This is a genomic window from Paenibacillus solani (genome assembly GCF_001277345.1).
In the GTDB taxonomy this organism is placed as follows: domain Bacteria; phylum Bacillota; class Bacilli; order Paenibacillales; family Paenibacillaceae; genus Paenibacillus_AQ; species Paenibacillus_AQ solani.
Map to the genome: position 1 here is coordinate 199,888 of NZ_LIUT01000003.1, position 57,671 is coordinate 257,558.

Genomic DNA, 57,671 nt, shown 5'->3' on the forward strand with positions numbered 1-57,671 from the left:
CCTTCTGCTCCAGGGCATCGAGCGTTTGAAGCTGACTCCGTATGTATATCTTGCCGTCGAGAAGAGCCGGGCGAAGAAAGGAGCCGTCAATCAGCGATGGGGTGAGCTCACCGCGTTATGCGGTAAGCTTGGACTGGGTCTCATCACGGTAACTTTTTACAAAACCAAGGCACCCTTCGTCGAAGTGCTATGTGAGCCGGAGATTGCCGTGCAGCAAGGGCGAACCGCCATTCGGCGGAAGGAACGCCTGCTGTATGAATTTCGGGAGCGCAGCGGCGATTACAACACAGGCGGGATCACGAGAGCTAAGCTAGTGACGGCCTATCGGGAAAAGACGCTGCGCGTCGCAGCAGCCATGAATTCAGCAGAAATGGAAGAAGGCCGTTTACGTGAATTGCAGAATGGACACGAGTCCCCGGAAGGACCTTCGCCTATTGTACTGTCCGGCATTTCCCCGGCTGCTGTGCGTGAGCGAAGCGGCGTAGGGTCCGCCTCCGACATTCTGCAGCGGAATTACTATGGCTGGTTCCGCAGGGTCAGTCGTGGACGCTACGTCCTCACGCCAGCCGGTATCCAAGCTCTGACAGACTATGCCACTGTACTGAAATCATAAATTTACACCGCGTCACTCGTTATCCTGTTCTCTCGTTATCCCAACCAAAAGCCGTCATGAAAAAAAGCTGCTGAACGGATCAAGTTCCATTCAGCAGCTTTCCCTATGTTACAAACGATTCGCATATCGCTAAGACTCATGGCTAGTTCCGGGCTGTAAATTCCAATACGGCTTCGCTGATGAGATTCATTCCGAGCAGCAGCTCATCCCGGCCGGGATGCGTAAAATTCAGTCGGATACATTCGCGGATACGATCTTGTGCCGATGTTGCAGAGCACATGGAACCTGGAAGAAAAGCAACCCCCTTTAATAAAGCCGCTCTCAGAAGCGCCTCCCCATCCAATCCTGGAGGCAGTTGTACCCAGAGGAACATCCCGCCGGAAGGTATGGTATATGTGGAATCCTTCCAAGCACTACGTTTGAGCAGTTCCACCATCAGCTTGAGCCTGATGGCATATTCCCGATTCAGCATGCCGATATGATCCTCCAGCTGAAAATGCTTGGATTCGAGCAGATGGTGCAGCATCCGCTGATTTAGCATACTGGATTGCCAATCGGCCATCTGCTTCACGGCCGTCATCATCTCAATCACACGCCGGTTGCCGGCAGCCCATCCCGTTCGAAGCGCCGGTGCTACCGTCTTGCTGAAAGATCCCACATACAGGACATGCTCGCCTTGCTTCTCTTCAAGTGAGAAAATCGAGGGCAACTCTGTCGTCTGATTCTTGCCGTCTGCAAATGAGAGATCACCGTATGAATCATCCTCGACAATAAGAAGTCCATGCGAAATGCACAGGTCCAGCGCCTTCTTGCGCCGCTCCAAGCTCCAGGCGACACCCGTTGGATTGGTGAAATTGGGTGCCGTCATTAGCAGCTTCGGTTTATGCTTTCGAATCATGGCTTCCAGATGCTCAGGCACCATCCCCTCCTGATCTCCCTCAACAGGTATGATCGCAGCTCCTTGAAGCCGAAGCACCTGGAGCAGTCCCGGCGAGGTAGGATTGTCGACCAGCACAGGATCCCCAGGGTCCACATACACCCTGACCAGCAAATCAATAGCCTGCTGGGTGCCCGTTGTCAGCAGTATATGCTGGGGCTGGACATGTAGACCTTTTCGGCGGGAAAAATCTTGGCTCAGCCACTCACGGAGCGGTCTGTAACCTTCGGCCTCACCGTACTGCAAGGCGAGCGGGTCTTCGGAGAGCACGGATGTTGCCGCCTCTGCCAGGGAATGCACAGGGAATAGCTCTTCTGCCGGCAGTTCTTCGGCTAAAGAAATAAAAGAATCCCGCTTCGCAAGTTCCCTGATATCGCGCAGCGGGGATGACAAAAGGGTCTGTGCACGGGAAGCAAAGGAATACTGCATGGAAGTCCCTCCTCTAACCGTTATCAAAGCCTCGGTTTTGTGTTCAGGAGCCTCTAAGATAACCTCTAAAAGGTATTCCTGTTCGTTGTATATTAGACCTAATTATAACTTTATGTATGACTTTATGCGTAAATTTGTCTGCCTTGGCGGGTATATAAGGCGTACTTCTCGATCGCCTGCGCACGGGTGGATACTCCTAGTTTCACATAGATTTTACGGAGGTAATTATCAATCGAGCGCCGGCTGACCTGTATTTCCAAAGCGATTTTGTCGTAGGTAATGCCTTGGACGATCCGTTCCATAATAAAAGCTTCCGTATCCGAGAGCTGAAGGCCGCCTTCGTTCATCGCAGAAGCGGTTAACGGCCATATGCCCTGCCTTACCCAATCGAGCGGCAGCGAGGCAACGCCTTCCCGCAATCCGGTAATCATATGAATAAGCTGGAAAGTGGATGCCTGCTTGGATAACAGGCCGCTTGCTCCGCGACTGATCAAGGATTGCAGCAAGGACAACCCGTCATTATCCGTCATAATGACAACATGAGTCTTTGGAGACAGCTGTTTCATCTGCTCAAGCACATCCTCGGATGTGTGTTCCGGCAGATGGTAATCCAATAGTACCAAATCGGGCTGGAGACTCCCGACCATTCGAAGCCCTTCAGAATCCGAGGACGTCATGCCCTCAACGAGCAGGTCCTGCTGCTCTTCCAAGATCAATTTTGTTCCCAGCATGCTTGTAGGTTGACTGCCGACTATAACTACTCGCCAAACCTGATTCATCTTCAAATAGACCTCCTGTTTCAACGAACTTGAATCACTAGTATCTCTATCTAAGTAAGCAGCGTCATTTCCTTGCTTGCCGCCACATTCGATCCTTCGTTGTTTGCAGATACAGACTGACACATTTTCACCCTTTTTCGGTATATAAAAAAGGTTTATCTGCCGCAGCTGCGTATGAAAGGGACGGTATACAAGGCTAATGTCTCATATGTATCTTTTTCGATTAACAAATCTATACAAATTGTATCCCACTCTAACTTTCTAGGCAATCTATTTTTCATAAAAACAAGCATGATTTATTCGTCTTTGCGAAAGTAATTCTGACATGATAGAATGATAGCTGGAAAAAATGATAGTTTTTGAGGGGTGATGAAATGCCAGCGTTGGGGCCAGAATACAATTCCCCCTATAAAACCCGTGAGGAAGTGCACCAAAAGGGACCTTCTACCAAATGGTTCTGGGTTTTTTGGATTGTTCTCATCGGGCTGGGTACTACCGCAGCCTACTTATATAGCAATCAACTAAAAGAGCAAGTCGTAATACAGCTGCAAGAGGATACGCGCAAGGAAATGGCATCGTTCAAAGCGGAGTATGATCAGAAGTTTAATGAGCTGGTTCAAGAGATGGACGAAATGCAGAGCAAGGTTCAATCGTTTAATGAGCTGTTGACTTTTACCAAAGATCAGGCTAGCGGCAAAACAGACAACAGCAACAAGCTGTACAGTCAATTAAACGAAGTGGAGAAACAGCTGAAAGTGCTGGAACGCAAGATGGAGCTGCTGAAGTGAGTAAACTGAGGAAACTGAAGTATATTCGTCCAAAGCAGCTAAACCGTACATTTATGCTAGCCATCGCTCCTTTTATCGGGTTGCTGTTATGTATGTGGTTATTAACGGAGCCGCCGCGTTTGTCACACGACACCGCAGCATATATACCTACCGGCAGCGTAACGGAACAGTCAGCCATCATCAAACAGAATCTGGATCAGGCTGCACTCTCGGCGGAACAGACGATATCCTCCATTGAAAAAACGGCCAAGCTTTACAGGCAGACGACGGCCACGGTAGGTACCATCCTGAAAACCACGGAATCCCAAGCAGCCCGTCCCGAGCAGATTTATAATCGCAGAATCACTGGGAAGCTGGGCGTTCCTATTGAGACCGTAAACAGTGACCGGATACGTATCGAATTATACAAGGTCAATCCTGGCACCTATAATGGATATGCGATGAAAATCAAGCTCAAGGATTCGACTGCGATGAAGATGTCCCTTGGCAGCGAAAGCGGCAGGCCTGGGTCTGTGGAAACTACCATGCGTGCTGTTAGTCGGCACGGGGCAGTTGCAGGTATTAATGGTGGTGGATATGCTGACGGGAACGGGGGCAGACATCCGCTCAGCACGACTTTCTATAATGGCAAGTACGTATCAGGATTTCAACCCAGCTTTAAAGACCTTGCATTTGTCGGCCTGAGCGAGTCCGGCAAGCTGATCGGCGGCAAGTTCCACACCCAGAGCCAGCTGGATCGGCTAAATCCGAGGTTCGGCGCTACCTTTGTACCCGTTCTGATGAAAAATGGCAATTTGACCACAATACCGGAAAAATGGAGAACGACCCCTCGCCGGGCGCCCCGCACGGTGATTGGCAATTATAAAGACGACCAGCTGCTCATCCTGGTTACCGAAGGGTATGATGAGAAGGGCAAATCAGGAGCCACGCTGCAAGAACTGCAAGTCAAACTTAAAAAATTAGGCGTCATCGATGCATACAATCTGGATGGGGGAGGTTCCGCATCTCTTGTGCTTAACGGCCGTGTCGTGAATAAACCCTCGGATGGAAGTCTGCGGCCCGTTCCTACGCATTTCCTATTTTTCAAATGATAGCTTCTGCGCATATATTCTCGTTGGTTTTTTCGCCCAAGATGGGTATAATAAAGATTAGCTTAGCAGGAGGTGGCAAGAATGTCTTTCTCATTAACATTTTGGATTGTCATGCTTGTATTCGCCCTTTATATGGTTGGCATTTGGACCGCGGCATACAATGATGATAAGACCAAAGGCCTGTAAGGCGTCTCCCTCGTATATCGAGGGAGTTTTTATTTTTTCAGGAGTATTATCGAAACAAAAAAGCACCGCTTAGTAGCGATGCTCAAAAGGTAATTCATATGGAGCACTATGCATGTTTAGGAAGTTGTTGCATTTCGGACATGCATGGCAAACAGATATAGCGCTCTTTAAACTCGCTTACTCCATCCATAGAACCACAGAAGACGCATTTCGGACGATAGCGTTCCAATATAATATGGTCCCCCTGTACAAGAATCTCTACGGGATCCCCCTCGTTCATTTGATATCTTTTACGGAGAGACTTAGGCAGAACGATTCTTCCCAGCTGATCCACTTTACGAACCACACCAGCAGGTTTCATAACGATTTGTACACCTCTTTCATTGTTAACAAGTGATTTCTGACACATCAGTACAGAACTGATAATAAGGGCCTAGTATAATAGTTCGATAAAAAACTGTCGAATCCTGCTGGTCATAAAAAATTTCTTATTTTTTTATATTATTTTCTAGGTACACCGGGTAATACTCCTCAACTCAAGATGCTGGAAGTCTTATTCCATACCTGGAAAATCGAGTTGTCTTAAGGCCTCATATACCATGATGGCTGCAGAATTGGACAGATTCAGGGAGCGAACCTTATCCGTCATCGGCATCCGGATGCAATCTTCGGGATGAGCAGCAAGGAGTTCTGGAGGCAACCCTTTGGTCTCTTTGCCAAATACGAGGAAGTCTCCATCCTTATACTCGATATCCATATAACGCTTCGTCGCTTTCGTTGTAGCATAGAAATAACGTCCATCCGGATACAGCGCTTGTAATTCCTCAAAAGAATCATGATATTCGATATGTACAGCATACCAATAATCCAGCCCTGCCCGCTTCAGTGTTTTGTCATCTGTATTAAAGCCGAGTGGACGAACCAGATGCAGATGTGTTCCCGTTGCTGCGCATGTTCTGGCGATATTGCCCGTATTGGCTGGTATTTCCGGTTCGACGAGTACGATGTGTAATGCCATGTTGATAAAGTCCACCTTTTCTGTTGTTTTATTTCTATTATAACCGATTCCAGAGCGATCTCTCCCGATATCCAAAAATAACCTTCAGCCCTGTCAGGCTGAAGGTTATGGGTGTTTATCTCATAAATGATTAGCTGTGATTGCTCTTGAACTGCTGCATGAATTCTACAAGTGCCTGGGCGCTCTCGTAAGGTACTGCATTGTATACGGAAGCACGCAAACCTCCGACACTGCGATGGCCTTTCAGACCAACAAACCCTGCTTGTTCCGATTCCTTAACAAATTGCTTCTCCAGCTCTTCGTTAGCAAGACGGAAGGTGATGTTCATGTCAGAACGAGCCTCTGCATTTACGCAGCCACGGTAGAAACCGTCACTATGATCAATAGCATCGTAGATAAGACCGGCTTTCTTCCGATTCATCGCTTGAACGCCTTGCAGCCCGCCCTTCTCCTCAATCCATTTCAGAACTTCATTAATCATATAAATACCGAAAGACGGTGGTGTGTTGTACAGGGAATTATTCGCTAAATAAGTCTGATAACGGAGCATTGTCGGCAGATGTTTGGAATCCGTAATCATATCCTCTCTGACGATGACTACCGCCACGCCGGATGGTCCCAAGTTCTTCTGCGCACCCGCGTATACCATCGCGAATTGGTTCAGATCGAAAGGACGGCTGAGGATATCACTCGACATATCACAAATCAGCGGCACCGAGCCGGTATCTGGAAATTCCTTAAACTGCGTACCTTCAATGGTCTCATTGGACGTGAGATGGAGATAAGCAGCATGATCGGACAGCTTCATATCTTTGAGGTCAGGCAAGCTCATGTATTTGCTCTCTTTAGAGGAGGCCGCTTCATGGGTTTCACCGATCAGCTTCGCTTCTTTAATGGCTTTGTCAGCCCAGCTTCCCGACATGACATAATTCGCAGTCTGGCCTTGTCCCAAAAAATTCATCGGGATCATGGCGAATTGAGTGCTCGCCCCGCCCTGAATGAACAACACCTTATAACCGGATGGGCTCCCAAGCAGGGACAGCAAGCGTTCCTGTGCTTCATTATGTACAGCTTCATAAACAGGACCTCGATGAGACATTTCCATAATCGACATGCCGGTATTTCCGTAATTGACGAATTCAGCCTGCGCACGCTCCAACACTTCAAGCGGCAATGCAGCAGGGCCTGCGTTAAAATTATATGCTCTCTTGCTCATAAGACTCTCCACCCTTTCTTTTCTATGATTTCTAATTAACGCTAATCATAGCAACAATCCTAAAGACCTTCAAGTGTAATTATTCACATTTAAAATATCCTGAGTATGCGTACAAAAACATCCCGGGCTCAGATGCCCAGGGATGTTGAATCACATTTATTATAGATCATAGTACAGAGAATACTCGTGAGGGTGAACGCGAATGTTAACCGCTTTGGCTTCAGCACGCTTAAGCGCAATAAAATTATCAAGAAACTCTTTTGTAAATACGCCGCCTTCGATCAAGAATTCATAATCAGCTTGCAGGGCATCCAGAGCTTCATCAAGGGAACCTGGCACGCTGCGAATCTCCTTCTTCTCAGCGTCAGACAAATCGTAGATGTTCTTATCATATGGGCCGTAGCCAAGTGCGGTTGGATCGATTTTACGCTTGATTCCATCCAAACCTGCCATCAGCATCGCTGAGAATGCTAGGTACGGGTTCGCTGTAGAATCCGGGGTGCGGAATTCGATACGGCAGCCTTTAGGTGTTACAGCTGCGACTGGAATCCGTACTGCAGCAGAACGGTTGCCTTTGGAGAATACAAGATTGACAGGGGCCTCGTAGCCTGGTACGAGACGTTTAAATGAGTTGGTGCTCGGATTCGTCAAGGCGATCAATGCAGGAGCGTGGTACAGAATACCGCCAATGTAGTGAATCGCTGTTTCGCTCAGGTTAGCATAAGCGCCTTTTTCGTAAAATAGGGGAGTGTCGCCATCGAATATCGATTGGTGAACATGCATGCCGCTTCCGTTATCGCCGAACAATGGCTTTGGCATAAAGGTAGCTGTTTTGCCGTATTGGCGGGCAGTGTTATGAACAATATATTTGTAGATCAACAAATTGTCGGCAGTCTTCTTTAATGTATCGAAACGGAAATTGATTTCAGCTTGGCCGGCAGTTGCCACTTCGTGATGGTGACGCTCGACGCGGAGTCCTGCTTCTTCAAGCAAACGGCACATCTCGCTGCGGATGTCTTGTTGAGTATCAACAGGGGCTACAGGAACGTATCCTCCCTTAACGCCAACTTTGAAACCGAGGTTACCGCCTTCTTCCTTGCGGTTAGTGTTCCATCCGGCTTCCTCCGAATCAACGAAATAGCTGGAGCTGTTCATGGAGCTTTCATAACGGACCTCATCAAACAAGAAGAACTCGGATTCCGGAGCGAAGAATGCTGTGGTACCGATCCCCGCTTCTTGAAGATACTGCTCAGCTCGGGCTGCAATTCCTCGTGGGTCACGCTCATAAGCTTCGCCATCCGGCGTGTAGATGTTGCTCATAATGTTAAGTGTCGGATGTGCCGTAAATGGATCAATGTAGCAAGAATCCGGATCAGGCATCATGACCATATCGGATTCTTCAATGCCTCGAAATCCTGGAATCGACGATCCGTCAAATGCTACCCCGTTCACGAATGTTTCCTCATCGACTTCGGAAGCTGGCAGACTGATGTGATGTACTCTTCCTGCTAAATCCACAAAACGGAAATCGACCCATTCGATGCTATTCTCTTTAATGGTTTGCAATAATTTCTCTACCGACATGACTATTCCTCCCAATATCCGAACATTAAGACTCAAACCACTCAAGAATGTTCCTAATCTTTCGTTTTCTTTTCGTCATTATATGCGGGGAGATAACCTGACGTCAATACCTATGTAAGGTATTTTTGAAACTCATGTTATGTAATGTAACATGTAAATAAAAAAGACACCTGCAGTGGGTCTGCAAGTGTCTTGTTCGGTATTACAGATGGGATTCCTGTCTCCATCGTATGGATACTGTATTTTTAAATATTGCTTTGCTTATAACAATGATTATACACGTACAAATTCGGAAGCAGGGGCCTTCGTCGTTGCAAAGCTTTTGCCTACCAGCGGAGCCAGCTGCTCCAAGTCTTTAAGCAGTGCAGCAAATTGATCTGGGAAGAGAGATTGGACACCGTCACCTGTCATGGAATTGTCCGGATCAGTATGCATTTCAATAATTAATCCATCTGCCCCAGCTGCTACGGAAGCCTTGGACATCGGTTCAACAAGCTCACGTCTTCCTGTTCCATGACTCGGATCCGAGATCACCGGCAGGTGACTCAGCCCCTGCAAAACAGGAATTGCTGTTAAATCCAGTGTATTGCGGGTATAAGTTTCGAATGTTCGTATGCCTCGTTCACAGAGCATAACATTCGGATTGCCGCCGGCAAGAATGTACTCTGCAGCATTCAGGAACTCATCGTATGTTGCACTAAAGCCTCTTTTTAGCAAAACAGGCTTCCCGCACGTACCCAGTTTCCGCAGCAAATCAAAATTCTGCATATTACGGGTACCCACCTGGAGAATATCGGCGTATTCCGCACAGATATCCACGTATTCAGGTGTCATCACCTCTGTAATGGTTAACAGCCCGTGCTTTTGCCCTGCTTCCGCCATCATAATCAAACCTTCCACGCCTACGCCCTGGAAGCTGTATGGACCCGTCCGCGGCTTAAATGCGCCGCCTCTGAGCACTTGCCCGCCTGCTGCCTTAACGAGCTGAGCAATCTCATCAATCTGCTGGGCCGATTCCACTGCGCATGGGCCTCCCATGACAACTAGATTGCCGCCGCCAATCTTGGTTCCCTTAATATCGATGACGGTATCCGCGGGATGAAAATCGCGGCTGGCGAGTTTATAAGATTTTGAAATCTTGATTACGTTCTCTACACCCTTCATCTGACGAAGATGCTCAGCCAGCTTCGGATTCACACTGCCGATCAATCCGATCACATTGCGGTCTTCACCACGGGAAACATGTGCCTGGAGCCCTTCCTTCTCAATTTCATCTACGATGTTCTGAACTTGTTCTTCTGATATTTGATTGGATGTAATAACGATCATTTATTAAACCCTCTTTCTGAATATGGTTTCAATTGCAGAATATCGGCATTCACTTTCACGCTTGTTCGCTTTTAAGCTTTTATGCTTCTACGCTTTTATTCAATAAAGTAAATATACAAAAAAAATCTCTCCGCGTCAAGCCCATTGTTAGAGCCTTCACGACCGAGAGATTTAGATAACTATAACCGTCTACAACGGTTTGTTGCGTCCCTCTGCGACTGTACGCTTTTCGAGCGGTATCACTATTCTCACTGTAGTCCCTATGCCAGCCCGGCTGAATAACGTGACCCCATATTCATTGCCATAATAGAGTTTAATTCGTTGGTCCACATTCTTGATCCCATAGCCGGCATTGGTAAGCTCCTGTCCACCAATATTGTTCAGCACTCTTCCCGGCGGAAAACCCACTCCGTTATCGATAACTTTAAATTCAAGGACATCATCCAGTACGCTCGCCGTAATCCGGATATGTATCGACTCGCCGGTCCACGCATGCTCGAGCACATTCTCAATAAACGGCTGCAATATCAATTTCACCGTCTCATAGCGGACTACTTCCGGTGCAAAATCATAGGTAACCTGCATGCGTTCATCATATTTGATCTTTTGAATGTCCACATATGCCTGGGCCTGCTCCAATTCATCCTTTACCGGAATGATATTCCTGCCATCGTTAAGCGACAAACGATAGAATTTGGCCAAGTCCATGACCATACGCTGGAGTTTGTCCAGCATGCCAAACCGAGCCAATCGGCTAATGGAAGATAAGGTATTATATAAGAAATGCGGATTAATTTGCGCATGTAATGATTCCAGTTCCGCTTGTTTTTTCTGAAGATCAGCTAGATATACCTCATTAATCAGCTTGCCGATATTGCTGCCCATTTCATTCAAGGCTGAAGATATATGTGTAAACTCATCGTTTCCTTTGAAATGAGCTCTCTTGTGAAATTCACCCTCCTGGAAGGAGTCGAGCACCGATACGATTTTGGACACCCGGCGACTGAAGTATCGTGACACTAACAAGCTGACCACAAAAAAGATTCCGATACAAACAATACAAATGAGCAGCGTGAGATTTCGAATTTTCACCGTATCTTTCTCTACGATATCTGCAGGAACAACGGCTACAAGATTCCAGTCGAGCTCAGGGATCGGCTTACTGATAAGTAAATCTCCATTGTTGCGCAGCTCGTTTTCCCTAAAGGCAACCGATGTCTGCATCTCACCTGATGAGAGAATAACACTCCCTTGTGAATCCGCTAAATACAGCGCTGTCCCATCACCAATTTTGTTATAATCTACACTATCAAACATATCCTTAAGACTGACATTGATTCGCACGAATCCGATTTCCTGGAGCTTTATAGAATTGATATCTATTAATCTCCGCAGCAGCGAAATACGCCCGTTGTCTGCATCATTCTCGATTTGTTTCCATTCCATCGTCGTTCCATAGCTTTCTTCCTGAGGATACTGCTTGTACCAGGTCTTATCGATAAGACGATTATATTGATATATGTCAAAGAGACGCGTATTTGAATCAAGCGGGTCTGAATAACTGTAGTTATTATATACTTCTCCTAAATTTTCGTTACTCAAATAGATCGATAACCATACTTTGGAGTTCGCTGTACTGATCGCTGTTTCCAGCTTGGGCATCAGAACATTGACCATCGTATCATAGCTGACATACGCGCTTTCAGAGTAACGCAGCCGGTTATTAAAGGAAGAGTCAAAATAAAGCATATCCGAAACTCGGACAATGTCTCCCATTCTATAGGAAATATTATCACTCATTTGAAGCAGGGTACCTTGAATATTATTCGTTGTCTGTTCTCTAATTGATTGGATGAATACCTGATTCGCAATATACCCAACCAGCATTACCGGTATAATGATGAATACGCAGTAAGATATCATTAATTTGAAGCCAAAGGGCATCTTGACACGTATACGTTCAAATTTCCCCGCCAAAACCAATCACAACCCCATTGCGAGCGCTATAGTAGTATGTTAAGAGTGTTTACGCCTGTACTCCAGGGGTGTCATTCCATATATCTCTTTGAATTGACGGCTGAAGTAAGGCAAATATTGATAGCCTGTTTGATAGGCCACTTCATATATTTTGAGTTTGGTGCTAATTAACAGGTCTCTGGCCCGCTCCATGCGCAGCTTGATGACATAGTCACTAAAATTATAACCTGTTTCTTCCTTAAACAGAACTCCAAGATAGTTTGGTGAAAAGGAGAAGCGGTTGGCCATATCACGCAGTGTAATATTCTCGTGCAGTCGCTCACGTAAATTCTCAATGATTTCCTCAACAAGCCGCCCATTCTTGGACGGTTTGCGAAAGTTCAATCGCTCGGATATTTCGAATACCTTCATTCTCAGCCACGAAAAGATATCATCCATCGTCTCAAACTGAAGCAGCACATCCAGATTTTTCAGTTCAATTCCCAGCATACGAAACAGGTCTTCATGCATGGTGTGCAAATGGGCATCCAGTTTTAACATAATATACATCCCAAGATTCCGGACCGTGAATTTAGAGCCCATATGGGATGCAAGAACCTGTATAGCTTCAATCTCATCATGAATCTTGACTATTTCATAATTTTCCATGGCAGCAAATAAAGAATCCAGTCTGACATCGAGGCTCCTCGCGTCCTCCCGATCCTCCGTTGGCACTTCGTTATAGAGTATCCATTTCCCTTTTCCACGGAACATTTTATAATCCAATGCTCCCTCTGCCATCATATAGGAAGGATGCAGCTCCTCAACCCGATGGGCAGTCCCACCCTCGCCCACAGTTACGGTAAGGGGATATTCTTGGCCAAGCTGCTTCAACACGGACTGAATCTCTGTCTTGCCCCTCTCTGTATCCATGAGTACGGCGAGCCGCTGGTCGGTTACCTTGCATATATTCTTGAAGCCGCAGCTCTCCAGCTCTTTATGCAAACTCGTGAAGAACTGCTCGTTTAACCCCTGTGGTTTCTCAAACTCGTCATGGTTGCTCCGCCACGAGCTTATATCATCCACTTCAAGTAATATGACGTTAACGGGCCAGTTTAACTCCTCAAGCTGATACTCGCGCTTCATGATATTGAGCATCGTCCCGTCATAGGGCTTCTGCAGGATTTGCAGCAAAAATTGATTTTTGAGAATCGGTATCATCTGCTGATAAGCCCGTTCTGTTTCCTTGCGCTCTTGAAGCCTGTCCAGTTCAAGCCGTACTTTTGTTAACTCCTCAATTAACTCTTCGTCCTGCATAGGCTTCAATACGTAATTACATGCATTTAGCGCAATGGCCTGCTTAACATAACTGAAGTCCTGGTAACCGCTTACGAATATAACCTGTAAATCTTCTTGAATTTTCAATGCTCTTTGCGCTAATTCAATACCTGTCATATTCGGCATGCGTACATCGGTCACGAGAATATCGATATTCTCTTTTTGTAGAACCTCCCAAGCCGCAAATCCGCTATTAACGGAATCTACCACGGTCATTCCAAGACTCTCCCACGGAATAAAGCTCTTCATGCCCTCTAGGTCCAGTACTTCATCGTCAGCCAGCAGCACTTTATACATGGGTCTCATCTCTCCTAAATTTCGATAAGGGTATGCTGCATGTGCAGCATACCCCTTTCGGTTTATGTTATTCTATTATTGGCCATTCATTTGAGCCAAGTTAGCTTGCCATTTCGTTGTTTTGTATGCCAGAAGCTTCTCATATCCAGCTGCTTGAGCATCTGCTTCTGCTTTGTCCAAGACAGCCAATACTTCAGCATCGTCTTTTGCAAACAGCGCTTTCGCTCTAGCTTCTGTGTAGATGTCTTCTACGCGCTGGCGAATAATGCCCTCTTCGCTTTCTGGGGCCGGATCAAGAGTGATGAATTCCGTAGCATTCGCTTGAGTTTTCCAAGTTACTTCATACTGCCAACGAGTCGACCAGTTACGCTCTTCTTCTGGCAATGTGCTTTCATATTTCGCTTTTGCGGTATCTATAAATACCGTGTTACCGTTCCATTGGAGGTTTGTTGTGTCAGCCTGCAGCTTACCCAAACCTGCAGCATCAGTAACATATTTTTCAGTAAACTTAGGAGTTATGCCATCCTCTTCATATCCATCCCAATATCCGCCTTCAGGTCCCCACATCAACAGTGTTTGACCTTCCGGACCTGTATACCAATCCAGGAAAGCGAAGATCGCTTCAGGGTCTTTAGCAGCTTTCGTAATAACGCTTACGTTCCAACCAAGTTGAGTGTAGGTTCCTGGGAAGATTTTATTCTTGTCCAGACCTTCCTTATGAATCGGCCAGATCATGAAATAACCGGCATCCGGATCTTTTTTAACAAGTTCAGCGTGTGCGTTCATAGCATTTTCAGTCGGACTGGAAGCTGCATATACAGCCACGCGTCCTGTCATTACTTTTTCCTTGATTTGGTCAGCCGTTTGAGTCAGCGCATCTTGAGAGATCAGTTTATCACGGAACAGCTTCGCTGCATACTGCATCGATTCACGATAAGTCGGATCTGTAAAGATGGAAGTTAATTTATCACCGTTAGGCACACCTCGAATTGAAACCCAACGGGTCAGTGCATCCTCTTTGAAAGCAGAATACAGTATATCAATTCCTTGTCCTTCAATCCCTGGCTCAAATGGAACTACCGTGTTTCCGTATTTAGCTTTAACAGCTTCCAGGTATTTAGTCAAATCATCGGTTGTTTCAAGCTTAGGCTCGCCAAGCTCTTTATAAATTTTGCTGTTCACTACATATCCTGCATTACCGTTCGGCTGACTGGTGTACCAGTTAGGGAATTGATACAGCTTGCCATCCGGGGAACGAAGCATGTTAATTCCAGCCTCGCCCAGCCATTCCTTCAAGTTTGGATATTTATCCAGATAGTCATCATAAGGCACAAGCATGTCGTTCTCTCTCAATTTCTCAACATCCGAGTTTCTATCCATCCAGATTACGTCAGGAAGCTCACCGGAAGCAATCATCGTATTGAACTTTTGCTGTGCATTACCTTGGGAGTTGATCGCTTTTACATCGACCTTTTTATTCTCTTTGATCCATTTTGTTGCTGCATCTTCTCCCCATGTTGGCATGGTGTACCAGTCATAGTGTCCGTAGAAACTGAAGTCAAGCGGCTGCTCACCCAGTACATACTTATCGGATACTGCTTCTGTTGGCGTGCTGCTTCCTTTGTCGCCAGTGTCAGGAGACGGGTTAGCTGTCTTCGTGCCACCAGCGCATGCTGACAGCATTAATGCCGCTGCGAGTAATGCCGATACTGATGTGGCCAAAGATTTTTTTCTGAGCCTCATTCTCTAATTTCCCCTTTCGTACTTCCACTTGATATTTATGTCTAAAGCTAAAGCTTCAAACAACAAGATTACTAGCCAAAAGGCTACTCTTTCAGGGAACCTACCAGTACACCCTTAACAAAATGCTTCTGGACAAAAGGATATACCATGATGATCGGAACCGTAGCAACAATCATAGTGGCCATGGACAACGATTTCGTTGTCACACTCTGCATTCGGGATAATGCTGCCTGAGAGGCTGAGTCCAAATTACTCATCTGTTCAGACATAATGTTGGAATTCAATATTTGACGCAGAATCGTCTGTATCGGAAGCAGATCTTCTTTATTGATATAAATACTTGGCAAGAACCACTCATTCCAGTGAGATATCGCCGTGAATAATGACAAAGTAGCAATTACCGGTCCTGATAGCGGCAGGATAATCTTAAAGAAGATTCCCCAGTTACCCGCTCCATCAATTTTCGCCGATTCTTCCAAGCCATTAGGCAGGCCAGCAAAGAAGGTCCGGAAGATGATCATATTCCAAACACTTACCAAGCCTGGAATGATGAATACCCAGAAGGAGTCCATCAAGCCCAAACCGCGAATCAGCATGAAGCTCGGGATTAATCCACCACCGAAATACATGGTGACGATACACATAATCATGTAATATTTACGGCCCATCAGTTCGCGCTTGGTCATGCCGTATGCGAAGACAGAAGTCACAAGAATCGAAGTAATCGTTCCCACGATCGTACGTGCTACGGATATGCCGAAGCCGTTCAACAAGCGTTTATCCTGAAACACGATCTCGTAGTTCTCCAATGTAAAGTCTCTCGGCCAGAAGGTGACTCCTCCAAGCGACGTATCTGCTCCTGAGTTAAAAGAAACCACAAGCGCATTCCAAAATGGATAAAAGGTGACAAAGGCCAAAAATGCTAGAAAGATATAGATCATGATCATCATGAAACGATCACCGAATCCTAAACGTACCAATCTAATCGCTCCCCTCGTTACAATGTTCGTTTACCATAGACTGTTACCTGATCTGCGTGCGATCACATTGGCGATGGTCAGAAGCATCACACTGATTACCGCTTTGAACAAGCCTACAGCCGTTGCATAAGAGAACCGGGAGTTTTCAATACCAATTCGGTAAACATAAGTATCAATTACATCGGAAACCCCTCTTAATACAGGGTTCTTAGCCAAGAGCAAAATATCCTCGAAACCTGCAGTAAGCAGGTTACCTATTGCCAGAATCATAAAGATGATTACGACAGGCATGATGGATGGTAATGTAATCGTGAAGATCTGTCTGAATTTGCTCGCACCGTCCATATCTGCAGCTTCGTACATATGGGGATCGACTCCCGCAACCGCCGCCAAGTAAACGATGGAGGAGAAACCAATCTCTTTCCAAACCCCTGTAGTCACCAGAATGCCCCAGAAGTATTCAGGAAGAGACAGGAAGTTTATAGGTTCCTTGATCAAGTTCATTTTTTCCATAAGGATGTTTACGCTTCCGTTATCGGTAGATAGCAAGGAAACCACAAACCCCGATACGATAACCCACGATAAGAAATGGGGCAAATAACTGACGGTCTGTACCAATCGTTTGAAGAACATATGCCGAACTTCATTCAGCATAAGTGCCAGCAGGATCGGTGCCGGAAAACCAATCGCAAACTTAAGCAAGCTGATCACGATGGTATTCCGCATGACATTCATGAACTCTGGCGATTCAAAGAACATCTGGAAATGCTTCATCCCGACAAACGGGCTGCCTCCCATGCCTTTGAATATATTAAAATCCTGAAAAGCCATTAGAATACCGTACATCGGTATATAACTGAAAACAAAAATCAATGCGAGCGCGGGAAGTACCATTAACTGAATATCCCACTGTTTAAAAAAGCGTAAGAATCCATTGTCTCTCTTCCGTTTTGGAACAGCCTTCTGTTCTACGGATATCTGTGCCATCTCCAACCCCCCGTTGTGCTATTGCCTTGAAGTACCTGATGTCTAATATTGTAGAATAAACGCGAATATATAAATATTTGCCTGATCAACGAAAAATGATAGAAATCAATCGTATAGTAAAACGCTTTCACACATAGCCGTAGGGGTGGAATCTCCTTTTCAGGGCATACCTGAAAGGGATGTAATTTTATGGCTTAAATAACTGTTCCATCTTCGATTCAGTGCATAAAAAAAATCCCCACAGGTCTATAGGGCCATGTCCTTCTTTCTCAGGATTCATGTTCCGCTATTTACCGTAAGGGGAGAATATCCACCATATTTCGTGCCTTTCAATCGAGAGAATATGATTCTTCTCGGACTGGGCATGTGTCAAAATAACTATAAATATAACATCATCTACTCTCAGCTCAACACGGTTTAATCCGACGCTTGATGAACCATTCTCTATGATGTCAGTGTTATCGGTAAACTTTAGCGATGAATGAGACCTAAGAATATAACGCTCAATTAAACCTACAACTATCTTGGCTTGGGCAATTATCTGCTTTAATCGGGGTTTCTGCTATAGCATAGGTGAACAAAAACAAAAAAACAACCGTCCCGATCCAATCGGGACGGTTGACTTAATTCCTATTGCTTCGGTATTATCCTTCGATAATTATGAATTGCTCTTTACCCGAACAGGCGGCAGCAGTTTGCTCATATTAACCGTACGCTTGATCTCCCAAGTTTCCGGCTTATCATGTTCATACTGTTCCAAGTAAGCTATGACTTCCTTGGTGATAGGAGTTGGTGTTGAAGCCCCTGAGGTAACGGCTACTTTGCCCACACCTTCAAGCCATTCGCGCTTGAGCTCCGTCACATCGCCAATACGATGAGCCGGAACACCTGCGATTTCTTCGGATACCTGTGCAAGGCGGTTAGAGTTATTGCTGCGCGGATCTCCGACAACAATAACCAAATCCGCTTGACCTGCTTGCTCGGCTACTGCTTCCTGCCGCACCTGCGTTGCAAGGCAAATTTCATTGTGAATCTCTGCTCCCGGGAACTTATCGAGGAGATTCTTCATGATATGTTTAATATCCCATTGACTCATCGTCGTCTGGTTCGTAATGATGATTCGGGAAGATTTCACGTGCAGCTGTTCAATCTCCTCTTCCTTCTCAATGAGATGCACATGATCCGGAGCAATTCCGATAGCCCCTTCCGGCTCAGGATGTCCCTTCTTGCCGATATATATGATCTCATACCCGTCCGCTACCTTCTCTCGGATCAAATCATGGGTTCTCGTAACATCCGGACATGTCGCGTCCAGCGTAGTTAGCCCTTTGTCCCGTGCAAGCTTGCGAACTTCCGGAGAAACTCCGTGTGCCGTAAAAATAACCGTTCCGCTCTCCACCTGATTCAGAATATCCATCCGATTCGGGCCATCCAGCGTAATGATGCCCTCATCTTCAAAGGATTGCGTGACGTGACTGTTATGAACGATCATGCCCAATATATAAATAGGCCGAGGAAGATCCAAGTTCTGAGCCGCCTGACGCGCCAATACCATAGCATCAACGACGCCGTAACAGTATCCTCTCGGTGATATTTTCAAGACCTCGATGATCTTCACCTGCTTTCGTTGTATTACGTAGACCGATCTAGTCTATTATAACCTATTCCAGCGGGGGAGCAAAGATGGTGGGCAGCCAAATGATAAAGGTACTTCCTTCCCCTCTGCGGGTTACCACCTCAACAGAGCCTTTGTGCTCATCAATAATCCATTTGGCGATGGATAGTCCCAGTCCGGTCCCGCTCGTGACGCCTCTGGACTGATCCGCACGATAAAAGCGCTCGAATATAAATGGAACCTCATCCTTATCCATACCGATTCCCGTATCTGCAATCCGAATGCCAACTTGGCCCCTGTACAGAACTACATCCAGACTAACCTCACCCTCTGGCGTATATTTAAAGGCATTCTCAATAAAAATGAACAGCATCTGCTGTAAATAGTCTTTATTGCCTTCAACATAAACGCCGTTCAGAACGGATAGCTCCCCTACATGCCACTCGGCGGTTTTCTCTAGGAATTGCGCGCGCCGGGCAACCTCCTCGACCAAAAGCTGCAGCGGAACCGGGTCCCGTTCAAAGGTCTGACCGGTATCCGCCCGAGCCAGCGACAGCATATCACTCACCAGTCGGCTCATCCGCTTCGCTTCATCGGATATATCTCCTACCGCTTCGGCCGAAATTTGTTTCATCGTTTCTTCGTCCATATTCGCTCTCTCACCGGGAGCTTCCGTCCACATCTTCTGCAGGAGATCCACATTGCCCCGGATCGTAGTCAGGGGCGTCCGAAGCTCATGGGATGCGTCGGATACAAAGCGGCGCTGTGCCGCATAAGCATCCTCAAGCTCTTTATAAAAGCCCTCGGTCCTCTCCAACATGCCGTTAAATGTGCCAATCAACTGCCCGATCTCATCCTCCGGTCCATCGTACTCGATCCGTACACTAAGGTCCGTCCCCTTCTGAATCAAGTCAGCAGCCTCCGTTACTTTGCCAATAGGCTTCATGGACTTCCGGGCCAGGAACAAGCCGAGAGTGGAAGCAATGACCAAGGTCGCTGCCGACCCCATAATTAGAATGGATTGGAGCCGGTCGAGTGTCTGCTCGATGGTTCGGGTATTGGCGCCGACTTGAAGCCATAGTACTAGCTTATTTGAGTCTGTGAATGCAGTTTGATACACAAGAAATGTACTCCCATTGAGATGTACACGTGTAAAAGCATTATTCGCTTTTGCAATATTGTTAGTAGAAGGAACCTCAAACTGAAGTCCACTGTAGATCATATTATCAGAACGCCAAATCTGTCCATTATGAAAGGAATAATTTTGCATATACAGATCAGCAGCTTCAAGTCGATCAGCGGAATCTTTACTAGGCACGATTTCAAAGCCATTAGTCCCAAATGCAACCTTATCAACCTGGTTTACGATTCGCTGCTTTAGCTCCTCATACGTATACAAATGGACAAAGCCGTACACCGCAGAGCTGAATGCCAGCAGTGTCACAAATAGAATACCCGTATACCAAGCGGTCAGCCTTAAACGAATGGACATGCTAGTTATCTCCTCTTAAAATATAGCCGGCTCCGCGGATCGTCTGGATCAGCCGTTTCCCTCCATGTTCCTCGGTCTTTTGCCGGAGCATGGCGACATAAACCTCCAGCACGTTGGACTCCCCGCTGTAGTCGTAGCCCCATATTTTATCCATAATTAAATCGCGGGATAACACCCGCTTCGGATTTTGCATAAACAGATGCAGCAGCTCGAATTCCTTCGCGGTTAGCTCCAGTCTTTGTCCACTGCGAATCACTTCCCTCGCATCTGTATCCATTACCAGATCCTCATACGTCAGTCGGTGATTGGAGGCATCTTCCCCTGTTTTACGGCGCAGTAATGCTCGTACGCGGGCAAGCAGCTCTTCCAGCGCAAATGGTTTGACCAGATAATCATCCGCTCCGATATCAAGACCTTTCACCCGGTTCTCAACTTCATCCTTCGCTGTTAGCATCAGCACTGGAACCGTGCTCCCACCTTCACGAAGTCTGCGCAGCGCTTCAAATCCATCAACTTGGGGCATCATCACATCCAGAATAACTACATCCGGGTCCTCACTCAGTATCACTTTCAACCCTTCTGCTCCATTGGATGCAGTCAGAACGTCATATCCCTCAAACGCAAGTCCTCTGCGCAGCATGGAAATAATCTTCTCATCATCATCTACGATTAAAATCCGGGATCGCATAGCGGCATCTCCTCTATCTTCTATCATTATATTTAGTACGACGTTACAATCCCATTATATCGGTCGCCTCAAGGACAAGACAAGCGGAAGGGAAAGGTCCCTTCCGCTTATCTTTATACCTATTCCGAGTTACGGTTGCTGTTGCTGCTTCTGTTGTTGTGTTACATCGAAATCATTCTTATTCCCGATTGTCAGCGGCAGATCAATCTTATTGCCGTTGCGAACAACATTCAGCGTAATTTTGTCTCCTACCTTCTTCGATTTAATCAATTCAACTAAATCCTGTGAGGTTGGATATTTCGTGCCATCCACACCTACAATGATGTCATATTGACGCAAGTCTGCTTCATAAGCCGGGGAACGGAACACAACGCTGTCAACGTAAGTGCCCTCCGTTACATCGGTACCCAGGGATTGGGCAATTTGCGGAGTAACAGTTCCCAGGTTAGCCCCGATAAATGGCACCGGCTCTTTTGGCACTTCCTGATTATTCTTCAGATATTCTACAACTTCCTTAATCGTGCTTGACGGTATCGCAAATCCGATGCCTTGCGCCTCCGCACTAACAGCTACGTTCATCCCGATGACTTCACCTTTCAGATTAAGAAGCGGGCCACCGGAGTTACCCGGATTAATGGAAGCATCGGTTTGCAGCAGATGCTCATAATTGCGTTCTTCCTCGCCGTTAGTTCCTTGAATATCGATCTGACGTTCCTTCGAGCTGAGTACGCCAGCGGTTACCGTATGTTCAAATCCGTGCGGGTTGCCGATGGCAACAAGCCATTCTCCGACCTTCAGCGAATTAGAATCACCCAGTGGAACGGATGGGAAATCAGCACCTTCGATTTTCAGAACAGCCAAATCCAGCTCATAACTGGAGCCAAGCAGTTTGGCTTCATATGGCTTTTTGGTTCCCTGTACCGTAACCTGAATCACATCCGAGCCATGGATAACATGCTCATTCGTCAAAATATATCCGGACTTGTCAAAAATGAACCCCGAGCCGATTCCCAAAGGCTGAAGCTGGGATTCTTGACCACCGTTACTGCTGTTACCATTGTTATCACTGTTTCCGCCATTTCCTCCCTGGCTTGATTGACTGCCGCCGAAGAAATACCAGAATGGATCGTTCATACTTGGGTTCGTGCTTTGTCTGTTGCTGCTATTCACCATCGTTTGGATCAGCACGACAGCTGGGCTGGCCTCATCTACCACAGATGCTACATCACCCGGGTTCGATGGGATCAGGGATGAAGCAGTCGTTGCTCCTCCGTTATCCGTCACGGGGGCCGATGTCTCTTGCGTAGGCTCAGATGAGTAAACCGCATCCGGTGTGAATAAATTCGTTCGATCAGCAGCAAACATCAAGCTTGAAATAACGATGACACCTGCCAAGAAAGAGAGCAGTACTGTTTTCACGGAATTTTTAGGCTTCTGGCTGTAGTTCCAATCTTTGTTTGCTTTCATGGAATCCATAGACCCGCCGCCTCCTTGATTTCCGGAATTCGACTGCGAGAAACCGGAGGTTGGGATTGGTTTAACAGGCTGTGGTGCGGTAACTTCAACCTCCTGTGAAGCACGGTTTTGGTTGTGGTAGGACCGCTCTGTCTTCCGGTCATCTCCGTCCTCGGATATGGACTGAAACGGTCCGTAAGAATAGTAGTAAGAAGAATTTTCCGTGGATGATTTCTCAGGTCTTGATGTTTCATTGTTATTTGACTCGTTGTTCATTCCCTCATCATTCGGATACCCATAACGCTTTCTTTGGTCGTCCATAGGTCTACCTCCTATTAGAATCACTTGCTTCCAAGTGGTTTAATTGATTAACTGTTCTTATTTTGTACTATAAACCTTAATAGCACCTTAAAAACAATTAAAAGGCAGATAAAAGAAAACCAGGCACGCTACAGGAGACCGCTGTGGGGACCATCTCTACATTTTTACCCATCCCTTGCGATGAGCATAGATGGCTAATTGCGTACGGTCATCCAGCTCACACTTCATCAGCAGATTGCTGACATGGGTTTTGACCGTCTTGATGCTAATATGCAGCTCTTCCCCGATATCTTTATTGCTCTTGCCTTCGGCAATGAGCAGCAATACTTCCCTTTCCCGCTCGGTCAATCCCGAATCCTCTCCATTCACCATATGTCGGCGAATCCCGCGGGTCAGTGCCTCCGATACATCCTTCGTCATGACTGGCATACCTCGAAACGCTCCCTGAAGCGCATAAATGAGTTCATCAGCCGACACGGTCTTCAGCACGTAGCTGACAGCTCCCGCCTCAATACACTCGACAACAAGCTCATCTTCGAGGAAGCTGGTCAAAATTACGATCTTCTGATCTGGAAATTCCGACATCACCGCCCGGGTCGTCTCTGCCCCGTTCATAATCGGCATCATCAAATCCATCAGAATGAGATCAGGTCGCTTCGCCTCATCTCCATCTCTCAGCATATCCAGAACTTCCTGTCCATTTGCTGCTTCACCGATGACTTCAAATCCCGGATCCAGCGATAAGTATGTTTTTAAGCCCATACGTACCATATCATGATCATCAGCCAACAGTATTCGAATCGTCCCCATAATGATGTTCCCCTCTCTATTCCCCTGTCTCAGCGACTACTTCCTGTTTCTTGCCCGGTTCAGTCCCCGACTCCCGCATATCCTCGGCATCAAAGAGCGGAATATTCACCCGCACCGTCGTTCCTGCACCCTTCTTGCTTATGATATCCACCTGACCACCGAGCTTTTCGGCCCGTTCACGCATAGTGGACAGTCCGTAGGACCCCTGCTTGCCTGCCACTTCATCAAATCCGACGCCATCATCACTAATGCTGAGCATCACGCGTTTCTGATCTTCTCGCAGCGACATGCTGACAAGACCTGCTCCCGCATGCTTTACAATGTTAGCTACGGCTTCCTGGATAATCAGGAACAGCTGGTGTTCAATGGCATCCGATACCCCGCCGTACAGTTCCACATCCTTCATGCCCTTTAGTCCATTATGACGACAATAATCCGGGAACCATCGTTCAAGCGCTTCTTCCAGTGTTCTGCCTTCTAGCTCTACGGGACGAAGCTGGGCGATCAATGCCCGCATCTGCTTCTGTGCGATATGCGACATTTCGATTAACTGGCCGAGCACTTTATCGCCCTGCTCGGGATTTCGCTTTAGAACTGCCGGGAGAGATGACGCCGACATATGAATGGCGAACAACTGCTGACTTACCGTATCATGCAGATCTCTGGCCATCCGACGCCGTTCCTCAAGCACTGCGGCTTCTGCAGCGATCTCTTTCTCCATGACATCCTGCTCGCCGAGACGCTGCAGCAGCTTCATTTTCTTTTCTAATGCCTCTGTCATTCCATTAAATTCTTCATACACTCTGGCGAATGAGCCATCTTCCATGACCGGAAGCCGCGCATTCAAATTCCCTTTGGCAACCTGAAGCATATTCAGATGCAGGAGATCCAGCGGCCGCTGAATACGCTGCCCGGCAATGTACCCTGCAATGCCTATAAACAGAAGTACACCGACCGTGTAATAGACCCACAGCCGGTTATCTTCAATATGTATGTAGCCGGATTGGTTGGCTGTGTATAAGAACACAGCAACCCCGGCTCCGATCAACAGAAAATAAAACATGATCACCCATTTGGTGTTTTTTAATATTTCCTTCATCACGGTCATCCTACCCTATTCACTTTAACATCGCCGATAAATACGCTAACGATGATTTTGATTTTTTTACCCGCTTCCCTGTAATGCGGACTTTCAAGCCCTGCATTGCTCATAAAGCCGCTGCGGCTTTCCTCCAGCACCTTCATGTCGCCAATGAAGGAGTTGGTCGTGACATGAATGCCGACATCCGAATCGTTCGGTACAAACACTTTGACATCCCCGATAAATGCCGAAATATTCACTTTCGTTTCTCCATAAGGGATTTGTGCTTTGGTCAGATCCAGTACCGTATCGCCAATGAATTGCGAGATATTCGTCGGCTTCAATTGAAAATAATCCTTCCCCATATGCACGTCTCCGATAAATGAGGACTTGTTCACTGTATCATGGCTATGCCAAGAAGTGTGATGATGGTGGTCGTGCCTTCCATCCTGATTACCCGAACCATCGCTGTAGCTTCTGCCGTCATAGTCGACATCCACATGAACTCTCGGCCGGCTGCCATCCTGACGTCCATGACGCTGCTGGCGATCCTGCTGCTGGCGATCCTGCTGCTGACCCTGCCAGCGGTAACCTTTATCCGTCTCATATGAGCTCTTAGACTCGTAATCACGATGAGCATCTTGCTCTGCCTTGTCCGGCTTACCAAATCTCCGTTCGAATTCCTCATCCAGAGAAGATTCCAGCGGACGCGCTTCAGGCGGATCAGGAAACTTATAATCATCGTGCTGCTGGCCGCTAAAGTCATCCGGAGCTGGCGGTGATGGCGGAGGCGTATGATGTTTCGGTCTAAAAATAACCTGCAGTCCATACCCAATCAGGATGATCGGAATCGCATATTTGATAAGCTCGCCGAATGAGATATCAAACCAGTCCAGATTTCTTCCCAGAAAATACGAACCAATGATGATCGGTACGATAGAGCCCCATAATGCTCCTCCGCGGGCATATATTAAGCTTTGCAGCCCGAACCAGATAATAAATACCGGCCAAAAGGTCGAGAATATATAGCCAAGGTCCACATGTATCAGATCAAGCTGATTTAAAAGAAATATCACACCAATACCGATGAGCAGCAATCCATTGCTAAGCTGGCTCCATCCTTTTCTACTCATGGCCATCCCCTTGCCTTCCATTCTATTTTTTCTTAATTACAGTGTACAACATATGGAGGAAAACGGGTTAGCGGCGGTGGAATGAAGTTCATCTCGGTCTTGAGACCGAGACAGTGGATAATATTGTAAGACAAATAGAACAATAAAAAAACCCCCGCCTAAGCGGAGGTCTTATTTTGGACGAACGATTGCTGACACTAAACCATTAGCGGTTTGCAGAATGGTCTCCTGGTGTGTTCAGTTCGCCAAACTCAGCATCAAACTTCTCGTTCGGTTTTTTGTAGTTTTCCTGAACCTTGGAGTTACCTTTAGGGTTGCTGGCGATGCTTGTGTCTTCAGCAAACTCAGCGTTGAACTTTTCATTCGGTGTTTGATAGTTATCTTGCACCTTCTTTTTAGCCACAGTATTCACCTCCCTGTTCTTATGCAATACCATCATCCTCTTCAGGGGATTGCCCCCCGAAAAGTAGTATGTGATGAACAGGGTGTCATTATTCTTAAACTTTAGATGGCTTCCTCCAGAATGGTTGAAGGCAGGAAACGATAAGTTTCAATCGCCTGGTCCAGCGTCTTTAGCATTTTCTCCGTGCACTTGCCGCTGCCGGTCTTGATGACCTGCACCTCGACTTCCTTTTTGCCCCATTCTTTAAAAACCTGCTTGGTTGTGGTGAAATACAGATCAATTTTGGGTCCCTTGATGGCAGAGCCGATATCCGCTACAATTCCGTAGCCATAATCGGGTATATAAAGAATACTTCCAAGCGGAAATACCTTGGGGTCAGCGGCGATCGTAGATAATGTATTTCGATCTCGCTTGACCTTTACCCCGGAATAGGTAATTCCGTATTGAGGATGCCCCGGCTTCTTCCCGGTAGATTCATACCCCGCCGTATACCCCGTCGCTGTAACCTTCACCGTATGCAGAACCTGCTCTTCTCTCGGTGCAAGCACAGGCATGGATTCGCGTTTTTTCCCAGGCTCACTGCGCTTGTTCTCCTGATCAGGAACGCCCAAATATCTATTCATATCGCTTAATCCTGCTGCACGAAGCGCATAGAATCGAGACATTTCAATGTAATCGGAACCTTGAAATTCATCATTAGTATCATACACATTTCTGACATCAGTGGATCCATAGGATTCGCTTAAAATCATATTGAACCCCTCTGCAGTTGAAGCACCTGCACTAAACAAGAAAGCTGCTAATATAAAACCGGCAAAAAACCTCTGCCATGTTTTCCATTGAATCATGTGAGTACCTCCCCCTTACTAGCGAGGGTTCCCACTTTTCAAATAGAATATACACCATAGCAGAGGTCTTGTTTCTAATTACATATTACAATACAAAGCTGAAGTTACACGACATGGGTGTTAATTTCTTCGCGAAGCTTAAGGATGATTTCATCCAATGACTGGGCTCCGATATCTCCTTCGCCGCGTTTACGAACGGAAACAGCATTTGCATTCTTCTCGTTCTCACCAACGATAAACATATAAGGAATCTTCTCAAGCTGCGCTTCCCGAATCTTATAACCCAGCTTCTCATTGCGAAGATCAGCCTCAACCGAGATTCCGGCGAATTGCAGTTTCTCTGTAACTTCCTTAGCGTAGTCTTCAAAAGCATTCGAAACCGGAATGACTTTCACCTGAACCGGGGACAGCCACAGCGGCAGAGCACCGGCAAAATTCTCAAGCAAGAAGGCAGTGAAACGTTCCATTGTACCCAGTATTCCGCGGTGGATGACGACCGGACGGTGCTTCTGCCCATCTTCGCCGACATATTCAAGCTCAAAACGTTCCGGCAGGAGGAAGTCAAGTTGAACCGTTGACAATGTCTCTTCCTTACCTAGCGCTGTGCGAATCTGTACATCAAGCTTCGGACCGTAGAAGGCTGCTTCGCCTTCCGCCTCATAAAACGGCATGTCCAGGCTCTCCACAACTTCACGAAGCATGCGCTGGGACATCTCCCACATTTCATCATTCTGGAAGTACTTCTCGGTATCCTGAGGATCACGATAAGACAGGCGGAAGCGATAATCATGGATGCCAAAGTCTTTATAAACGGTCATGATCAGCTGAATCACCCGTGCAAATTCTTCTTTAATCTGATCTGGGCGACAGAAGATATGAGAATCGTTCAATGTCATCGCGCGCACACGATGCAGGCCTGTCAGTGCACCGGACATCTCATAACGATGCTGCATGCCAAGCTCCGCTATACGAATCGGAAGATCCCGATAGCTGTGCATATCGCTCTTGTACACCATCATGTGGTGCGGACAGTTCATCGGACGAAGCACAAGCTCCTCGTTATCCATTTCCATTTTCGGGAACATATCTTCCTGGTAGTGCTCCCAGTGACCGGAGGTTTTGTACAGCTCTACGTTTCCGAGTACAGGTGTGTACACATGCTGGTAACCCAGACGTTCCTCCATATCCACGATATAGCGCTCCAGGGTACGGCGCAGCTTCGCACCGTTAGGCAGCCAGATCGGCAAGCCTTGTCCAACAAGCTGTGAGAAGGTAAACATCTGCAGTTCCTTGCCCAGCTTACGATGATCACGCTTCTTGGCCTCTTCAAGCAGATGCAGATGCTCGTCAAGCTGTGCTTTTTTTACAAAGGCTGTACCATATACACGCTGAAGCATCTTGTTCTTGCTGTCGCCACGCCAATAAGCGCCGGCCACATTCATCAGTTTGAACACTTTAATCTTGCCGGTTGATGGGACGTGCGGTCCACGACAGAGGTCGAAGAATTCACCCTGCTCATAAATGGTGATTACACTATCCTCAGGCAGAGCATTGATGAGCTCCAGCTTGTACGGATCCCCAAGCTCGCCAAAAATACGCAGCGCTTCCGCACGGCTTACTTCCTTGCGGACAATCGGCAGGTTCTCACCAACAATGCGTTCCATTTCCTTCTCGATCTTCTGCAGATCCTCCGGATTCAATGGCTCTTCAAGGTCCATATCATAATAGAAGCCGTCCTCGATAACCGGTCCTACGCCCAGTTTTACTTCCTTGGCTCCATACAAACGCTTGGTTGCCTGAGCGAGCAGATGTGCTGTACTGTGACGCATTACTTCAAGCCCTTCAGGAGTATCCTGTGTAACGATTTCGATCAAAGCCCCGTCTTCAAGCGGAGTTGATAAATCCACCACGATCCCATTCAATTTGCCTGCAACGGCATTCTTACGTAGTCCGCTGCTGATCGATGCAGCCACATCCTCGATATTGCTGCCTTCCCCATACTCTCTGACGGAGCCGTCAGGCAATTTAATTTGAATAGCCACCTTGCATTCCTCCTAAATAATTACTTTAATAAGTACTTCACGTTACTTTCATATATGAAGGACGCTTTAGTCTACCTCACGATGCAGGATAAGTTCCTGCGGGATGCCTGCCCAGGCATCGCGAGAAATACCGGAACATGCAAAAAACACCCGTCCCGCAAAGGGACGAGTGTTATACCCGTGGTTCCACCCTAATTCGACCTCTCCATCATCTTACGTACCTTATACTTGTACTTATCCCGAATGGAAGATCCTTCATCAGCATGGGGTAACGGTCATGAACCGGTGAAGCCTACTCATCCGCAATCATTGAGAAATGCGATTTCGGCGACACAGCTACAAAGGGGTAAATCAATGGAGTACCGGAGGAAATTTCAGCCTAGGTTACCTCTCTCTGAACGGTCTTTCCCAGTTTGATTCATATCTTTGTCATCGCTTTTACGTGATTTTATCAGTAATTATAAGCCCGATCGGCTCGGTGCGTCAAGTCATCATTCGCCCGTTTCCCAGAAGTGCACTGCATTCAGGACAGCTGCAGCATACCTCAGCCCGATTATCAAAAATATGGGCCAGCGTCACGATTACAGGAAGCTCCGGCTGCCTCGTATGGATAATCATCCGGGCAGGTGACACAGCTATCAGTGTGCTAACAACCATATCCTCGATCTCCATTTCCTGGTCAAGCCTTTCCATCACCAATCCGTCATCGCGCGGACGCTCAATCGGCCTGAGATTTCCATCCAGCAGCAGGAAATCTTCTTCTCCCTTGTGAATGACATGAACCAGGGGCATTTTGGGCTCCTGGAAGTACACAAAATACTTCAGCAAGCTTACGAATTCTTCATACTGTTGATCCAGCATAAATTCATCCACGGCATACTCCGCCATCTCGCGCAGCTCCTGTTCATAAGGCTGAAGCCGAAATGTCAGAAATCCATCGAGATTAAGCTCGGGGACTTCGTTAAGGCATTGATATATGCCATCGGACAGCCTTCGTCTGCGGCTCATCATGAACTCACAGGAGGGACCTTCATTTTTTTGCAGGAGCATTAAAAACCATTGCAGAATTCTTCCTGCCTCATCCTCATCATCAAACTCGAATTCCGAGAACATTAACCGTGCAGCGATCTCCTGCTCTTTCTCTTCCATGATATAAGCAGTGATTGCTTCGGCGGTGAGTCGGCGCAGTGTGTCGGCTGATGCCGTCCAAGTGGACAGCGGAACCTTGCCGGAGCACGTCCACATTACGCGGTCATCCGAAGCGCTGAACATGAATTTCAGCTGCTTGCATTGTTTATGTAACTCTTTCTGCTTGTCTGTCATAATACGGTGAAACGCTTTTTTATCGTCTTCATTCCGTATGCCTGCAGATACGCTGAACAGTTCCATGGAATCACTCCTTTCGAGTTCCCTCTTCAGTATATGGGGACCCGCTCGGGGATATACGGAACTCTTGCTTGGAAAAACAAGCAAGTCTAAAGGTGCAGAATTGGGGTTGTATCATAAAAAGACGGGCCGATGGCTCGGCTCGTCTTTAGAAGATCGATTTATGGATTAGTTCTGCATAACAAAGTCACGTTCAATCGTACTGTTATCTTCAAAAACGCGAAGGATATCATACCGCGTGTTGCGTTGAGCCGGAATGTTGCCGGTCTCACGGATCAATTGAATGATCGATTCAATATTGACCTTATACACAGCACCAGCGGAAGAAACCACATTTTCCTCCATCATTGTGCTGCCGAAGTCATTACAGCCGTAGCTCAAGGACAGCTTGCCGATCTCAGGTCCCATTGTTACCCAGGACGACTGCAGGTTCGGTACGTTATCGATCGCCAGGCGGCCAATCGCTACTGTCTTCAAGTATGCCTCCGGCGTTTCGCGTTCCCGCTTCAGATTCGTATTATCCGGTTGGAACGTGAACGGAATGAAGGCCAGGAAGCCTTTAGAGTCATAACCGTTCTGGATGCACTCATCCTGCGCGTCACGCACGCGAAGCATATGCAGTGCACGCTCTTCCATCGTTTCGCCCAGACCGATTACCATGGTCGCTGTCGTATTCATGCCCACTTTATGAGCTGTTTGCATGACATCCATCCATTGGCGCCATGTACCTTTCAGGCGGCTGACTTTTTTGCGAATGCGATCATCCAGGATCTCAGCACCGCCGCCAGGCAAGGAATCCAGTCCTGCCGAATGGAGCTCGCGCATCACTTCCTCGAGTGTCAGTCCCGAAATCTCCACCATTTTCATGATCTCAGCAGGGGAGAAGGAATGCATCGTAATATTAGGGAACCGCTTTTTAATGTTGCGCAGCAGATCCGTATAATAATTAAATGGCAGGTCAGGGTTAACTCCACCCTGCATAAGAATCTCCGTGCCGTTTACATCCTCGGTCTCCTGAATCTTCTGAAAGATCGTCTCATCCGGAAGAACATATCCTTCGGAGGATCCGGGTCTGCGATAAAAAGCACAGAAACGGCAGAAAACATCACAAATATTCGTGTAGTTAATATTTCGGCCGATCACAAACGTTGTTATAGGGTCCGGATGCAGACGCTTTGTCATCACATTCGCCGCATGGCCTATTTTCTCAATTTCATCACTCTCAAAAAGCGCCACAGTATCTTCCAAGTTTAAACGCTCACCGCGTAAAGCCTTATCTAGTATACGGTCTACCGCACTCATGTTGAAGCCTCCCAACTTAGGACAAAATAACAAATCACCAGTAAAAGTAAAACTATAACCTCTCTCATCCTACCACATTCCGGGATTAAAAACGACATCCCGTCCATGACGGGATGCCAGAATTCATATCTATAGAGAGCGTTTGAACGTTCCGTTCAGCACTTCTTTCGTGCTCTTTAATAACTCGCTGCAAAAGCACGGTCCAAATCGGCTATCAGATCATCTATATCCTCCAGCCCGACTGAGAACCGCAGCAATCCATCCGTAATTCCGCGTTCATGCCGAACCTGTGCGCCCATAGCCGCATGCGACATCATCGCCGGATAGGACAGGATGCTCTCCACGGCCCCCAGGCTGACCGCCACAAGCGGCAGCTTCACCTGATTCAGCACCTGCTTCGCCCGCTCGCCTGAGCCTACGTCAAAGGATACCACGGCACCATAGCCGCTGGACTGCTTCTCATGGACCTCGCGTCCCGGATGATTCAATAAGCCGGGATAATACACATGTTCAATGTCGCTGCGACCCTGCAGCCAAGCTGCCAGTTTGGCTGCGCTTTGCTCAGAGTGGGCCATACGTGTGCTAAGCGTCTTCATTCCCCGCATGAGCAGCCAGGAATCCTGTGCGCCAAGCACGGTGCCGAGACCATTTTGCAGCTGCTTCAAACGTTCTCCCAGCTCCTCGGTTCTGGCAACAGCGAGACCTGCGAGCACATCGCTGTGTCCACCGAGAAATTTAGTTGCACTGTGAATGACAATATCTACGCCAAATTCAATCGGCCGCTGATAGAACGGCGTCATGAATGTATTATCAAGCAGCGTAAGAAGTCCTTGTTCCTGCGCCCATGCCGTTACAGCACCGATGTCGGTAATCTTGAGGGTCGGGTTCGAAGGGGTCTCCATATAGACTGCTTTTGTATTCGGTTTGAGCGCGCTCTTCACCTGATTCAGATCCGTCATATCCACGAATGTGCTCTCAATGCCCATACGGCTCAGGATGCTGGTCAACAGGCGGTAGGTTCCCCCGTACACATCTTCGGTCACGATCATGTGATCGCCTGCCGAGAGCAGCATGAACGAGCTCGAGATCGCCGCCATCCCGGAAGCATAAGCGAAACCACGTACGCCTCCTTCCAGAAGCGCAATATAGTCCTCCAGCGCCTGCCGCGTCGGATTGCCGGAACGGCTGTAATCATGCAGAGGCGGGTTATAGATATCATCATGATGAAACGTCGAAGCTTGATAGATAGGAACGCTGGAAGCTCCCGTCGCCCGGTCGATTTCTCCGCCGAAATGAAGTAATTTCGTTTCAAAACGGAGATCATCATCTTGATTATCTTTTTGTGCCGCTGACCATTTCTTGCTTTGGGTTTCCAGTCCTGACGGACCTTTGTCTATACTCATTCCCCAGCGCTCCCTTCCACTTCAGCGATAGCCGCGCCCAGCGCAGCATCCAGATCCGCAATCAGGTCATCCACATGTTCAATGCCAACTGAGAATCGGAGCAAGCGGTCATCCACACCGATCGCTTCCCGAATCTCTAGCGGAATATCCGCATGGGTTTGCACCGCGGGGTAAGTCATCAGGGACTCGACGCCCCCCAGACTTTCTGCGAATGCTATCAGCTTCACATGTCGCAGCACAGGCTCCACATAGCGGGCATCCTTTACTTTGAAGGAGAAGATGCCGGTATTGCCGCTGGATTGGCGATTCTGAATCTCATGCCCCGGATGATCCGGCAGGGCAGGATAATATACGTTCTCTATTGCTGGATGAGTTGTTAAGAATGTGGCTACAGCGGTTGCGTTTCTTTCATGCGCATCCATGCGAAGGGCGAGTGTCTTCATCCCCCTCATAAGCTGATAAGAATCAGAAGGGCTCAATACTGCGCCAATGGAGTTGTGAAGAAACGCCATTTCCTCTGACAACTCTTTACCCTTCGTGACGATAATGCCGGCAAGCACATCATTATGTCCTCCCAGATATTTAGTGGCGCTATGTATGACAATGTCTGCGCCCAGCTCGATCGGTCTCTGAAAATACGGAGTGAGAAGTGTGTTATCTACGATGCTGATCAGTTGATGATGCCTTGCCCACGTACAGACTGCTTCCAGATCTGTAATCATCATGAGCGGGTTGGTCGGTGTTTCAATGAAGACCGCTTTTGTGTTGGGTCGTCTGGATCCTTCGAGTGCATCCAGATCATTCGTATCCACATAGGTTGCGGAGACGCCGAACTTTGCCATGATTCGTTCAAGCAACCGGTAAGTTCCGCCATACAGGTCCAACGATACAATCAAATGATCACCTTGACCGAACAATGCGAAAATGGTCTGCAAGGCAGCCATGCCTGAGCTGCAAGCAAAGCCGGCATCCCCGGATTCCAACTCCGCGCAGGCCTCTTCCAGCACGGATCGCGTCGGATTCTTCGTACGGGAATAATCAAATCCCGTGCTCTGACCTAACTTTGGATGACGATAGGCAGTAGCCTGATAAATTGGAAAGGTCACCGCTCCCGTAACCGGTTCTTGCACCGATCCAATCTGGGCAAGCCTGCTCTCTATATTCAACGATTTCTTCTCCATCACATATTTCCTCCTATACGCTGCTATATTTGCGGACCAATATCATATGGCGTTTCTTGATATACATAGTAATTGAGCCAATTAGTAAATAATAAATTTGCATGCGCACGCCATATGGACGGAGGCGTTCTAGTTGGATCATCATTCGGGTAATAGTTGCGAGGCAGCGTGATGTCCATTCCCTTGGCAACATCACGGTCGTACTCCCACTTGAGCGAGTCTGCATCATACTCGGAATGCCCTGTGGCAAAAATCTGTTTTCCGTCCCGACTTGCAACCAAATAAATGCCTGCTTCCTCCGACTCGGACAGGATGACCAAATCGTCAATTCCTGTAATGTCTTCGCGCCGAACCTCCGTATGACGGGAATGCGGAACAAAGAACATTTCATCAAAGCCGCGGAGCAGCTTGGTACAGGGTTCATTAATCGTGTGCGGAAAAACGCCAAAGCATTTCTCTTCCAGGCTGTATTTCGGCACGCCGTAATGGTAATAAAGGCCGGCCTGCGAAGCCCAGCATATATGCAAAGTGGAGGTAACATGAGTCTTGCTCCATTCAAAAATCTCAGTAAGCTCATTCCAGTAATTCACTTCTTCAAACTCCAGCTGCTCCACCGGGGCTCCTGTAATGATCATGCCGTCAAAGCGACGATTCTTCACTTCTTCAAAGGTTTTGTAAAAAGACTCCAGATGCTCAGCTGAAGTATTCTTCGAAACATGGGAGCCCGGATGAAGAAGGACAACATCCACTTGGAGGGGGGAGTTGCCGATCAACCGCAGCAGTTGAGTTTCTGTCGTTTCCTTGGTTGGCATCAAGTTAAGAATAGCGATCCGCAATGGGCGGATATCCTGTTGGAACGCATGACTCTCATCCATTACAAATATGTTCTCTCCAGCCAGAACTTCCTTGGCCGGCAAGGCATCCGGAATTTTTATTGGCATTATGGCTCACTCCTTCGAATTATGAAATGATACATGCTTAAGCTGTGAGATTGGGCGATAAATGTGTATATATGAAAGATGACCTTTCTCGCTTGGAGAAAGGTCATCATTTACGTATCATAATGCGCCTCTCTCATCTGTCAGGCTATACAACCATTACGTGAATCGTTGTATCTCCTGCAAGAATTAGCACCGTACGATGTTGCTGCCGGTTGCCGGGTTTCATAGGGCTAGTCCCTCCACCTGCTCTTGATAAGATTTCGCTGTATTCAGTTGTTTTCGAAATTTGTTCGTAATTGATACTTACTTTAAATCATCCACCATTGTTCGTCAAGATCCTTTTCTACGGTACATCCGCCCAACACATAACACGGTAGACCTCCATACCCTGTATGATAGCTCTTGACTGGTCTGGATTTCAACTTGAAAGGTCCCAAACCCAGCGGTATACTAGACAAGTGCTGTTAAAAAACGAGTATGAAAGAGGTGACATGAAAGATGGACGGTGACCCGAGTCAGAAACTGGATGCACAAGATGCACAACCGCATAGGATTAAGATCAGCTTACCGGCGAAGGGCAGCGTTATTTTTCATGCGCTTTGATTCTTGCTCTTCATTTCTAGAACATGCCCGTATACCGGTGGGCTGATATCCTGTGCCTTTACTGCTTAACCAAGCAGCTTGTAATTGACAAAGGAGTGATATCAGATGAAAATCCGGTTGGTCGATTCGGGCGTATTTACACCTGTTGAAGACATCCAAATGACACTGACACCTCCAGCTAGCGGCTTCTACTGGCTGGATGCGGACGTGGATGATTTAGCCGAACTACAGCCCCTCTTCTCCCTTCATGATCTTGCTGTGGAGGACTGCCTTAGTGAAGAGGAGCAGCGCCCCAAACTCGAAATTTATGAGAACCACTATTTTATTGTCGTGAACAGCATCCGCTTTGATGACGAAGAAATATTCCTTCGTGCATTGAACGTTTTCCTGGGCAGACATTTTATAATAACGGTAACCAAGCAGAAGATCCATGAGCTTCGTTCCGTCAAGCCGCTCCTGTGGGAGGATGAAGTCAGTACACCTGACCGTTTCCTCTATCTGTTGATCGACCTCGTCACAGACAACTACTTCACTGTCGGAGACCGGATCGAAGCACGGATCGAAAAACTGGAAGAGGATATCCTGATGCATACCAAGAAATCCCACCTGAGCGAAATTATTGGTCTTCGCAGTGAAATTCTGTGGCTTAAGAAAGTGCTTGGACCGCAGAAGGAAGTTATCAATACGCTTAACAAAAAAGACCTCCGGCTGATCGATGATCAGCTGCAAAAATATTTCAGCGACATCTATGAAAATGCCGTTAAAATTTCCGAAACCTTCGAGACCTATCGGGATCTCATGGGTAACCTTCGCGAGGCATATCAATCCAGTATCGCCAATCGGGCCAACGAAATTATGCGTGTGTTTACAGCTATTACAACCATCTTCATTCCGCTGACGCTCATTACGGGCATCTACGGCATGAACTTTACAAATATGCCTGAACTCGACTGGAAATATTCATACTATGTGGTACTCGGCATCATGATTTCTGCCGGTGCTCTCATGTTTTATCTGTTCCGTAAGAAAGACTGGATATGATATGCACTTCATCCAGACTTGCAGACATCATCAGGCCAGGTTCCCTTGCTACAAGGAGAACCTGGCCTGATTTATGTACGTTAGATTTAGCTCATCTTTACTTTGCTGGCCTCTGCCCTTCGGAACCGAATGCGCAGCAAGCGCAGCCGCTCATATAACTTCTCCGTCCCGCCAATTTCCTCGGCTTCTCCCTTCTCGGTTTGTGCTTGTCCATATACCCGCTGTAATACCGGTTTTAAAAAAGTGTCACCCAGCTCTTCAAAAGCACGCCATACCGTTGCCTGCTCTGTTTCTGTAATTGCACTCAATTCAATCTGCAGCAGCTGTTCTGTATCATAACCTTCCTTCTCAAGTCCTTCCAATTCCTCAACCAGATCCCGACGCGACAGCGAAGTACGTTCTTCCAGATGGGCCAGCGACGCTCCTTCAGCAATACCAAGGAGCATCGTGCGGCGGATTTGGAAGCGTTCCAGTTCCTGCTTGTATTTCTGTTCTTTCTGTTTATACAGCCAGGATAAGAACACTTCTTCAGATAGCTGCGAATATACCCAATCCAATGGAAATGAGGTCGTTCGTTCAATCTTCGACGTTATTTCAAGCCATTCTGCCCCGTGTTCCGAAGCCTTACTAGTTCCTATTCCCGGAAGCTGAAGGAGTTCCTCCTCCGTCTGGGGAATAAACGCGCTAATCATGCGCAGAACCCGATTGCTGGCAATAAAATAAGGGGCCTTCCTGCCGGATGCCGCCTTTCTCCTGCGCCAGGCGCACAACTCTGTATACAGCTCCTCCGAGCCATACAGCTCACTATAGCACTGCAGTTTCTGGCTCACCTGGCTCTTGCCCCCATTCTCGCCTGATTCATGAAACACTCCCTCAATCAGCGGCCGGAAGCCTTCACCCAGCTTCTTCGCCAATTGATGCCGATACACGCATAACAACTCATTCCATGAATTTCCTTCATACCACTCCTCATCGAAAAAGTCGCCTTCTTGCTCGATACTCCGCCAACCGAGCCGCCACCCCCCCTCTTCTTCGCCGATCCATACTTGAGCAGACCGGGCATGACCTGACTCATCCGCCCCGCTCATCTGATTCATGAATACAATTTGCATTCCCTGTTACCTCCTGTTTACTCAATCAGCATAACGACAAAACCACGCAAAAAAGCACCTTTCCTCCGCCGCAGCGTCAAGAAAGGTGCTTCCCATTCCACATGTTATACTGTTGCATCTATAATACCATAATTTGACATGGAATCAAGCGCTTTTGTGCCATTCTATATAGAGGTTACGCAAGTGCGCTCTTCGCCTCATCGACTGCCAGCTTGGCCAATGCCAATGCACCACAGAGTCCCGCATTATCACCAAGCATCGGCGGAACGATAAACTGGTCGATCCCCTCATGAAGGCTTGGATGCTGAACATAACCAGCCAGCAACTCCTGAAGCTTCGTACGGATCAACGGGAACAGCTGCTCCTGCTTCATAACGCCTCCGCCCATAACAATTCGCTGCGGGGACAGAATGAGCACATAATTCATCAGTGCTTGGGCCAGATAATAAGCCTCCATTTCCCAAGCCGGATGATCCGGTGTCAGCTCCACGCCGGGAACACCCCAACGTTTACCGAGAGACGGACCAGCAGCGAGGCCTTCCAGACAGTCTGCATGATAAGGACAAGTTCCTTCGTACTGATCTTCCGGATGGCGGCGCACATAAATATGCCCCATCTCCGGATGCGACAAGCCGTGAATCAATTCACCCGCTACAACGGCACCTGCCCCTACTCCAGTTCCAATCGTAATATACAGACAGCTGTCTAGGCCTTGGGCAGCGCCCCATGTATACTCGCCAAGAGCTGCACCGTTTACGTCGGTATCAAATCCGATCGGAACATCAAAGCGCTCTTTCAGTGCCTTCACAATATTGTAATTGCTCCAATGCGGCTTCGGTGTCGTTGTGATGCAGCCATAAGTAGGGCTGCCCTTCACCGGATCAATCGGTCCGAATGAACCGACTCCGATCGCCTCTATATCCTTGTCAGCAAAAAAGTTAAAAACGTTTGCCATAGTTTCTTCAGGGGTTGTTGTCGGAAAGCTCACGCGTTCCACAACCGTACCATCCGCAGTACCTACGCCGCATACGAACTTGGTTCCTCCTGCTTCAATTGCTCCAAGTAAACTCATGCTTCTTCCATCCTCTCCATGATGTGCAGTATCTAATCTTCTGTTTGGTTGTTAACAAGCTCTACTCGAGCATATGTAAACATCGCGTTCCCGTCAAGTCTGCTTAGGCGTCTTATCCCGCCTGGCTTGATAAACAAGCGGCAATGAAACTGTCATGGCCGCGATCACGGCGGCTCCCCAACTTAAAATAAGGGGCCTCGCAAAGCAGCGAGGCCGTGAAGAATCAACCAATGCTATAAACGTTCCTTTATGACTAGGACCCCACCGCGATCCCAAACAAATAACCGAGGCTTTTCATTTCAAGCTCCTCCAGCTTGGTCAGTGCACGGTCGTGATCTACATTCAATCGGCATAAATCCAATTCGCACTCCATGGGAACCTCACAATGAATCTCAGCTAAAGCTCGGGATAAATGCAGCATGTCCAGATCCGCTTCAATCTTGGTGCGGACCCCTTTGGTCAGTGAGTCAAGGTTTGCAAGGATACCCTCCACGGATTCATACTCCTGAATCAACTTGACTGCCGTCTTTTCGCCGATACCGCGAACGCCCGGATAATTATCGCTCGTATCCCCCATCAATCCTTTAACATCGATGACTTGTTTAGGGGATAATCCCTTTTCAGCATAAAGCGTTTCAGCGGTATAATGCATATAATTGCCGTGACCTTTTTTCATAATAATAACGGAGGTTGAATCGTTTACAAGCTGGAGAAGATCATGGTCTCCTGACAGGATCATCACATTCATGCTATCGCTAAACCGTCTGGCCAGTGTACCGATGCAATCATCGGCTTCGTAGCCGACGACGCCCAGATTCGGAATTCCCAGGCATTCGGTCACATCACGAACCAACGAAAACTGCGGGATCAGATCATCCGGCGCTTCCGCACGATTACCTTTGTAGGCTGCGAACTGCTCGGTACGAAAAGTTTTGGAACCCATATCCCAGCAGCAAGCCACATGGGTAGGCTGAAATTTATCGATGGCATCCCACATATAACGCAGGAAGCCGTAAATCGCGTTGGTTGGAACACCCGCTTTGGTACGTCGTATATAACCGCTGGACGCGGTAGCATAGTAAGCACGAAATAATAAAGCCATCCCGTCAACAAGCATTAAGGATGGTTGCTGATTCGATATCACAGTAAGAATCGCTCCTAACTTTTACATCTCTGATAAAACCTTTAAATGAACTAATTCATTATATCATATCCCATAGGGACTTGGACTTATCGAAGGACATTTCATTGAATTTCCTAACATTGGCGATTTCATTTAACATAAAAAAACATCCCGGCAATCTAAAGACGGCGGGATGCTATAGTCTGAGAGCTTCATCCTTAAGCTCGAATGCCCTGAAGACAAGGACAGATAATAATAATCTAACCCCGAGAGCTAGATATATTCGCTTTTTAGCGGTTCTACTTCTTCCAAGACTCTTCGTACTGCTCCGCTTTGAAGCCAACGGTAACTTTGCTGCCATCCGTCACGATCGGGCGCTTGATCAACCTTCCATTGGAGGATAGCAACTCAATTTTCTCCTCATCAGAGAGTCCCGGCAGCTTGTCTTTCAGATTCAGTTCCTTGTAAACTTCTCCGCTCGTATTAAAAAACTTCTTCAGCTCGAGGCCGCTCTTGGCGATCAGGTCTGCTAATTCAGCCTGAGCCGGCGGCTCTTCAAAAATGTTCTGAAGCTCCAGTTCATGTCCTTCGTTCTGCAGCCATTTCACTGCATTCCGGCATGTGCCGCACTTCGGATATTGATAAACTTTCAGTTTGCTCATTCTTATATGATCTCCTTCTACGATTTCATGAAATATCAGATGGCCTCTTCACCGGCAAGCATGGATCTCAGAGACTTCATATCCTCCGGAAGCGGAGCCGTAAAAACCATCGTCTTCCCTTCAATCGGGTGAACTAGTGTCAAACTTGAAGCATGCAGAGCCTGTCTGTTGATATAGCTGTCCAGCTTCAGGATCGAAGATGCTTCCCCGTGCTCATGTACATCGTTATACTCTGCAGACACGTCCACGCCAGCTTGCACTGAATGGTACACGGGATGCTGATACATCCGATCGCCGATCAATGGGCAACCGATGCTGAGCATATGCACCCGAATCTGATGCGTCCGGCCCGTTTCCAGCTTCAATTCCACCATGGATGCTGCAGGATACGTTTCGCACACCTTATACCTTGTCAGCGAAGGATATCCCTCCGGCATAACGATACGGCGGTGGGGCTCTACAGGATCCCGATCAATCGGCCCATCTATACTGCCTGATTCTGAGGTTGGCTTACCATGGACCAGCGCTACATATCTCTTATCAACTGTGCCGGCAATCATCTGCTCAGAAATATGCTGATGAATGTAGGAATTCTTTGCGATTACGAGTACACCGGACGTTTCCTGATCCAGCCTGTGAACCGCTCGAAAGCGGTAATTCCAGCCCTGCTCCTGCCAATAGTGAACCACTCCATTCGCCAGCGTCCCAGTATAATGACCATGAGTTGGATGTACAATAATCCCGGCAGGCTTGTTCAGAACAAGCAGATGCTCGTCTTCGTACAGAATATGAAGTTCCATCGGCTGTGGGAGCATATCATCAGAACGTTCCTGTTCCAGCCGAATTTCGATTAGATCACCCGCCTGCACTTTAACACTAATGTAAACACGGGTCCCGTTTAGCATAATGCCCTGCTCGGTCAACTTGAGCCGTGAGAGCAGCTTACGGGATACCCCCATACGTTTTTGCAAAATGGTCTTAAGCAGCATGCCGTCTTCATAGGTGGGAACAACATAGCGGATCGGCGGATAATACAAGTCCATAAGTTAACGGAAGACCTTTCCACTGCGCTCATATTCAACATCCGGAATCCCCGCATGCGCATTGGCTGCGCGGGCAGTAACAAAGAAATAATCCGATAACCGATTCAAATACCGGCGTACTTCCGGATTAATTTCTGTTGTTCGTCCCAGGGTTATGGTCAATCGCTCAGCTCGGCGGCATACGGTTCTGCATACGTGAAGCACAGAAGACAACGCGCTCCCACCCGGCAAAATAAATCGTTCGAGAGGTGGATTCTTCTCCTCAAAAGCATCCAACCACAACTCCAAATTGTCCACAAGCTCTGCTGCTACCTTAAGCTTATCCTCCCGAGGCCTCGCGTAAGCCAAATCTGACCCGCAATCAAACAACTCATGCTGGATTCGAATCAGCTGCTGATGCAGCTCCTCGAACTCGGCCTCTTTGGCCAAGAAAACAGCCTGCCCAACAAAACTGTTTAACTCATCAATGGTGCCATATGCTTCAATGCGCGGATCATCCTTGGGCACCCGGCCGCCAATGATCGAGGTTTCCCCCGCATCTCCTGTTCTTGTATAAACCTTCAATATATTTTCCTCCTTTAAGTCCCTGCTCTGTTTGTAGCCAAGCACCTGCATACCTCATTATGCTCAACTATATCATAATTTGTTGCGGCGGTCTTCGCTTCGAAGCAGCAGCCTCGTGCAGTGAACAACGGGTCGCCAGAAATACCTCGATGCACAGTGAAAACCAAATGCAAACGAGGCTGATCACTGAGTAATTTTACTCATGATCAGCCTCGTATTATTAGTTCATGTGTATATTATAGTTTCTTTTTGGGGTGTGCCTTCATATATTCGTTGATCTTCAAATCCAGCAAACTGCTGATTTCAATCACGATTTCCGATGTGAAGGACTGCTCTTCCAAAAAAATCTGTTCCATTTTTCGGCGAAGCATATGAATTTCGTCTTCCAAGGTAATTTCCGAAGGGGTGGATTTGGCTGATTTAATTGACCATTTACCGTGATTATTGTCTTCAGCCATATATTCACCACGGTAGTTTGACAATTCATAGTCACAAAACACTGGTGATCCCTCCTCCGAAAGTAAAATTCTGCTCCCAAAATAAAATTATAACATACTTTTTGCCATTGGAAAGTATATTTTCTGTTAAATCAAGGAAAAGGTTCAACATTTTACTTTGCTATTTTAATTTTGCCACAAAATTGCCCATTCTCTCCAATGCCTCATTCAGTTGGGCGATAGATGTTGCATAAGAACAACGGATAAATCCTTCACCGCCCATACCGAAAGCGGTGCCCGGCACGGCGGCCACTTTGGCTTCGGTTAGCAAGCGCTGCGCAAACTCCTCCGAAGGTAAGCCGGTGTTCTTAATGCTTGGAAATGCGTAGAATGCCCCTTGAGGTTCGTGACAATCAAGGCCGATTTCCCGAAGTCCAGAAACAACAAGTCTGCGGCGCTGGTTATAAGACTCAACCATCCTGTCTTTTTCACCCATGCCATGACGCAGGGCCTCAAGCGCCGCGACTTGGCCCATCGCTGGAGCGCACATGACCGTATATTGGTGGATTTTCAACATGGCGCCGATCAGGTCTCTATGGGCACATACATATCCCATACGCCAGCCGGTCATCGCAAACGCCTTGGAGAATCCGCTCACTAATATGGTGCGGTCCATCATGCCCGGGATTGAGGCAAAGCTCACATGCTTGCCTTCATACGTAAGCTCTGCGTAGATTTCATCAGAGATTACAATCAGATCATGTTTTTCAACCAATTCTGCAATAGGCAGCCAATCCTCATAAGTCATAATGGCACCCGTTGGATTGCTTGGATAGCATAAGATCAAAATCTTCGATTTTGGTGTAATTTGTGCTTCCAGGGCTTCTGCCGTAAGCTTGAATTGATGCTCTGCCGTCGTTTCAATGCCAACAGGCACCCCGCCGCCGATCGAAGCAATTGGCGAGTAGGAAATGTAACACGGTTCCGGAATGAGTATTTCATCACCTGGAACGATCAAGGCTCGCAGAGCCAGATCAATGGCCTCACTGCCACCGACGGTTACGATCATCTCACTCGCAGGATCATAGTTTACCTGGAAACTGGCGCTCAGATATTCAGCGATTGCTTCCCGTAGCTCCGGCATACCCGCATTGGAAGTATATCCTGTAAAGCCCCGCTCCAGCGAATACACGCAAGCTTCTCTCACATGCCAAGGAGTTACAAAATCAGGTTCCCCAACACCAAGCGTAATAATATCCTTATTGCCGCTCACAAGATCAAAAAATTTCCGGATTCCCGATGGTTGGATATCCCTGACGCGTGGTGCCAAGTAAGAGCTCATGGATTTCCTGTTATTTTCTGCAAGTTGCTGTTCGTTCAAAATCATAGCACACGCTTCCTTTACGGCGAGATCAGGAGACGATTGTCTTCTTGGCGTTCTTCAAAGATAATCCCGTCTTGTTTATATTTTTTCAAAATGAAGTTCGTTTTGGTTGATAATACAGAGTCGATGGGTGACAGCTTCTCTGAAACAAAATTGGCGACATCACGCAAGCTTGCGCCTTCTACTTCTACGAGCAGATCATAGGCGCCCGACATAAGATAAACCGATTTTACCTGAGGGAACAAATAAATCCGTTCGGCAATTCCTTCAAAGCCCCTCCCGCGCTCAGGCGTAATTTGAACCTCGATCAGCGCTGTAACCTTCTCGTCTTCCACCTTGCCCCAATTGACAACGGTCGCATACTTTACAATCACATGATCTCGTTCAAGCTCCGCAATGGAAGTTTTAACTTCCTCTTCATCTACACCGAGTAGAGTAGAGAGTAGAGCCGGCGATCTTCTCGCGTCCTCTTTTAGCAGATCAAGCACCTTCAACTTCAATTCGCTTAGCTCTTCCATATACGTATCCTCCAGCACTTGTTCCAAATACCCGGCTATGTTTACACAGGCTTTACGGAACAGAGATTAATACTTATATTACAATAACTTACACGGGATGTGCAAAAGAAAATAACCGATGCACTCTCGCAGCACCAGCTGCGGATGTGATCGGCTATAAAGCTTGGTTCCAAATTAGATAACGGGTTAATTATAAGGGGAAGGCTCCACGTTCGTTGCATGGGGAGTGACATTCGGATGGTGAGCGAAAGCGCCCATCCCCGATGTCTTTTGGTTAATGGTATCACGGGTTTTTTGGATCGTTTGCTGGGCTTGCTTATGCTGCTTATCCACATCTGTTTTAAGCGCATGCAAACCTGGAGAATACATGTTCTGCTGCTTCATCATATTAAAAAACTCACCTTGGAGCTTCAGGGTATCTGCGGTTAAATCCGTAAACATTTGACGTACAACAGGACATGAAGCTTCCGTCGTAGCTGTCGTGTACTCCCGAACTGTCCGTTTCAATTCTCCCAGAATGGGGCTTAACATATCTTCTTCCGGCAGGTAAGAAGTTCCGTTCATCGTTGTCATCGGTTGTCCTCCTCTGTATTCAAATTCTTTGTCCAAGCTTATTATTGTGGCTGCGTTGGCGCAATGTTGCTGTGTGTCTGCAGAGAGTCCACCAACGTATTTAGATGCTGCTCATGGCGGCTTACGAATCCAAGCAAGGCCTGCTGTAGGGCATGATTCTGGCTCGCTGCCGCTGCTGCAGCACAGTGTTTGGCCAGCATCGTCTCGTTGGAAATACAATCGACAATATAATCAAGTTCTTTGGAAGTTAGCGGTTGTATTTGATGATTCGTTGTCATCCTAATTCAGTTCCCCTTTCCATTTAGATTCCACAGAACTAGTATGCCACCATGGCAAAAATCTATGTTCTTAGATGGCTTAAAACGAAAGGGAACGGCCAAATTAATAACGATCTTATATGAAGGGGGTAGTGTTCATGTTACTCACCGGCGGAACAACACCTTGGTCATATTTAAATACGGGATCAATAAAAGAGTACCCCCGGTTAACCGATCATCTCAGCTGCGATGTATTGGTTATAGGAGGGGGGATCAGCGGTGCCCTGATGACCTACGTTTTAAGCAAGCAAGGGGTGAACACCATCCTTCTGGATAAGGGGCGCGTATGTGCGGGCAGCACTTCTGCCAACACCGGACTTTTGCAATTTATGAACGACAACTCGCTGACCGAACTGATCAGGCAATTCGGCGAACATCGCGGTACCTCGATTTACAATCTGTGCAAGAGGGGTGTACGCCGGCTTAGCGATATTGCAAATCAGTTATCCAGGGATTCGTGCCTCATTCCGCGAAGTAGTCTCTATTATGCCAGTACTCCCGAAGTTGCGGGTATGCTTAAGAATGAATATGAATTGCTGAAACATAAAGGGTTTGATGTTGAGTACTGGAGCCGGGAGGAAATTGAGGCCAACTTCCCATTCTCAAAAGAAGCTGCTATTTATAGTTACGGAGATGCCGAGGTCGATCCATACCGATTTGGACATAATCTAATCCAAGATGCCCACGCTCATGGTGCGCGGATATTTGAGCACAGCGAGGCAAAGAAAACCCGATACACGGACAGCGATGTTACAGTGACAACAGAATACGGAAGCGTTGTAGCCAAGAATGTGATTTGGGCCACAGGATACAGTACTCAGGATTGGAAGCCCGACCCACAAGCGGAGCTGCTTAATACTTATGCTATTTTAACCGAACCGGTACCGGATCTGTCTGCATGGCATGATCGTGCACTCATCTGGGAAACGAGCCGGCCTTATCTCTACTTTCGAACAACACCGGATCAGCGGATCATTGCCGGGGGACTGGATGAACCGCTCCCTCCTTCGGGCAGACCTGAGGAATACGCTGAGCTAAGAGGTCAAAGGCTGCTGGATGAAGTCCATAAGCTGTTTCCTCATCTGGCCGACTTAAACATTGCCTGCCATTGGGCTGGTGTATTTGCCTCGACCAAAGACGGCATCCCGTTAATCGGCAGACACCCGCAGTATCCACACAGCTATTTTATCGAGGTGTACGGCGGCAATGGGACGGTTTACAGCATGATCGCTGCTGATCTGCTGGCCAAGACGATAACAGGTCGCGAGCCGGAGGAGCTTAAATGGTTCTCCCTTATACGCCAAACGACCGAAATTTGACTCTACAAAAGAAGAAGGTATCTCCCACGTGGCCCGGTGCCCAGGAGATACCTTTTTCTTTGATTGCTTTTATGAATCCTCGCTCGCTCAATGCCTGAATAGCAACACAGCTAATGAAACGACTCCGAGTGTCTTCTTTATTACGGCCATCCATAATTAGGTCGCTTGTCCATTTGAAGGAAACAGTTTGCGTATAAAAAGCCAAGAACCGATCGGAGAAGCCCCCAGAAATAGCAACAGCAGCGTCACTGTTAATGAATCCTGCCTGAATGTCAGGACAACGATAAATACAAGCAGGCCCGTGATGCGGCCTATTGTCAGGCTTAGTTCTCGCAGCACAACCAATTCCACCCGCTTCTCTACATCCTCCTGATTTAATCCCATGAGATCAAAGCTGGCCGATATCGCCGGCATCATGTACAGCGGTAAGACTAACGCCGTCCCGATTCCCAACACCAGCAATGTTGCATAGTTGACAGTGAATAACAACGGTATAATGACCAGCAGCATCAATATGGAACCGACCAGCATACCAGTTTTGCGGAATTTGGGTTTAAACCATTTACCACAGGCCCAATAGCTGACAAGCGAAACGGCAGAAGTGATTAATGCATACTGCCCCAGCTTGGATTCCTGATCCGTAGCCACGAATACAAGCAGTGTAATGAGAAAAGAAAACACACCTTCCCTAAGCCCCTGTACAGCCAAACCCCATATCGCGTACCTCCAGAGGCCGCCCTTTCTCAGGCGATTCAGACCCTCAAGCCAATGGTAGTCACTTTGGACCGGTCTTTTGCACAGGAAGAAGCTCAGGACCACTGTCACTGCGAAGATCACCATCGACACGGTAAAAATGAATCGATAGCCTCGGTCTCCATGCATTAGCGTAATAATCCATCCTGCGAGCCAAGGACCTATTATTCCCGTTATAGAGCCCAGAAGTCCGATCCAGCCATTAAACCAGTCCCGATTCTCCGCACTTGAGACCTCGAAATAAACGACATTAAAAGCTAGCCAGAATAATCCTAAAGACACACCGAATAGTAAACCGAGAGGCCAGATATAATGGACGGCATCCCGTCCTGTCCACAATACACTTAAATAAAAAAGGCCTGCCACCGCAATCCCTAGACGAAGGGCATTCATTTTATTCTGTTCCTTCACCCATTTGCCAGCGCCCCAAAACGTCAGACCCAGTGCAATCTGCTGGGCAATCGTGAACCAGCCAAGCATCGTGTAATCCTGACGACTCTTCCATAGGTATACATTGAGGAAGGTACCCGAGAGTGCGCTCGAGAGAATAAACAGCCCATGAACGGATAACAGCAGCATAGCCTGGGGGTCCTTCGTCCATTTCATATACAGTTCCTCCCTTGCCTTCGCACTTAAAGTCCAAGGTATTTTACCCTTCCTTCCTCCACTTCATGAACAAAAAAAAGGAAACCGCACGAAGCGGATTCCTTCAAAAGCACTAGGGCGGCTCATAACGCTCTCCTTCAGGCTCTATTCCTTTTTGTGGATAAAGCTCTTAATCATCTGAAGCCGATCATTCTCGGCTAAGTTATACTGTACTTGGAAACACCCTGGACATACGTAGACGTTCATCTCATACGGGGTCTGCAACACAGGGCCTTGGATCAACGGAGCGTTGACTGGCTGGAAGCCTTCTCCGCTTACACGCTGAGTCCCCGCAAAAAGCATATATTCCCGGCAATGGAGACACTCAGGGACTTCTTCTTGTTCATCCAGAATCCCCTCTACCGCTTCTTCAAATGCAAATAGATCATGATCCTCCCCGTACTTATCGACTGTTCGAAGGGTCGACATCGATTCGGGCTCGGCTCCCCATATTCGGCGGAGATCATCGGCCTCTTCGTCGGAAGCTTCTTCATAATCCGCTTCATAAACCTCTGCGTCCTTCTCAGCATCTTCGTCTTCCAGCGCGATATTCAATGTTCGGTAGCCTTTAAGCTCGTTCGCGCAGTGAGGACAGTGCTCCTCGGGACCTATCTCTTCATCCCATACGATCTCGCTTTGGCACCATGGACAAACCGTCGGTTCCATCGGTCATTCATCCCTTTCTTGATACAAACGGCCATAATCGGCCTTGTTAAAGTTATAATTATTGAGACATCAAGTATACAATGCCTGCTACAAAAAAAATCAAGGCAGCCGCAAATAAAATCCGCGGTAAATATTTCATCGTCCTTGTCCTCCCGAAGCTGTTAAATGCACGCTCCAATAATGTAAGATAAAGATACGGTGATAAGAAATACGATCAGGCCTACAGCGCGATTATCCTTGCCAATCTCTTCATCGACTGAAAATACAGGCGTGAGGAATTCCAGCAGCCAATAAGCCAATAATAGCAGTATAAACCCGAAGAACGACCATTTAATCATGTCATATATGGACGTATTGGCCGTAATGCTATACCGCATAACATTACAGATCCCAAACACTTTCCCGCCGGTTGCCAAGGCTGCGGCTATATTCCCCTTGCGAATCTCATCCCAGCATTTGTACCTCGTTACCAGTTCAAAGATATACAAGTAAACAATAAGCGCAAGTATCGCAACCGAGAAATAGCCGACAAGCACACCAATTGGATGGGTCAGCAAATGATCAATCGCTTCTGTCATTCCCTTATGTTCCTCCTCGATATAAAGGGGATGCGGCATCTTACGCATCCCTTGTTCTGATCCCTATAATGATATGTTATACGGATGAAGGAGAAAACGGTTCCCAATTTCCAGCTTTTCTTATTTCAACTCAGCAATCGTCACACCATTGCCGCCTTCGCCGTAATTGCCCAAACGATAACTTTTCACGTGCTTGTGCTTACGCAAATACTCTTGAATACCGGTTCGCAGAATCCCGGTACCCTTGCCATGAATGATGTAGATCTGTCCCAGATTACCCAAGAAAGCCTCGTCAATGAAACTATCCACTTCGATTAGCGCTTCCTCCAGGTTCGCCCCTCTTAAATCCAGCTCATTCCGAATATTAGTATCGCGGGTGCGTTTCAGGACGGTAGCATGCTGTTTCGGAGCTTGCTTGGCACCAGCTGCCGGATTCGATAACAGTTCCAAATCATCCAGTGACACCTTCATCTTCATGATACCCAGCTGTACCAGCGCTTCCTTCGAGCCTGCCATTTCCACGACATGCCCTTTTTGATTCAGGCTGTATACCCGAACCTCATCACCAGGCTCGATCTGGCGCTGCTGCTTCGCCGCTTGCTGGCCTGCTGACTTCTTGCCCTGCTTCGGCTCGGCATCATCCAGGCGCTTCCTTGAAGCAATCAGCTTGTGCTCTTTAACGGAAGCTCCTTCCTCTTGAGCCAACTTGCGCAAATCCGAGATGATCTCCTCGGCTTCGCTTCGCGCTTTGTCAATAATCTGCCGTGCTTCAGCACGAGCTTTATCGGCGAGCTTGTCCTTCTGTTCTTCGAGCTTCTGAAGCTCTTGCTGGTGCCGTGCGCGCAGGGCTTCCATTTCCTGACGGACCTGCTGCGCCTTCTCGCGTTCCACTTCTGCGGTATGCCGATTCTCTTCGAGAGAAGCAATCATATGATCCACGCGTTGATCTTCTTCCTTCACTTCTCCGCGGGCAAATTCCAGAATGGACCCCGGTAATCCCAAACGTTCTGCGATAGCAAACGCGTTACTGCGTCCCGGCACACCTACCAGAAGCCGATAAGTCGGACTTAGGGTGTTAATATCGAACTCCATGCTGGCATTAATTACGCCTTTGCGTTCGTATGCATAGGCCTTCAATTCGGAATAGTGCGTGGTTGCGACCATACGGCATCCCATCTGGTGAATATGTTCCAGAATGGAAATCGCCAGAGCCGAACCCTCGGCCGGATCGGTTCCTGCACCTACTTCATCAAGCAGCACCAAGCTCTTAGGCGTCATATGACTTAATATCCGGATGATGTTGGTCATGTGGCTGGAGAAGGTACTCAGACTCTGCTCAATGCTTTGCTCATCCCCGATGTCCGCATAAATTGCATCGAACACGCACATTTGGCTGCCTTCTTCAGCCGGGATAAAGAGACCGGACATAGCCATCAAATTGAGCAGACCAATTGTCTTGAGCGTCACCGTCTTACCACCGGTATTCGGACCCGTGACGATAATGGAAGTATAAGAATTGCCTAGCTCAACATCCAGCGGAACGACCTGATCCGCTGGAATAAGCGGATGTCTGCCTTTACGCAGCTTAATGTACCCTCTGTCATTCATCCTCGGCAGCGAGGCCTTCATGACATGAGCCAGACGTGCTCTGGCGAAAATAAAATCAAGCTGCCCGATCAAATCCACATCTATGGACAGTAGTTCAGCCTGTTCTCCCACTTGGGCAGTCAGTTTCTGAAGAATCACTTCAATCTCCCGCTCTTCCCGCATTCTGGTCTCGCGCAGCTTATTGTTCATGGCCACAATGGACTCAGGCTCAATAAACAATGTTGCGCCTGATCCAGACTGGTCATGCACGATCCCACCGAAATGAGCGCGGTATTCCGCTTTTACCGGAATGACGAAACGGTCTCCACGAATCGTAATCAGCTGATCCTGCAGCATCTTCGCTACAGATTGCGAACGAATCATGGACTCGAGCTTCTCCCTGATCCGCACCTCTCCGCCCCGCAGCTCGCGGCGGATTTGTGATAGTTCTGCGCTTGCGCTATCGAGCACCTCAGCCGTATCATCAATGCAGAGCCGAATGGCATCTTCCAATGGCTTCTGCTCCGATATAAGGTCACTCAGATTATAAAGAATATCGATCTTCTCATCATCGTGAATAGCTGCGATGAACCGCTTGATTCGGCGCGATCCATGAATCGTGTTGGACGTAGCAAGCAATTCATGGGGGTTCAAAGTGCCCCCGATTCTGGCCCGCTTTAGAGCATCGTTAATATCGGTAATCCCGCGAAAAGAAGGGCTTCCCTTAAGCCTGTCCACGGTATAAGCCTGATCGGTAGCCGCAAGCAAATCCTTCACGGCTTCCAAGTCAGTTTCGGGCAGCAGCTCTTCAGCTCTTTGGCTTCCCATGCTCGTTTGGGTATATTGTGTTAATGCATTTAAAATTTTCCGGTATTCTAAAGTGTGTAAAATCTTGTCGTTCAAGAAGTTCACAACTCCTCTCAATCAATGCCTATATTATATCGAAAGCCACGCGAATACGCCATGGAATCCAAAATCCTTCCACACATAACGTACGCCCCTTATGCACAAAATAAATTCTGCGTAACATTCCAGTAGTCTTATTCTAAGGAGGCAGGTACCATGCAATTTCTCGGGCATGTCGTTCGGTTTATCGTTGCCGCGCTTGTACTTATGGTTGTTGGATGGATTGTCCCTCAATTCACCGTTGGCGGATTTGGAAGCGCCCTGTTGCTTGCTCTCGTCATTGCCCTGCTCGGCTGGGCTATCGAGGGTATCTTCGGTAAAAAAGTCACACCGTTTGGACGCGGAATCGTGGGCTTTCTTGTGAGTGCACTTGTTATTTACATTGCCCAGTTCATCGTGGGGGACGTCAGGGTCTCTGTACTGGGTGCTCTGCTTGCCGCACTCGTCATCGGGATCATCGATCTGTTTATTCCGATTGCGACCCCTTTCGATGCAGGCAAAAGCCGCAAAGAATCAAAATAAATCTCCTGCAGACGCAGTCTTGGTTTTAACCTCTTTCTGAATGTCCTGCATATTCAAAGGTACATTCCAGCAGATGCTGTAATATCCACATCACCCCCTGTTGCCATGGAACAGGGGGTTTCAATTTTATATAGTTGGGCAATGTAGACATATTTCCATGCTTCCCTACATTATAGCGTAAAATGGAGCTTTCAATGCAAACGCCAGAAGTTCACCAATTTTTCATAACACACATGCGCCACTGTACTTGTTCTGAGCTATCATAAAGAATAGCATATAAATTCATGAAAATTTAACAGTTGGGAGAGATTATAGTGAAAAAAGGCATAGCATTACTTGTTTCGTGCATGCTTCTATTCGTATTGGCCGCCTGTGGCGGAGGGCAAAAAGAATCCCAGGGAGATTCCGGGATCACTGATACTGCCGTTGCTGAAGCGGAACTAGTGATCAAAGGCACCAACTTCCAGTTCGACCAAAAGGAATATCGCCTCAAAAAAGGTGTACCTGTTAAAATTACATACGAGAATGAAGACGGCAATCATGGCGTTATGATCCCTGTACTTGGTTTGTCTCTGGATCGAAAGAATAACTCTAAAGTCGTAACACCTGACAAAACAGGTGAATTCGAAATTTCATGCTCCATCCAGTGCGGAGCTGGTCACAGCAAGATGATCTCCAAACTTATCATTGAGGAATAATACAACTCACAAAAGACCTCCGGATCGCCAGAGTACCCTCTGCTTGATTCGGAGGTCTTTTTCAGGTTGACAACTGTTCATGGTTTAACGCTGATCCTGTTCAATCAACTCTATCCATTCATTGTATTCAACTTGGAGCTTCGCGTATTCTTCCTTCAGTTTACGATGTTCCTCTTCAAGTAATGCGGTATTCTCTGCCCTCACTTCTTGTTCTGCTTGAAGCAGCTGGTATTGGTGCATGACCAGCTCATACTGTTCACCAAGATCGGAATATTGCTGCTCCGCTTCGCTCTTCTGACCTTCAAGCCGTTCACAAGCCTGCTTGGCTGTCGCTATTTCCTGCTGCCAGGACTGAAACTCTTCTTCGAGAGACTGCTTCGCGTATTTCCATTCATCCCGCTCTGCGGCCATCTTCTCGCTCTCAGCCGTAAGCTGCTCACGCTCGACTAACCATTGTTCATATTGGTTCTGCAACTCAACAGATCGCAATTCGGATTCTCTCAGCTGTTCGGCAAGTTCACGCACCCGTTCCTCACTCGCTGCGGCTTCCTTCCGAATATGATCAAGCTGGTTTGATACCGTATCATATTCTTCTTCCAGCATCGCATATAACTTGTTGGTCTCTTCTTCGCGTATTCGTGCTTCCTTCACAAGCTTCTCGATTTCTTCATGACGAGAATTCAATACCTTCAATTCTTCCTGGGCACTTTTACGTTCAGAGACGCTCCGGTCAGCTTCATCCTTCATAACCTGGAGCTCATCCTGAAGTCCCTTCATTCCTTCTTCCAGGCTCTCATTGGCTTCCATCAGCTCGACGATTCTCATTTCCAGCTCGCCGGTTTCTTCTTTGCGCTGATCAGCCAGCGTACGCCAGGATTGAAGCTCGCTGCTTAAACGCTGCACCTCTTCCTGCTGCTTGCGCGAGGTCTGATTCGCATCCACTACAAGTTTCTGCAGACGACGGCGCTCTTCCTCCGATTTGGCGGATTCCTGTTTCAAATCCTCAAGCTCCTTGGTCAATGTGTCCACCTTCGACCGGAAGGATTGAAGTTCCTGGGAAGCGACTGCCCCTTGCTTCTTCGACTGCTGAAGTTCTCCCCTCAGCTTGTCCGCTTCAGCCTTGCCGGTAGTCAGCTCCTTCTCTACGGACGACAATTTGGATTGCAGCTGTCCTCCGCGATTACGCTGCTCGGCAAGCTGCTTCTCTAGATCCTGAACTGTACTCGTATGTTTTTGCTTCAGATCCTGCACGGTCTGGGTATTCTGCTGTTCCAGCTCCTGTACCCTCTTCGTATACTTCTGCTCCATATCCTGCACGGTCTTCGAGTGCTGCTGCTCCTTCAGAAGCGCCTCTTGTTTATAAATGCTCTCCTGTTTCTTCAATTGCTCAGCCAGCTTCTCTTCGGCCTGCTTCGCAGAAGTCCGTTGGTTCTGTTCCAGCTTCTCGATTGCCTGCTTGTGCGTGTTTGTTAACTGTGCAATTTGTCCATCGTGACGGCGCTTCAGATCGTCGAGGGATTGCTTGTGGCTGCTCTCGTACTTCTCACGTTGTTCCTTCAATTGCACTTCAAGCTGCTGCTTCGCCTTCAGTAATTCCGCACTCCGATCCGACTCCTGTTGGAGCAATGTCTTTGTACGCTCCGACTCTGCTGTCAGCTTCTCCTTGGACACTCTGTAGTCCTCAGCTAAAGCCGTCTGCTCTGCCAGTTTCTGCTCCAATTGCTCCAGCTGCTGACGGTGTCTCTCTTGCTGTTCGATTTGAATTCCTTGTACTTTGGCAAGTTCCGAGCGAAGTTCATTTCGCTCAGCTGTCATCTGCTTGGCCTCATTCTGAAATTCCAGCTTCTGCAAAGCTTCTTCGGCCATATGTACTGCGGCAAGAACGGCAATGCGCGGGGTATCGAGCCGGGAGTGCGCCTTGGATATGGTACGCATGCGGTCGTCCACAAAATTTGCTACCTGCCTAGTATAATCACTGCTACTGCCCACAAGTTTATAGGAAGTCCCGTAGATTTCTACGGTGACGCTTTTACGATCCGGTGTAGTCAAAATTGTGCCCTCCTTCTATTATGTGTAGATTCTATGATGTCTAATGTGGTCTGTCCTATTCTCTTACATTATATATGAGTTAACGTCGATAGACGAACCTCTTATGGCAGACCGAAGTTTGGTATATGATCACACTATTCTGTGTCTATAATTATGTACCCTGCGGGCATCCTGATGCAAATCCCAGATCCATTTAGAGCAAAAAACCCGCCATCGAATCCCTGATGTAATGGATTCGATGCGGGCTTTCACAATTCCTGCTATTTTCTTAATTCTGCGCCAAAAGTTTGCTGAAGGGCAGCGACTGCTTTTTCTGTAACTGCAGCCACCTCTTCATCGGTCAATGTCCGGTCCTTATGGCGGTACGTCAAGGAGATCGCCACGCTCTTCTTGCCTTCTCCAAGCTTGCTGCCGGTAAAGACATCAAATACCTGAATCTGCTGGAGCAACTCTCCGGCATTCTCCTTAATCGTTTGAATCAGGGAGCCAGCCTCAACCTGCTCATCCACCACGATGGCAAGATCACGTTCCATACCTGGGAATCTAGGCAGATCGCGGTAAGCAACACGATCATTGGTCATGTCATACAGCGGCTCAAGCAATATTTCAGCAGCATAGGTATCTTCCAAATCGAGCTCCTGCTGCGTTTTCGGATGAATTTGTCCAAGCACGCCTAACAGACGTTTGTCCTCACCCTGACCCGCATAGATGGAAGCGGAACGTCCCGGATGGAACCCGACAGGGGAATTGGCTTCATAAGTGATATCATCCTCCTGAATTCCGAGATAGTCGAACACCGTTTCCAGCGCACCCTTCAGATCAAAGAAATCAACTTTGGCCGGCTGGACATTCCATTGCTTGTTCCCCAGGCGTCCTGACAGCAGCAGACCAAGAACTGGACGTTCTACCGGTTGCTTCGTCAGCGTCTTCTCATGTGTATGGAACAGGTTGCCCATTTCAAACAGAGCTAAATCCGGCTGCTTGCGGTGATCATTGTACAGTGCGATATCCAGCAGCTGCGGCAGCAGACTGGTGCGAAGCACGCTGCGATCCTCGCTCATTGGCATAGCCAGCTTGACTGCCATTCCTTCGGATGCAAGGGAAGTGAACATCTCCGCCTGCTGTGGATGAATGAAGGAATATCCCAGTACCTCCTGGAATCCGCTATGCGTCAGCAATCGGCGCAGGGAGCGGCGAACTGCTTGTGCTTTTGTTAATGCACCCGGGGTGGTTGGTCCTTCAATAGCCGTTGTTGGAATATTGTCGTATCCATACAGACGGGCTACCTCTTCAATGAGGTCTACATCAAGCACAATATCACCGCGGCGGGACGGCACCTGAACATCCACCATTCCTTGGCCCGCATCTCCACAAGGGAAGTGCAGACGGGAGAAGATCGTTTTCACTTCCAGCAGGGACAGCTCCGTACCCAGATAGCGATTTAGCTTCTCCAGCGACAAGGTAATTACAGCAGGCTTGACTTCTGCACTGCCCGCTTCAACGATTCCCTGATGCACAGCACCTCCAGCATATTTGGCCATCAATGCCGCAGCGCGGTCGAGAGCAGGAATGACTCTGGCCGGATCTACTTCCTTCTCAAAGCGGGAGCTTGCCTCTGACCGCAATCCCAGCTGACGGGATGTCTTACGCACCGTACCCCCGTCAAATTTCGCCGATTCCAGGAAAATATTCACCGTGCTGCTCGTTACCTCTGAGTCTAGGCCGCCCATGACTCCAGCCAAAGCCACTGGCTTGCCGCCAGCCGTAATAACCAGCATATGCGGCTCCAAGCGGCGCTCTGCACCATCCAGGGTTACCATGGTCTCCCCGGCTTCGGCCATACGCACATGAACTGCACCGTCTTTGAGCTGATCGGCATCAAAGGCATGCAGAGGCTGGCCATATTCCAGCATCACATAATTCGTAATATCAACGATGTTATTAATCGGTCTTACGCCCGCAGCCATAAGGCGGTTCTGCATCCAGAGCGGAGAAGGAGCAATCGTTACACCTGTAATATAGCGTGCTGCGTAATGGCTGCACTGCTCATTAGCATCAATCGTAACCGAAATATGATCGGCTGCTGCATCCTGAACCTCCAGAATTTCCTTCTCCGGGTTTGGAAGA

Annotated in this window: 51 protein-coding genes and 1 riboswitch (2 of these 52 only partly in view); of the genes, 7 read left to right on the plus strand and 44 right to left on the minus strand. The window is 47.7% G+C overall.

Annotated features, from left to right (window positions below):
• On the plus strand, positions 1-613 hold the 3' portion of the coding sequence (locus AM231_RS18210; protein WP_054403930.1) for a DUF2161 family putative PD-(D/E)XK-type phosphodiesterase. It extends 164 nt beyond the left edge of the window; 613 of the gene's 777 nt are visible here — the last part of the coding sequence; its start codon lies off the left edge, out of view; its stop codon occupies positions 611-613.
• 142 nt (positions 614-755) lie between these two features.
• Here the strand turns inward: AM231_RS18210 and AM231_RS18215 are convergent, their stop codons facing one another.
• Entirely contained in the window at positions 756-1,979 is a 1,224-nt protein-coding gene (locus AM231_RS18215) for an aminotransferase-like domain-containing protein (protein ID WP_054403931.1), read from the minus strand.
• 122 nt (positions 1,980-2,101) lie between these two features.
• Positions 2,102-2,758 carry a response regulator transcription factor gene (locus AM231_RS18220; protein WP_053491896.1) on the minus strand — a complete coding sequence of 219 codons (657 nt, stop codon included), beginning with the start codon at positions 2,756-2,758 and terminating at the stop codon, positions 2,102-2,104.
• A gap of 374 nt (positions 2,759-3,132) precedes the next feature.
• Between AM231_RS18220 and AM231_RS18225 the strand changes: the two genes are divergently transcribed.
• Together AM231_RS18225 and AM231_RS18230 are read left to right on the plus strand one after the other, a co-directional pair.
• Positions 3,133-3,546, plus strand: a complete 414-nt coding sequence (locus AM231_RS18225) for a hypothetical protein (RefSeq protein ID WP_053491895.1) — start codon at positions 3,133-3,135, stop codon at positions 3,544-3,546.
• A gap of 5 nt (positions 3,547-3,551) precedes the next feature.
• Positions 3,552-4,637, plus strand: coding sequence for a phosphodiester glycosidase family protein (locus AM231_RS18230; protein WP_054404266.1), 1,086 nt, complete (start codon positions 3,552-3,554; stop codon positions 4,635-4,637).
• A 292-nt stretch (positions 4,638-4,929) separates the two neighbouring features.
• On the opposite strand, the gene AM231_RS18235 is transcribed toward AM231_RS18230, so the two are convergent.
• The 25 genes from AM231_RS18235 to metA form a co-directional block, all read right to left on the minus strand.
• Positions 4,930-5,184 (minus strand): AbrB/MazE/SpoVT family DNA-binding domain-containing protein, encoded by a 255-nt coding sequence (locus AM231_RS18235; RefSeq protein ID WP_053491894.1) that lies wholly within the window; start codon positions 5,182-5,184, stop codon positions 4,930-4,932.
• Between the two features lie 192 nt (positions 5,185-5,376).
• A complete protein-coding gene (trmL, locus tag AM231_RS18240; RefSeq protein ID WP_053491893.1) occupies positions 5,377-5,841 on the minus strand; it encodes a tRNA (uridine(34)/cytosine(34)/5-carboxymethylaminomethyluridine(34)-2'-O)-methyltransferase TrmL in 465 nt (154 codons plus the stop codon).
• Between the two features lie 130 nt (positions 5,842-5,971).
• Complete coding sequence (serC, locus tag AM231_RS18245) at positions 5,972-7,057, minus strand: 3-phosphoserine/phosphohydroxythreonine transaminase (protein WP_054403932.1); 1,086 nt, start codon at positions 7,055-7,057, stop codon at positions 5,972-5,974.
• Positions 7,058-7,216: 159 nt separating this feature from the next.
• The gene (gene glnA / locus AM231_RS18250; RefSeq protein ID WP_054403933.1) at positions 7,217-8,641 is read right to left on the minus strand and encodes a type I glutamate--ammonia ligase; all 1,425 of its coding nucleotides are present in this window, start codon (positions 8,639-8,641) and stop codon (positions 7,217-7,219) included.
• 273 nt (positions 8,642-8,914) lie between these two features.
• Positions 8,915-9,970 carry a 3-deoxy-7-phosphoheptulonate synthase gene (gene aroF / locus AM231_RS18255; protein ID WP_053491890.1) on the minus strand — a complete coding sequence of 352 codons (1,056 nt, stop codon included), beginning with the start codon at positions 9,968-9,970 and terminating at the stop codon, positions 8,915-8,917.
• Positions 9,971-10,159: 189 nt separating this feature from the next.
• Positions 10,160-11,893, minus strand: coding sequence for a sensor histidine kinase (locus tag AM231_RS18260; protein ID WP_082341759.1), 1,734 nt, complete (start codon positions 11,891-11,893; stop codon positions 10,160-10,162).
• Between the two features lie 93 nt (positions 11,894-11,986).
• Positions 11,987-13,561 (minus strand): response regulator, encoded by a 1,575-nt coding sequence (locus AM231_RS18265; RefSeq protein WP_054403934.1) that lies wholly within the window; start codon positions 13,559-13,561, stop codon positions 11,987-11,989.
• 75 nt (positions 13,562-13,636) lie between these two features.
• Positions 13,637-15,304 carry an extracellular solute-binding protein gene (locus tag AM231_RS18270; protein WP_054403935.1) on the minus strand — a complete coding sequence of 556 codons (1,668 nt, stop codon included), beginning with the start codon at positions 15,302-15,304 and terminating at the stop codon, positions 13,637-13,639.
• A gap of 83 nt (positions 15,305-15,387) precedes the next feature.
• Positions 15,388-16,284 carry a carbohydrate ABC transporter permease gene (locus tag AM231_RS18275; protein ID WP_054403936.1) on the minus strand — a complete coding sequence of 299 codons (897 nt, stop codon included), beginning with the start codon at positions 16,282-16,284 and terminating at the stop codon, positions 15,388-15,390.
• 30 nt (positions 16,285-16,314) lie between these two features.
• On the minus strand, positions 16,315-17,271 hold the full coding sequence (locus AM231_RS18280; RefSeq protein WP_054403937.1) for an ABC transporter permease: 957 nt from the start codon (positions 17,269-17,271) through the stop codon (positions 16,315-16,317).
• Positions 17,272-17,929: 658 nt separating this feature from the next.
• A complete protein-coding gene (locus AM231_RS18285) occupies positions 17,930-18,880 on the minus strand; it encodes a 4-hydroxy-3-methylbut-2-enyl diphosphate reductase (protein WP_054404268.1) in 951 nt (316 codons plus the stop codon).
• 52 nt (positions 18,881-18,932) lie between these two features.
• Entirely contained in the window at positions 18,933-20,378 is a 1,446-nt protein-coding gene (locus AM231_RS18290) for a sensor histidine kinase (protein WP_054403938.1), read from the minus strand.
• 1 nt (position 20,379) lies between these two features.
• Entirely contained in the window at positions 20,380-21,066 is a 687-nt protein-coding gene (locus AM231_RS18295; protein WP_053491884.1) for a response regulator transcription factor, read from the minus strand.
• Positions 21,067-21,195: 129 nt separating this feature from the next.
• Positions 21,196-22,842: a S1C family serine protease gene (locus tag AM231_RS18300; RefSeq protein WP_054403939.1), complete on the minus strand. Its 1,647-nt coding sequence runs from the start codon at positions 22,840-22,842 to the stop codon at positions 21,196-21,198.
• 156 nt (positions 22,843-22,998) lie between these two features.
• A complete protein-coding gene (locus AM231_RS18305) occupies positions 22,999-23,652 on the minus strand; it encodes a response regulator (protein ID WP_054403940.1) in 654 nt (217 codons plus the stop codon).
• Between the two features lie 16 nt (positions 23,653-23,668).
• Positions 23,669-24,751, minus strand: a complete 1,083-nt coding sequence (locus tag AM231_RS18310; RefSeq protein WP_053494120.1) for a sensor histidine kinase — start codon at positions 24,749-24,751, stop codon at positions 23,669-23,671.
• Between the two features lie 5 nt (positions 24,752-24,756).
• Positions 24,757-25,872, minus strand: coding sequence for a cell wall-active antibiotics response protein LiaF (gene liaF / locus AM231_RS18315; RefSeq protein WP_054404269.1), 1,116 nt, complete (start codon positions 25,870-25,872; stop codon positions 24,757-24,759).
• Positions 25,873-26,071: 199 nt separating this feature from the next.
• A complete protein-coding gene (locus AM231_RS18320; RefSeq protein ID WP_053491881.1) occupies positions 26,072-26,269 on the minus strand; it encodes a hypothetical protein in 198 nt (65 codons plus the stop codon).
• A gap of 101 nt (positions 26,270-26,370) precedes the next feature.
• The gene (locus AM231_RS18325; protein WP_054403941.1) at positions 26,371-27,117 is read right to left on the minus strand and encodes a 3D domain-containing protein; all 747 of its coding nucleotides are present in this window, start codon (positions 27,115-27,117) and stop codon (positions 26,371-26,373) included.
• A 104-nt stretch (positions 27,118-27,221) separates the two neighbouring features.
• Positions 27,222-29,159, minus strand: a complete 1,938-nt coding sequence (gene thrS / locus AM231_RS18330; RefSeq protein ID WP_054403942.1) for a threonine--tRNA ligase — start codon at positions 29,157-29,159, stop codon at positions 27,222-27,224.
• A 483-nt stretch (positions 29,160-29,642) separates the two neighbouring features.
• Positions 29,643-30,548: a putative sporulation protein YtxC gene (locus AM231_RS18335; RefSeq protein ID WP_054403943.1), complete on the minus strand. Its 906-nt coding sequence runs from the start codon at positions 30,546-30,548 to the stop codon at positions 29,643-29,645.
• A gap of 165 nt (positions 30,549-30,713) precedes the next feature.
• A complete protein-coding gene (gene mqnC / locus AM231_RS18340; protein ID WP_053491877.1) occupies positions 30,714-31,847 on the minus strand; it encodes a cyclic dehypoxanthinyl futalosine synthase in 1,134 nt (377 codons plus the stop codon).
• A gap of 176 nt (positions 31,848-32,023) precedes the next feature.
• Positions 32,024-33,250, minus strand: a complete 1,227-nt coding sequence (locus AM231_RS18345) for a PLP-dependent transferase (protein ID WP_054403944.1) — start codon at positions 33,248-33,250, stop codon at positions 32,024-32,026.
• Complete coding sequence (locus AM231_RS18350) at positions 33,247-34,431, minus strand: PLP-dependent transferase (RefSeq protein WP_053491875.1); 1,185 nt, start codon at positions 34,429-34,431, stop codon at positions 33,247-33,249. The genes AM231_RS18345 and AM231_RS18350 overlap by 4 nt, the downstream gene beginning before the upstream one ends.
• A gap of 23 nt (positions 34,432-34,454) precedes the next feature.
• The gene (gene metA / locus AM231_RS18355) at positions 34,455-35,372 is read right to left on the minus strand and encodes a homoserine O-acetyltransferase MetA (protein ID WP_053491874.1); all 918 of its coding nucleotides are present in this window, start codon (positions 35,370-35,372) and stop codon (positions 34,455-34,457) included.
• 130 nt (positions 35,373-35,502) lie between these two features.
• Positions 35,503-35,631, minus strand: a riboswitch (SAM riboswitch).
• A 449-nt stretch (positions 35,632-36,080) separates the two neighbouring features.
• Here metA and corA point away from each other — a divergent pair.
• A complete protein-coding gene (gene corA / locus AM231_RS18360) occupies positions 36,081-37,016 on the plus strand; it encodes a magnesium/cobalt transporter CorA (protein ID WP_053491873.1) in 936 nt (311 codons plus the stop codon).
• Positions 37,017-37,102: 86 nt separating this feature from the next.
• Here the strand turns inward: corA and AM231_RS18365 are convergent, their stop codons facing one another.
• The 11 genes from AM231_RS18365 to AM231_RS18415 form a co-directional block, all read right to left on the minus strand.
• Complete coding sequence (locus AM231_RS18365; protein ID WP_054403945.1) at positions 37,103-38,128, minus strand: HRDC domain-containing protein; 1,026 nt, start codon at positions 38,126-38,128, stop codon at positions 37,103-37,105.
• Positions 38,129-38,303: 175 nt separating this feature from the next.
• Positions 38,304-39,200 (minus strand): ROK family protein, encoded by an 897-nt coding sequence (locus AM231_RS18370; protein WP_054403946.1) that lies wholly within the window; start codon positions 39,198-39,200, stop codon positions 38,304-38,306.
• A 253-nt stretch (positions 39,201-39,453) separates the two neighbouring features.
• Positions 39,454-40,317, minus strand: a complete 864-nt coding sequence (locus AM231_RS18375; protein WP_207383648.1) for a 5'-3' exonuclease — start codon at positions 40,315-40,317, stop codon at positions 39,454-39,456.
• Between the two features lie 305 nt (positions 40,318-40,622).
• Positions 40,623-40,985 (minus strand): arsenate reductase family protein, encoded by a 363-nt coding sequence (locus AM231_RS18380; RefSeq protein WP_053491869.1) that lies wholly within the window; start codon positions 40,983-40,985, stop codon positions 40,623-40,625.
• A gap of 35 nt (positions 40,986-41,020) precedes the next feature.
• Positions 41,021-42,028, minus strand: coding sequence for an RluA family pseudouridine synthase (locus AM231_RS18385; RefSeq protein ID WP_054403948.1), 1,008 nt, complete (start codon positions 42,026-42,028; stop codon positions 41,021-41,023).
• Between the two features lie 3 nt (positions 42,029-42,031).
• Entirely contained in the window at positions 42,032-42,592 is a 561-nt protein-coding gene (locus tag AM231_RS18390) for a cob(I)yrinic acid a,c-diamide adenosyltransferase (RefSeq protein WP_053491867.1), read from the minus strand.
• Positions 42,593-42,828: 236 nt separating this feature from the next.
• Positions 42,829-43,092 (minus strand): aspartyl-phosphate phosphatase Spo0E family protein, encoded by a 264-nt coding sequence (locus AM231_RS18395; protein ID WP_053491866.1) that lies wholly within the window; start codon positions 43,090-43,092, stop codon positions 42,829-42,831.
• Between the two features lie 118 nt (positions 43,093-43,210).
• Positions 43,211-44,416 (minus strand): aminotransferase class I/II-fold pyridoxal phosphate-dependent enzyme, encoded by a 1,206-nt coding sequence (locus AM231_RS18400; RefSeq protein WP_053491865.1) that lies wholly within the window; start codon positions 44,414-44,416, stop codon positions 43,211-43,213.
• A 14-nt stretch (positions 44,417-44,430) separates the two neighbouring features.
• On the minus strand, positions 44,431-44,931 hold the full coding sequence (locus AM231_RS18405) for an Lrp/AsnC family transcriptional regulator (protein WP_054403949.1): 501 nt from the start codon (positions 44,929-44,931) through the stop codon (positions 44,431-44,433).
• 186 nt (positions 44,932-45,117) lie between these two features.
• Positions 45,118-45,504 carry a spore coat protein gene (locus AM231_RS18410; RefSeq protein ID WP_054403950.1) on the minus strand — a complete coding sequence of 129 codons (387 nt, stop codon included), beginning with the start codon at positions 45,502-45,504 and terminating at the stop codon, positions 45,118-45,120.
• 41 nt (positions 45,505-45,545) lie between these two features.
• Positions 45,546-45,782, minus strand: a complete 237-nt coding sequence (locus AM231_RS18415; protein WP_054403951.1) for a hypothetical protein — start codon at positions 45,780-45,782, stop codon at positions 45,546-45,548.
• 137 nt (positions 45,783-45,919) lie between these two features.
• Between AM231_RS18415 and AM231_RS18420 the strand changes: the two genes are divergently transcribed.
• Entirely contained in the window at positions 45,920-47,140 is a 1,221-nt protein-coding gene (locus AM231_RS18420; RefSeq protein ID WP_054403952.1) for an NAD(P)/FAD-dependent oxidoreductase, read from the plus strand.
• A 156-nt stretch (positions 47,141-47,296) separates the two neighbouring features.
• On the opposite strand, the gene AM231_RS18425 is transcribed toward AM231_RS18420, so the two are convergent.
• From AM231_RS18425 to AM231_RS18440, 4 genes are all read right to left on the minus strand, one after another.
• The gene (locus AM231_RS18425) at positions 47,297-48,499 is read right to left on the minus strand and encodes an MFS transporter (RefSeq protein WP_054403953.1); all 1,203 of its coding nucleotides are present in this window, start codon (positions 48,497-48,499) and stop codon (positions 47,297-47,299) included.
• Positions 48,500-48,643: 144 nt separating this feature from the next.
• Positions 48,644-49,204 (minus strand): hypothetical protein, encoded by a 561-nt coding sequence (locus AM231_RS18430; protein WP_054403954.1) that lies wholly within the window; start codon positions 49,202-49,204, stop codon positions 48,644-48,646.
• Positions 49,205-49,365: 161 nt separating this feature from the next.
• Positions 49,366-49,782 carry a DUF350 domain-containing protein gene (locus AM231_RS18435; protein ID WP_054403955.1) on the minus strand — a complete coding sequence of 139 codons (417 nt, stop codon included), beginning with the start codon at positions 49,780-49,782 and terminating at the stop codon, positions 49,366-49,368.
• A 120-nt stretch (positions 49,783-49,902) separates the two neighbouring features.
• Positions 49,903-52,272 carry an endonuclease MutS2 gene (locus AM231_RS18440; RefSeq protein ID WP_054403956.1) on the minus strand — a complete coding sequence of 790 codons (2,370 nt, stop codon included), beginning with the start codon at positions 52,270-52,272 and terminating at the stop codon, positions 49,903-49,905.
• A gap of 159 nt (positions 52,273-52,431) precedes the next feature.
• Here AM231_RS18440 and AM231_RS18445 point away from each other — a divergent pair, with 159 nt between their 5' ends.
• Both AM231_RS18445 and AM231_RS18450 read left to right on the plus strand, forming a co-directional pair.
• On the plus strand, positions 52,432-52,797 hold the full coding sequence (locus AM231_RS18445) for a phage holin family protein (RefSeq protein ID WP_054403957.1): 366 nt from the start codon (positions 52,432-52,434) through the stop codon (positions 52,795-52,797).
• A 314-nt stretch (positions 52,798-53,111) separates the two neighbouring features.
• Positions 53,112-53,495, plus strand: a complete 384-nt coding sequence (locus tag AM231_RS18450; protein ID WP_054403958.1) for a cupredoxin domain-containing protein — start codon at positions 53,112-53,114, stop codon at positions 53,493-53,495.
• 84 nt (positions 53,496-53,579) lie between these two features.
• On the opposite strand, the gene zapA is transcribed toward AM231_RS18450, so the two are convergent.
• Together zapA and pheT are read right to left on the minus strand one after the other, a co-directional pair.
• A complete protein-coding gene (gene zapA, locus AM231_RS18455; RefSeq protein WP_054403959.1) occupies positions 53,580-55,544 on the minus strand; it encodes a cell division protein ZapA in 1,965 nt (654 codons plus the stop codon).
• Positions 55,545-55,804: 260 nt separating this feature from the next.
• Positions 55,805-57,671, minus strand: the 3' portion of a protein-coding gene (gene pheT, locus AM231_RS18460; RefSeq protein ID WP_054403960.1) for a phenylalanine--tRNA ligase subunit beta. It continues 584 nt past the right edge of the window; the window shows 1,867 of its 2,451 coding nt (coding positions 585-2,451); its start codon lies beyond the right edge, outside the window; the stop codon is at positions 55,805-55,807.

Bases quoted from the DNA above. Each gene is read 5' to 3' on its own strand.
- AM231_RS18280 (WP_054403937.1), bottom strand. From the start codon at position 17,271: ATGGCACAGATATCCGTAGAACAGAAGGCTGTTCCAAAACGGAAGAGA.
- aroF (WP_053491890.1), bottom strand. From the start codon at position 9,970: ATGATCGTTATTACATCCAATCAAATATCAGAAGAACAAGTTCAGAAC.
- AM231_RS18225 (WP_053491895.1), top strand. From the start codon at position 3,133: ATGCCAGCGTTGGGGCCAGAATACAATTCCCCCTATAAAACCCGTGAG.
- AM231_RS18350 (WP_053491875.1), bottom strand. From the start codon at position 34,431: ATGGAGAAGAAATCGTTGAATATAGAGAGCAGGCTTGCCCAGATTGGA.
- AM231_RS18370 (WP_054403946.1), bottom strand. From the start codon at position 39,200: ATGAGTTTACTTGGAGCAATTGAAGCAGGAGGAACCAAGTTCGTATGC.
- AM231_RS18375 (WP_207383648.1), bottom strand. From the start codon at position 40,317: ATGCTTGTTGACGGGATGGCTTTATTATTTCGTGCTTACTATGCTACC.
- AM231_RS18405 (WP_054403949.1), bottom strand. From the start codon at position 44,931: ATGGAAGAGCTAAGCGAATTGAAGTTGAAGGTGCTTGATCTGCTAAAA.
- trmL (WP_053491893.1), bottom strand. From the start codon at position 5,841: ATGGCATTACACATCGTACTCGTCGAACCGGAAATACCAGCCAATACG.
- AM231_RS18415 (WP_054403951.1), bottom strand. From the start codon at position 45,782: ATGACAACGAATCATCAAATACAACCGCTAACTTCCAAAGAACTTGAT.
- AM231_RS18445 (WP_054403957.1), top strand. From the start codon at position 52,432: ATGCAATTTCTCGGGCATGTCGTTCGGTTTATCGTTGCCGCGCTTGTA.
- AM231_RS18400 (WP_053491865.1), bottom strand. From the start codon at position 44,416: ATGATTTTGAACGAACAGCAACTTGCAGAAAATAACAGGAAATCCATG.
- AM231_RS18365 (WP_054403945.1), bottom strand. From the start codon at position 38,128: ATGCAAATTGTATTCATGAATCAGATGAGCGGGGCGGATGAGTCAGGT.
- AM231_RS18380 (WP_053491869.1), bottom strand. From the start codon at position 40,985: ATGAGCAAACTGAAAGTTTATCAATATCCGAAGTGCGGCACATGCCGG.
- liaF (WP_054404269.1), bottom strand. From the start codon at position 25,872: ATGGCCATGAGTAGAAAAGGATGGAGCCAGCTTAGCAATGGATTGCTG.
- metA (WP_053491874.1), bottom strand. From the start codon at position 35,372: ATGCCAATAAAAATTCCGGATGCCTTGCCGGCCAAGGAAGTTCTGGCT.
- AM231_RS18290 (WP_054403938.1), bottom strand. From the start codon at position 20,378: ATGTCCATTCGTTTAAGGCTGACCGCTTGGTATACGGGTATTCTATTT.
- AM231_RS18410 (WP_054403950.1), bottom strand. From the start codon at position 45,504: ATGACAACGATGAACGGAACTTCTTACCTGCCGGAAGAAGATATGTTA.
- mqnC (WP_053491877.1), bottom strand. From the start codon at position 31,847: ATGAGTGCGGTAGACCGTATACTAGATAAGGCTTTACGCGGTGAGCGT.
- AM231_RS18235 (WP_053491894.1), bottom strand. From the start codon at position 5,184: ATGAAACCTGCTGGTGTGGTTCGTAAAGTGGATCAGCTGGGAAGAATC.
- AM231_RS18300 (WP_054403939.1), bottom strand. From the start codon at position 22,842: ATGGACGACCAAAGAAAGCGTTATGGGTATCCGAATGATGAGGGAATG.
- AM231_RS18265 (WP_054403934.1), bottom strand. From the start codon at position 13,561: ATGTATAAAGTGCTGCTGGCTGACGATGAAGTACTGGACCTAGAGGGC.
- AM231_RS18305 (WP_054403940.1), bottom strand. From the start codon at position 23,652: ATGGGGACGATTCGAATACTGTTGGCTGATGATCATGATATGGTACGT.
- AM231_RS18215 (WP_054403931.1), bottom strand. From the start codon at position 1,979: ATGCAGTATTCCTTTGCTTCCCGTGCACAGACCCTTTTGTCATCCCCG.
- AM231_RS18430 (WP_054403954.1), bottom strand. From the start codon at position 49,204: ATGGAACCGACGGTTTGTCCATGGTGCCAAAGCGAGATCGTATGGGAT.
- AM231_RS18435 (WP_054403955.1), bottom strand. From the start codon at position 49,782: ATGACAGAAGCGATTGATCATTTGCTGACCCATCCAATTGGTGTGCTT.
- corA (WP_053491873.1), top strand. From the start codon at position 36,081: ATGAAAATCCGGTTGGTCGATTCGGGCGTATTTACACCTGTTGAAGAC.
- AM231_RS18325 (WP_054403941.1), bottom strand. From the start codon at position 27,117: ATGATTCAATGGAAAACATGGCAGAGGTTTTTTGCCGGTTTTATATTA.
- serC (WP_054403932.1), bottom strand. From the start codon at position 7,057: ATGAGCAAGAGAGCATATAATTTTAACGCAGGCCCTGCTGCATTGCCG.
- AM231_RS18295 (WP_053491884.1), bottom strand. From the start codon at position 21,066: ATGCGATCCCGGATTTTAATCGTAGATGATGATGAGAAGATTATTTCC.
- AM231_RS18270 (WP_054403935.1), bottom strand. From the start codon at position 15,304: ATGAGGCTCAGAAAAAAATCTTTGGCCACATCAGTATCGGCATTACTC.
- AM231_RS18335 (WP_054403943.1), bottom strand. From the start codon at position 30,548: ATGGAACTGTTCAGCGTATCTGCAGGCATACGGAATGAAGACGATAAA.
- AM231_RS18310 (WP_053494120.1), bottom strand. From the start codon at position 24,751: ATGAAGGAAATATTAAAAAACACCAAATGGGTGATCATGTTTTATTTT.
- AM231_RS18345 (WP_054403944.1), bottom strand. From the start codon at position 33,250: ATGAGTATAGACAAAGGTCCGTCAGGACTGGAAACCCAAAGCAAGAAA.
- AM231_RS18420 (WP_054403952.1), top strand. From the start codon at position 45,920: ATGTTACTCACCGGCGGAACAACACCTTGGTCATATTTAAATACGGGA.
- glnA (WP_054403933.1), bottom strand. From the start codon at position 8,641: ATGTCGGTAGAGAAATTATTGCAAACCATTAAAGAGAATAGCATCGAA.
- AM231_RS18385 (WP_054403948.1), bottom strand. From the start codon at position 42,028: ATGGACTTGTATTATCCGCCGATCCGCTATGTTGTTCCCACCTATGAA.
- AM231_RS18260 (WP_082341759.1), bottom strand. From the start codon at position 11,893: ATGATATCTTACTGCGTATTCATCATTATACCGGTAATGCTGGTTGGG.
- AM231_RS18425 (WP_054403953.1), bottom strand. From the start codon at position 48,499: ATGAAATGGACGAAGGACCCCCAGGCTATGCTGCTGTTATCCGTTCAT.
- AM231_RS18220 (WP_053491896.1), bottom strand. From the start codon at position 2,758: ATGAATCAGGTTTGGCGAGTAGTTATAGTCGGCAGTCAACCTACAAGC.